This is a genomic window from Metasolibacillus meyeri, from assembly GCF_003049505.1.
Classification (GTDB): domain Bacteria; phylum Bacillota; class Bacilli; order Bacillales_A; family Planococcaceae; genus Metasolibacillus; species Metasolibacillus meyeri.
Window position 1 is genome coordinate 1 of record NZ_PYWN01000001.1, and the last position, 57,671, is coordinate 57,671.

Consider the following 57,671-nt stretch of genomic DNA (forward strand, 5'->3'; position numbering starts at 1 on the left):
CGCAAATAAATCGGGAAAGTCGCAAATAAACTGAGGAAACCCGCAAATAAATCGAGAAAGTCGCAAATAAACTGAGGAAACCTGCAAATAAATCGAGAAAATTGCTAATAATTGAGGGTAACCGACAAATAAATCCCCAAACTCACAAATCAAACAATAAGAGCGAACAATTCATCATGAATTGTTCGCTCTTATTAAATGTACACCTAATAACATAAGGAATGAAATCCCGACCATAGAGCCAACCCATGCCCAAGCAAAGGACATATTGTTAGAGCCAATTGCCATATAAATGGCGATTGATGCAGTTTGCGTTTTGCCAGGTAAGTTGCCAGCAAACATTAATGTTGCACCAAATTCACCTAAAGCTCTTGCAAAGCTGAGTATACCACCTGCTATAAGTGCTTTGAAGGCGAGGGGGATGGCTATATAGCAAAAAACCTGCCTTTCACTTGCGCCATCTACTCGTGCTGCATTTTCAATGTTTTGATCAATCGACTCAAAGCCTAATTTAGCGGATTGATACATAAGTGGAAAAGCAACAACGGTTGCAGCAAGTACTGCCGCCCACCATGTGAACATGATTGGCTGATTGAAAATCCAAATAATGGCGCTACCTAACATACTATTTTTTCCAAAAAGGATAATTAATAAAAAGCCGACAACCGTAGGCGGTAAGACGAGTGGCAATAATAGCATGGTTTCTACAAGTAATTTTCCAGGGAAATGGCGTCTAGCCATCCATCTCCCTAACAAAGTGCCGACCAGCAAAACGATACTAGTCGACACAAAGGCAATCTCGATAGAAAGCTTGAGTGGAGAACAAAAGTCAGCACTCATCGACTACTGTCCCTTTTTGAAGCCGTACTTTTCAAAGACGTTCATTGCTACATCACTTTGTAAAAATTGATAAAAATCTGTGGCAGCTGCAGTTTGCTTGCTATCCTTTAAAATGCCGACTGGATAAATAATCGGTGTATGTGTTTCGCTATCAGCAGTTGCGACAATCTCGACTTTATCTGAGATGAGTGCATCTGTTTTATAAACTAAGCCTGCATCAACATTTTCTGTTTCAACATATGTCAGTACTTGTCGCACATCTTTTGTATAAACAATTTTAGATTCTAGCTCATTCCATAATCCTAGGTTTTGTAATGCTTCCATTCCGTATTGGCCAGCAGGAACATTATCTGGTGTGCCAAGCGCAATCTTTTCTGCATTTTTTAATTGCTCAAAAGATTGAATGCTTTTGTCATTGTTTGTAGGAACAACTAATACTAGTTCATTTGCAAGTAAATTTGTGCCTTGCTTTTGGTCAATAAGCTCTTCATCTACCAGCTCATAAAATTTATTTTCTGCTGCTGAGAAAAACAAATCGGCAGGTGCACCTTGCAATATTTGCTGTTGCAATGTACCAGAGCCACCAAAATTATAGGTAATCGTCACATTTGGATGCTCGTCTGTGTAAGTCGTCTTTAATTCTTCTAAAGCCTCTTGTAAGCTAGCCGCAGCGGAAATTGTTAGTTCTACTGCTTCATCGTTAGCTGTTTGGCTATTACAGCCGACTAATAAAATTGAAAATAATAAAATTGCTATGCTATAAAATTTTTTCATAAATTATTTACCTCTTTCGTGTTAGATAGTATTCAATTGTTGTAGGGGTTTCTGTTTACGCAAGTCATGGCCAACTGCTAAATTTTTGAGTGCATCTTGTTGTATTTACTCATCTTTTTTTGTCGTGAGATACTGTTCAACAAGCGCAATACTAGATTCCATTTTTTGCAGTAGTTCTTTTGAGGAGCCACTGTTATTTTTATAGGCATTCATTTGCTTTTCTAAATGACCTTTTGCAGTAGACAGAGCATGCAGCATATTATTGTGCATTTTTGCTTGTAAGAAACTTTCAGCTGTGGCGCCATTTTTATTGTTTGTATCAAGAAATGGGTGAATGCCTTCTGGTATTTTTGTCCCTGATAAAAGCCCTTTACCAAGCGCAACAGAGCTTGCGTGTGAAAAGAGATTGAACATCGCTTGTGACTGTGATTTAGCATGTTTTTTATCACGTGCATCAAATGCTCCTACTAAAGAGTTGAAAAAATCTTTACCATCCTCATTCATAAAGGTAGTGTCTTTTGTAAAAAGTGTTTGTTTCATGTTGAATAGTGGATCAATCATAGTCAAACCTCCTTATTGAAATAATCAGTTCTAAATAACTGCAATTCTGCTGCCAACAAAAAATAACACCGTGATTGCCTAAAGTTTTACGGGTATGTAATAGCATTTTGATTAATTGTATCAAGGGTTGTTGTCTCTTCTATTATTACGCTATTAATTATAATATTGTTTAAGCCAAGTCAGTTCCTCCTCGCTTTCTCCGATAACAGAATGTTGAGATTCATTTTTTGCGCTAAAGCCTTCATAAATAAAGTAAATCTTTAATCAGTGGAGATTTTCCTTATCCATACAAATTAGTGATAAAGGAGCACAAGCTAAGAGTTTCATATCCAGTTTGTCTGGCATAAAGCTAAAAAATCCACCAAGAAATGACACACTATTTGCATGTTAGTCATTCAAGGTGGATAAAACTCTTAGCAGGGCATGCTAAAAATTCAACCTACTGTTCATTTAATTTTACAATAGCAATCAAACATTAAAAATGAAAATATTTCAATGCCATTCGTATATTTTTTATTATAGCCCCTTTATTTGGAAAGAACAATCCTTTATTTTTGTTTTTTAGGGTACTAAATAGGTTAAATTATAGTGTGACACCATAACATTTGAAAAGATATTATTATTCACTTGGCTGCATTAAATGCGGGGCTTTGCGTGCAGTCCACGTATAAGCAAGAAGTAAGCATGCCAGTAAAATAATTGTTCCGAAAATATAAGGTGCGTTCATATTCCAATCAAATAAAGTGCCTGCAAGCGCAGGACCAACCATATTGCCTAAGCTCATATAGGCATTATTCATTCCCGCTGCATAGCCTTGTCCATTACCAGCCAGCTTTGATACAAGTGTATTAACCGCTGGGCGAATAAATGTTGTCGCGATGGAGAACAGTGTAGCAACGGCTAAAATAACAAAGAAGCCGCTAATATAAACCATCAATAGCATCGTAATTGCTGCTGCGAGTAAATTGACAAGAATTACTTTCATCTCACCAAAACGCTTAAATAGTCGATCGATAACAAACATTTGCAAAATAACACCTGCAAAGCCGCCAACTGTTAGCACAATGGCGATGTCTGTTGGCGTATAGTGGAATTTATAGCCTAAATAAATAGCCATTGTTGCTTGGAAATTTGCAATGCCAAAACTAAATGTGAAAATAACAATTAGTATAACGAAGTAGGGCATTTTCACAGAGTTGGCTAATTGTTTAAAGACATTATCCTTTTTTGTCTGTTGCTTCAATTGTACAGCAACATTTGGTAAAACAAAGTAAGAAATAAGCGCCGTAGCTATCGCGAAGCCCCCTGCAATATAAAATGGGAAGTGTAAATCTACCTTTGCTAAAAAGCCACCAATGCCTGGGCCAATTGTGAAGCCAAGCGACATAGCAGCACCTAGCATACCCATCCCTTTACCACGTTCTTCTACTGTCGTAATATCCGCCACATAAGCCATTGTCGGTGCCATAATTAATGCTGCGCCAAGCCCAGCTAAAAAGCGTGCAGCAAACAGCATCCAAATATCTGTCGCAAGCCCAAAGAAAATTTGTGCCAAGCCATAAATGACAAGACCAGTAATAATAAATAATTTGCGTCCATGCCGGTCAGATAAATCGCCAGCAATTGGCGAAAATAAAAATTGTGCTAAAGCAAAGCCCGCAATAAGAAAGCCAAGTGCCTTTCCACCAACACCAAAAAGCAATAAATAATCGGGCATTACAGGAATAATAATTCCGATACCGCCCATTGTAATAAACAAACTAAACATTAATATGTAGAGTGCGGATTTATTCGTTTGTTGTGTCATTTGTTTTCCATCCCTTATTGATTTCAATTGAACTAAGTCTACCATAAGGAGTAGGGGACTGCTATTAATTAAGATTAAGAGCAAAGTTGATAGATGAGAGGTCGCCGCTATATGCGAAAGTCGCTGATATCATTTCAAGTTGCTAATAGAACTACAAAATTGACTGATAGACAAATTCACTTCAAAAAAAGCTGTCGGAAGAAAATTTCCAGACAGCTCTTAACTTAATTCATACTCATCTTAAACTCTAAAAACAATTCATTATACTTTCCTAGCCATTCAAGACCAAGGTTTTCGTATACTTCAAGATGCTCGCGTGCTTCTTCATCTGGGTAGTAACGCTCATCTTCAACTACTTCTGGGTCCATTAGCTCCATTGCTACCGCATTTGGTGTAGAGTAACCGACATAGTCTGTATTTTGGGCATTAACTTCTGCATCAAGCATAAAGTTGATGAAGGCATGTGCACCATCAATATTTTTCGCTGTTTTTGGAATAACGAAATTGTCGAACCATAAATTTGAGCCTTCTTCAGGCACAGCATACGTTAAATCTTCATTTTCAAACATCATATCTGCTGCTTGCCCTGACCAAGTTAAGGCAACAGATGCTTCATTGTTAATCATTAATGGCGTAATTTCGTCACCAATAATCGCTTTTACATTTGGTGCAAGGGTAATTAACTTATCTGTTGCCGCACGTAAAATTTGCTCATCCTTCGTATTTAAAGATTGACCAATTGAATTTAAGCCCATCCCCATTACCTCACGTGCACCATCAACTAAAAAGACTTTGTTCTTTAATGAAGGGTCCCATAGATCATCCCATGATTCAAACGTTAAGTGCTCGCCAATCATTGTAGGGTTATAGACGATACCCACCGTTCCCCAAAAGTACGGAAGTGAATATTGATTTCCTGGATCAAATGTTAAATCTAAAAAGTAAGGGTCAATATTTTGGATGTTTGGTATTTTAGTATGATCTAAAGGAATTAATAAATCCTTTTCCTTCATCATTTCCACTGTATATTCAGAAGGGGCAGCGACATCATATGCTGAACCACCTTGTTGAATTTTTGTTAGCATTGCTTCATTTGAATCAAATGTTTCATATATCACGTGGATGCCTGTTTCTTTTTCAAAATCCTTGATTAAATCAGGGTCGATATATTCACCCCAGTTGAAAACTGTGAGCGTATCTGTCCCACCTTTGCCCCCTTTTACTTGCAGCTGGCTGGCAGCTAAAAACAACAGGGCACATGTAATAACAATTGCAATTGTTGCTTGTAGTAACTGTTTCATTGATTAGCGTCCCACCTTTGCTTGCTTTGAGCGATTATTGACAAAATAGTAGCCGACAACAACCAGTACAGTAATCACAAAAATTAAACCAGAAATCGCGTTAATTGTTAAAGTGATACCAGTACGTGCCATCGAATAAATTTCGACTGACAATGTGCTAAAGCCATTTCCTGTGACGAAAAATGTCACAGCAAAATCATCTAATGAATACGTCAGTGCCATGAAAAAGCCAGCGAAAATCCCTGGTGCAATATAAGGTAAAATCACACGCATTAACACATCGCGTTTTGTTGCCCCTAAATCGCGTGCCGCATCAATTAACGATGTATTCATTTCGAGCAATTTTGGCAACACCATCAGCACAACAATCGGTACGCTGAAGGCGATATGTGATACAAGCACAGAGGCAAAGCCGAGCTTCACACCGATAAATGTAAATAAAATTAAGAAGCTGGCACCGATAATAACGTCTGGGCTTACGATTAACACGTTGTTTAAAGAAAGCAAAACGCTGCGCATTTTGGCATTCTTTACAGAAACGATGCCGATTGCTCCGAATGTCCCAATAATTGTTGCCAACAAGCCAGAAAGCAATGCCACTAAAATGGTATTAATTAAAATAACAATTAAGCGTGAATCACCAAAGACAGCCGCATAATGCTCCCATGTAAAGGATTCGAAGTCGTTCATATTGCCAGCACTATTGAACGAATAAAAAATAAGGTAAAAGATTGGCGCATATAAAATTACAAAAACGAGCACCAAATAAATTTTAGAAACGGGCGATAGCTTTTCCATTATACGCGACCTCCCTTAGATTTTTTTCCTGTAAATAACATAATTAATACCATAATGAAGATTAAAAATACCGCAATGGTTGAGCCCATTCCCCAGTTTTGTGATACGAGGAATTGCTGCTCAATCGCTGTACCAAGCGTAATGACACGGTTTCCTGCAATCAAGCGCGTAATCATAAAGAGCGATAGTGCAGGAATAAATGTTACTTGAATGCCCGATTTCACGCCATCAATCGTTAATGGGAAAATGACGCGGCGGAACGTTGTGAAGCTTGAAGCACCAAGGTCGCGTGCCGCATAGACAAGCGTTGGATTTAGCTTATCAAGCGAGTTGAAAATTGGAATAATCATAAACGGTATGAAAATATAAACCGATACGAATACAAAGCTAAAATCAGTAAATAACATTTGCTGTGGGTCGAAACCAAACACTTCAATCATGGCATTGATTGGTCCATATAAGCCGAAAATACCAATAAAGGCATATGTTTTTAATAACAAGTTAATCCATGAAGGAATAATAATGAGCATCAACCATAAATGTTTATGCTTTGTTTTTGTTAATAAATAAGCGACTGGATAAGATACAAGCAATGTGAAAAATGTAATTAAAAAGGCGTACCAAAAGCTAGACAACGTCATTTTTAAATACACAGTTGAGAAAAATGCTGCATAGTTAGCTAATGTGAAATTCCCTTCTAAGTCTTGCAAGGAATAATAAATAATTAAAGCAATCGGTGCGATTACAAAGAGCGCAATCCAAATCACATAAGGAAATAATGCGCTTTTTGAATTTTTAGTTTGCATCGTCATCATCTCCATATGATTCAAGTCGCTTGTCGAAATCTTCCTCTGTCTCGTTTAAGCGCATAACATGAATAGCTTCTGGATCGAAATCTAAGCCGATTTGTTGTCCTACTTCTGCTTTTTTCAATGAGTGAACAAGCCATTCATTGCCATCTTGGTCGTATGTTGAGATTTCATAGTGCACGCCACGGAAAAGCTGTGTATCAACAGTAACTACTAATTTCCCTTTTTCCACCGTTGTAATTTCTAAATCCTCTGGACGAATGACAATATCGATTTTCTCATTTTTTTGCATCCCTTGATCGACACATTCAAATTCTTTGCCTGCGAAGCGAACACGGAAGTCGTCAATCATAATGCCATCAACGATATTCGATTCCCCGATAAAGTCAGCAACGAAGCGGTTAATTGGCTCATCGTAAATATCAACTGGCGTACCCGATTGCTGAATTTCACCATTCGATAAAACGAAAATCTCATCGCTCATTGCTAATGCTTCCTCTTGATCATGTGTGACAAAAATGAAGGTTTTGCCAAGCCGCTGCTGTAATTCGCGTAGTTCATATTGCATTTCTGTACGCAATTTTAAGTCAAGTGCTGATAATGGCTCATCTAATAAAATAATTTCAGGGTCGTTAACGATGGCACGTGCGATGGCGACACGCTGACGCTGACCACCAGACATTTCAGAAATTTCACGATTACCATAGCCTGCTAAGTTAACGAATTTTAATGCCTCTTGCACACGCTGTTCAATTTCTACTTCTTTCACTTTTTTAATACGTAAACCAAATGCCACATTTTCAAAAACATTTAAATGGGGAAACAGTGCATAATCTTGGAACACTGTATTTACTTGACGTTCATTAGCTGGTACATTATTAATTTTTTTATCATGGAAGAAAACAGAGCCGTCAGTTGGTTCAGTAAAACCTGCAATAATACGCAAAATCGTTGTTTTTCCACAGCCAGATGGACCAAGTAATGTATAAAACTTCCCTTTTTCTAGCTCAAAATTAATATTTTTTAATACGACTGTTCCGTCGTCATAAGATTTCGTTACATTTTCAAAGCGAATAATTGTATTGTTGTCCATGACAAGCCTCCTAAACTATAAATAAGATTCCGTAGCGACGAGCAACAATTCCGTTGTCCCGTCATATACATTGAAAATTTGGTGATTGGACACTGCATCATAATAAACAGAATGTCCCTCTGTTGCGATATAGGCTTCATCCCCAATAACGACGCGAATGCGCCCCTTTAATACGTAAATAAACGTTTCAGCAAGGGACGGCTCAAACGCTTTAAAAGCCCCATCTTTATGTATTTTTAAAAAGACAGGCTCCATTTCTTTATCATTTGATGTTGGAATTAACCATTCAATCTCATATTGTTTGTCATTATCCGTAAAGCTACTGCGATCTTCCTTCGTAAAAACAACATGCTTATTTTGCCACTTTTCATCATCAAAAAATTGCTTTGGCGTTGTGCCAAGCACCTCTAAAATCGAAAATAATGTTTCGATAGAAGGAGAGTTTAAATCGCGTTCAAGCTGTGAAATATAGCCTTTTGTTAAATCCGTTCGTTCGCCAAGCTCTTCCTGAGTGAGGCCTTTTTTTAGGCGAAGCTCCTTTATTTTCATCCCAATTTGCATTTCTTTGCCTCCTTATAAGTTTAGTAATTTTAAACTAAGAGTTATGAAAGTTTACTTTTACAAAACTTTAAGTTTACAAAAGCAAAGATAATTATACAGTTTTCTACTTAAAAAACAAGGGATTTCAAAATTTTTTACAAGGAATTTAGAGCAAATTTTCTCGGCTGTTTACATATTGTAAAGAAGGAGGAGATAATGATGAAATTGAAAGAGACGATGCCAGAATTCAAAGGCGTAACAGGTTGGCTAAATCGTAAAGTAAGAAAAGATGATTTAACGAATATTACGATTGTCCATTTTTGGTCAGTGAGTTGTTCTCTATGCAAGGAGTTATTGCCAAAGCTTTATACGATTGCGAAAAATTATGAAATTGATTTAGTTGCGGTTCATATGCCGAGGCAGCCTGATGATGAAGTACTTGCAACGGTAAAGGAGGCTGTGCGCCAGTTTGATATTAGAGAAGCTGTCTTCTTAGATCATAATAAATATTTAACGGATATTTATAATCCTCGCTTTGTACCAGCCTATTATATTTTTGATAAGCAGCAGCAATTACGCCATATGCAAGTTGCAGGAAGTATGCGCTTAATTGAAAATAAAATACAGTATTTATTAAGAGAAAGTAAATAGTAAAGAGCGTGAGAAATCAGTATTTTGGTGCTGCACCTCAAAAGTTAGAGTAAAAAAACTAACTTTTGGGTTCACTACCTTTATCATGGATTTCTTGCGCTTTATTTATAAACCAAAAAAGAATGTATGTTTGCTTTTAAGGGTGGAAATATACTATAATTTTTAGATAAGATGGAAATAAAATTGTGGTTGAAGAGGGAGTGGGCCTGTGTTGAAAGACTTAGTAAATCAATTAGAGCGTTGGTATGAAGAGAAGCAGCATGAACAAATTGTAGAAGCGATTGAACAGCTTCCTATAGTAGAGAGAGATTATAAAATTATCGGTCATTATGGGCGTGCGCTGAATAATTTAGGGCGTTACGCTGAAGCATTGCAGCAGCTGGAAACAGTTAAACAGCAGGGACAACAAGATGCTGATTGGTATTGGCGTGTTGGCTATGCTTATTTCTTTCTGCAGAAATGGCAAAAGGCACTGGCTGCATTTGAAAAAGCGCAAGAGTTAGCATTTGATAATAGAGTTGAGGCGTATATCATTTATTGTCGCAAGATTATGAAAAACATAGTACAAATGACAGAGAATATGCAGCATATACCCTTTCGTAAACGTGATTTTAGCCAATTTTGGGAGCAAAGCGATTATGCAAATAAAAATTATGTAGAAGCGTCACCTACACCTGAAATAATTGCTTCGATAGAGCAGGAGCTTGGCTATAAATTGCCAGCAGATTATATTTGGTTGATGCAGCAACAGAATGGTGGTATCCCTGTAAACACTTGTTTTCCAACGGTGATGCCAACTTCATGGGCAGAGGATCATGTTGCGATTACGGGGATTATGGGGATTGGTCGTGAGAAAACATATAGCCTATGTGGTGAGTTAGGGAGTAATTTTATGTTGGAGGAATGGGGTTATCCAAATATCGGTGTTGTAATAGCTGATTGCCCATCGGCAGGTCATGATGTTATTATGCTTGATTATCGTGCATGTGGAAACGATGGTGAGCCTGCTGTTGTGCATGTAGACCAAGAGGATGATTACTACATCACCTTCCTAGCGCCTAACTTTGCGACTTTTATTGCTGGATTAATTAACGAGGAAATATTCGATATATACGAATAGGATAAGCTCGATGATTGAGATAAAGTAAATTGCTGTTGGATTTAAGCAAGCATGTGAAAACGATGGACTTATATATGGGCTAAACAATATTCGATTAACAAATAGTCTCAAACTTTGCTTAAATGTAGCAATATAAGTTAAACTGTTGGCAGCAGAGTTGGAGGCGAAATAATGAAAAAGGAATTCGTAGTAATTGGATTAGGCCGCTTCGGTGGAAGCATCGTAAGAGAATTAATCTCACTTGGAGCAAATGTGATGGCGATTGATTCCATGCGGGAGCGTGTTGATGAATATGCTTCTATTGCAACACAGGCGGTTGTGGCAGATACGACAGATGAATCCGTGATTAAATCGCTAGGTCTATGGAATTTTGAGCATATCATTGTAGCGATAGGTGAGAATATTCAAGCGAGTATTTTAACAACGCTTATTTTAAAGGAGCATGGTGTTCCACAAATTACAGTAAAGGCACAAAATGATTATCATGAAAAAGTATTAAGAAAAATCGGTGCTGACTTTGTCGTTCATCCAGAACGAGATATGGGCATACGTATTGCCAACAACATGATGTCAACGAATGTGCTTGATTATCTGGAGCTTTCTGATGAATATTCTATTATGGAAATTAAAGCAAGTGATAAAATTGCAGGGTATAATTTAATTGATTTAAACATTCGTGCACAGTATGGCATTAATATAGTAGGGATTAAAAGAGGGGCAACAATCATCGTTTCACCTGTACCACAAGACCCCATCTTATTAGGTGATGTACTACTAGTCATTGGTGCGGATGTTGATATTAACCGTTTTGTGAAGAAAGCTTTGTAGGGGAAATTTGCGAACGTGGAATAAAATTCCGAAAACGTAGAATAAAAGACAGGGGGAAGGTCAGCGCTAGCTGATTTTCCCCCTATTCATAGCGCTTTTCGCTAGATGAAGTATTTTTGGTGTGATGTTTATGGCGTTCATCTTTCACCTGCTCGTTTAGATCCTCAACAGGGATAGCATCGACCGTTTTCATATCTTCATGCATGTCGAAGATGCTTTCTTTCTCTGTATCCAACACATCGGGATTGTGCAAATGCTTTGTTTTGAATTGTTTATTTGGCTCCACTTTTATCACCTCCTAACTATTTTCCGCAGAAATAAAAATAAAATGCATAGGAAAAGCCTAATTTCGGCTTTTCCTATGCATTTCTGATTATACTTCCATAATAATTGGTAAAATCATTGGGCGACGCTTTGTTTTTTCATATAAATATGGACCTAAAGCGTCTGTTATTTCATTTTTTAGCTCAGCCCATTGAATGGATTTATCTTGAATTGCGCGATTTAAATGTTGGTTAAGCATTTTTTGCGCTTCATTAATCATTAGACCTGATTCACGCATATAAACGAAGCCACGTGAAATGATATCTGGGCCAGAAACCATTTTATGTTTTGCCATATCGACACTGACAACAACGATGACAAGACCTTCCTCAGATAAAATGCGGCGATCACGTAAAACGATATTGCCGATATCCCCGATACCATTGCCATCGATGTAAACATCGCCTGATGGAATGCGACCAGCAACATGTGCTTCATTAGCGCTTAATGCTAAAACATCACCATTTTCCATCACGAAAGAGTTGCCAATTGGCACATCGCAATCTTCAGCGAGCTGTGTGTGCATTTTTAACATGCGATATTCACCATGGATTGGCATAAAGAATTTTGGCTTCATTAAACGAAGCATCAGTTTTTGCTCCTCTTGTGAGCCATGTCCAGAAGTATGAATATTATTAAGTGAGCCGTGAATGACTTCAGCGCCAGCACGATAAAGCAAATTAATAATTTTATTGACACTAATTTGGTTACCAGGAATTGGTGATGATGAGAACACCACTGTATCACCAGGCTGGATTTGGATTTGGCGATGTGTACCGTTAGCGATACGTGATAAAGCAGCCATCGGTTCACCTTGTGAGCCAGTACATAAAATTAGCACTTCATTGGCTGGTAGGCGATTAATGCTACCCGCATCAACAAATGTTTCCTTTGGTGCTGAAATATAACCTAGCTCTCGGCCAATTGTAATGGCATTATCCATTGAACGGCCAAATACAGCAATTTTGCGTCCATGTGCTACTGCTGCATCTGTAACTTGTTGCAAACGATGGATATTTGATGCGAATGTTGCGAAAATAACGCGACCTTCTACTTTACGGAATACATCATCAATGCTTTCGCCAACTTTACGTTCAGACATCGTAAAGTTTGGAACTTCCGCATTTGTACTATCTGATAATAAGCAGAGTACCCCGTCACGTCCGATTTCCGCCATTTTTGTTAAGTTTGCTGGCTCCCCAACAGGCGTAAAGTCGAATTTGAAGTCTCCTGTATGCACGATATTGCCAGGTGGTGTTTTGACAACGACACCATATGCATCTGGAATACTATGCGTTGTACGGAAGAAGCTAACCGACGTTTTACGGAATTTAATAATATCTTCTTCCTTAATTTCAATCATCTTCGTTGTGCGCAATAAGCCATGCTCTTCTAATTTATTGCGAAGTAAGCCTAGCGCTAGTTTACCGCCATAAACAGGAACATTTAATTGACGCAATAAGTATGGAATGCCACCGATATGGTCTTCATGTCCATGCGTAATAAATAAGCCTTTAATTTTGTCTACATTACGTACTAAGTATGTGTAGTCTGGAATAACATAATCAATTCCTAATAAATCGTCTTCAGGAAATTTAATACCTGCATCAATTAAAATAATTTCGTCTTGGAATTGAACGCCATATGTGTTTTTGCCGATTTCACCCAGTCCGCCGAGTGCGAAAACAGCTGCTTGATCATTTTTAACAAATTTCATAAAACTTAGGCATTCTCCAGACGGAAGTTTGGACTTGCTTGTTCATACTCTAAGTAGTTGCCCTCTAAAAGCTGAACAAGTTCAATATTGTAGTTTCGTTCTTTTAAGTAGGCGCGTACTTCACGTTCTGAAGAAGCTTCTACATAAAGTGTTTTAGTGTTTTCGCGAACTGGCGTTTCATGCTTGTTTTCTTGATAATAAACTTTGTAAATCATATTGACTCTCCTTTGAATTACGTACATTATTATTGCATTTGTATATTCACCGCCTATGCATGATGACTCGTCTGAAAAGTTTGCATAGTAGGAAATAAATGAACGAAATAAATGCATTTCCTTTATATTATCATGCGTTTCCTTTAAAATAAAGAAAAGCCCTCCAAAAGAAGGGCTTAAGCAATTGATTTTTTTCCGAGGACGCCATTCAATCGTTTCAACAATTTCTTTTTGAGCCGTTTTAGCATGGCACATCACTCCTTGAGTAAATTATACAGAATTTTATGACTTTTGTAAAGGAGAATACACTAATGAAGAAAATTTTATTTTTTGATGTAGATGGAACGCTTTATAATAGTGAAAAACAGCTCCCACATTCTGCGAAGGAGGCAATAATCGCGGCACGTGCGAATGGCTATGAGATTGCTATTGCGACAGGGCGCGCTCCTTACATGATTGAGGAATTGCGAGAGGAGCTTAACATTGATACATATGTCACATTAAACGGTCAATATGTTGTTTATAAAGGCGAGGTTATTTTTACAGATGGACTTAGCAATAAACGTTTAGAGGAGCTCGTTACTTTTAGCTCAGCACAAGGACATCCAGTTGTTTTTATCGATGATAAGCAAATGATTGCTTCAATGCCTGAGCATGAAGGGGTGCGCTGTAGCTTAGAAACGTTGCAATGTCCATATCCGCAAGTTGAACCAGATTATTATAAAGAAAATCCAGTTTATCAAACATTGCTCTTTATACGAGAAGAAGAGGAAGCAGAGTATGTGAAAGCATTCCCTGACGTGCAGCTCGTGCGTTGGCATGCGGAAGTATGTGATGTATTACCACTCGGGGGATCAAAGGCGCGCGGTATTCAAAAACTAATTGGAAAACTGGGCATGACAATGGAAGATACAATTGCATTTGGCGATGGGCTAAACGATATTGAAATGTTGCAAGAAGCTGGTATTGGCGTTGTGATGGGCAACGGTCATATAGAAGCTAAAAATGTAGCGGATGTACAAGCGCCACATGTCGATGATGATGGTTTAGCTAAAGCGATGAAGGAGCTAGGTCTTGTATAGATTGAGGAATTTATAAGAGAAGGAGAAACGAAGGTGGCGAGCGAAAAAATATTAATAGTAGAAGATGATGAAGATATTATGGAAGTATTGGCTTTATCAATGAAAAGTGCTAATTATACAGTATCGCAAGCAACGACCTTTCAGGAAGGCTGGCATGGGGTATCGAAGTATCAACCAGACTTAATTTTATTAGATGTCAATTTACCAGATGGCAATGGCTTTCAATTAGCTGAAAAAATTCGAGAAATATCAGACGCTATCCTTATTTTTGTAACTGTAAACCATCAAATTGATGAGAAGTTGCAAGGTTTTGAGGTAGGGGCGGATGATTATGTAACGAAGCCCTTTATTCCAAGAGAGCTTGTTGCACGTGTACAGGCACATTTGAAAAGAAGAGCGTCGGCAACGAAAAATGAGCAAATTATCACGTTAGGTAATTTGGAAGTCCGTCTCCACGATAAGATGGTTTATAAAGAAGGACAGCTAATCAATTTATACACGAAAGAAAGGCAACTGTTATTTTATTTCTTAGAAAATGTCAATAGGGTACTTAGTGTAGAGCAGTTAATTAATCATGCGTGGGGATTTGATGGTACAGCAGATGCAAAAACGTTATCTGTGCATATGAGCACATTGCGTCGGAAAATCGAAGACAATCCTTCACAGCCCAAGTATATTCAAACAGTTCGTGGCTTTGGCTATATTTTTAGTAATAAAGATTAATAGAGTTTGGGATGACGAAGTAAACCCGAACTATCTGATGGGATTCTCTTGAGAAAACCACGGATAGCTCGGGTTTTATTTTGAAGGGTGTTCAAACATCAATCCTTTAATAAAGGTAATGTAAAGGTAAATGTTGAACCGTTATGCTCAGAGCTCGTTACACTAATTTCCCCTTGATGCTGTGTAATAATTTGCTGACAAATGGCAAGCCCAATGCCGTGAGAGTTTTTTATCGTTGAATTTGACGCTCTATAATAGCTATCAAATACGAATGGTATGTCGCTTGTAGGTATGCCAATTCCACTATCTTTAACGGAGCAAATGAATTGCTCATCATTTGTGTAAATAGCTAATTCGATGCTACCACTTTCTGTATATTTCATTGCATTTGACATAATATTTTCAAATACTTGCTGGATGCGTGCAGGATCGACGAGTAACTGTGCATACGGTGAGCCATAAAAGTTTGCGCTGTATTGTAAGCCAAGCTGGCCAACTTCATGTTCATAACGTAGCTCAAATTGTTGGAAAAGCTCCTTTACACTTATTTTGTTAAATCGGTATTCGGCTCTGCCAGATTCTAAATTAGCTAAATCAAATAAATCTTGAATGAGCATATTTAAAGAAAGTAATCGCTCTTTACCGCGAGTTAAATATTTTATTTTTTCCTCTTCCTCTGTAATGACACCATCTAAAATCAGTTCAATATAGCCTAAAGAAGAAGTGATTGGTGAGCGCAACTCATGAGAAATACTGTGTAATAGCTTTTTTCGCTCAAGCTCATTTTTGGCAAGCTGCTCGTTTACTTTTTTCAAATGCTGGTTTGTTTCATCTACTTGTCTCGTTCGTGCTTGCACACGTTGTTCAAGTTCCTCGTATATTTGGGCATTTTCAATGGAAATCGCAATCTGTGTAGAAAGCATTTTGAGCAAGTCGATCTGTGTTGCATGAAAAGCGTTTACCGTTAATGTATTTTCTAAATATAAAACCGCAATAATTTCACTTTTATGGTGAATTGGCAAGCATAAAATGGACTTTGCTGTTGAAGGTGTACGCAATAAGGCATTTGCTACTTTTGTATTTTGAATAATACAAGGCTCCTCGCTTTGAATAACATAGCGCACAATGGATTGCATATTTTCATGAAATTGTTCAAGATGCTGTTGTTCATATGTGGCAAAGATCGTATTATCCGCTTCAGCTTTTGCTAACACAATGAGCTCATCGGCTCGCTTATGAATAAAGTAGCCTACTGTTGCACTTGCATGCTTTAACAATGAAAATAAAATATTTTGTAGCAGACCTTCCATTTGAATATCTTTTGCAAAGGATTGCGTTGTTTCAAGCACTGTCAGCATTTCTAAGCTACTGTTTAAATTGCTGTGCTGTTCGATAAGTGGCATGCTGTGAACATCGTATAGCATTTCCCATTGCCTCGCAACAGTTTCTGCTTCCCATTGACGAGCTGCATGAATGGCTTGTGCGCTATAATAGTGAGCCGTAACATCATGCCCCTTTATTTTATAATAGTTTGCCGCACGTTCGTAAGCGATGGCACAATCTTGGATAAAATGACGCATTTTTGCAAGTTGTATTGCCCGATCATAATAAAGCTTTGCTTTCTCGTCCTTATTATTTAAACGGCAGTTTTCTGCCAATAGTAATAAATATAAATGTTCGTAATGCTGAGGGGCGAACTTCATCCATTTTTTAAATTTTTCTATGCTCTCTTTTATTTCTGTACGGTATCTCTTTTGCTCTCGCTGACTGCCTTTGTGTTGCGCTAGCCAGTTAAATTGCCATAGTGCACGATAAAAATAATATCGTATTGTAATCGGCAAATCGAATACTTCCTTATAAATAGGATTTAACAATGCTAGTACAGCTAAAGCTTGCTGTTCATTATTTAGTAAAAAGGACATTTGTAATCGAACAGAATAATGCATCATTTTAATAATTGGTTGATCTTGTATTTTGAATGGATAAGACCATTCGATCGGGTGATATGGGTCGCGTAGTATATTCATCCATAAAGCCATCTCTGCTAGAAAATCAATCGTTAAAGATGTAGCATTTAATGACACTTCATCCTGCTGTTGTTTAATTTCTTGCTGTAGCTCAGAAATTGTTGTCCCACGGATAAGCTGCGCTACAATGATAAAGCAGGAGGCAGTTGTAACAATAATGTACAATCCGATTTCACGACAATATTGCTGTGCCTTACTCATATAATAGATGCTTGTTTCATATGAATCCGTCCAATGGCTAATAAATAAGCCATATACATAATAAACATGTCCTTTAATGTAAATGCTATCTTGCTTGTCGGCTACTTCGATAGCAAGCTGGCTAAAGCGAATGGCTTCCTTAATATTACCGAATCCTGAGTTTAAGAGCATCGCATAATTAACAAAGATAATAGCTCCTTTTGCACCAAGTCCATATTTCAATTGCAGGCGGAAGGCACGCATTAGGGAAATGCCTGTCAAATTAGAATCGATTCTTACCGTACTTGCCGCCATATTAATTAATAATTGAACCGCAATCTCCATTTCTTTATTGTCAAAAGTTGGAGCATGCAGCAAGTCTTGATCTGATTTATTGCGTAAAGCAATTTGTAGTTTGATTAATTCATTTAATACTTGAAGCTTGTTAGGGTGCGCTGGAATTGGCATTTTTGCTTCAGTTAGTCCCGTTAAACCTGCCTCGATACTTGTGTGAGGGTCCTCCTCTTCTATATAAAGCAATGTTTTTAAATTATAGATAGATAGCTTTTCAAGCAATGTTTCGGAATGTAGTAGCGCTTCTGATAAATGTTTATCCGAAGATTCAAAATGGCCTAATAAACATTCACATTCCCCTAAATGAATATAAATATCCATCGCCTCTTTACGCATGACTTGCCAACAATTTGATGGGAGTAAGTCTTGGCTAATTGTTAAAAATGATAGTGCGTTTTCCAAGAGCCCTACTTTTTTAGTGTTAACACCAAGTTGATAGTTCCAAATTGCTAGTTGATACCTTTCTTGGTCGCTTAATAATGAGCGACAGTAATTGAAATGTTTGACGACTTCATGCAGTTCATAGCTATCTTGTGAATGCGTAAGAAGTGTTGTAAAAAGCTGACCAATTTGATAATGAAGCTCAAGCTTTTGTTGTTCCGAGAGTTTTTTATAGGCAGCTTGGTGAAAGCGATTATGCACAAATTGGAAATTTAAGGTGTGTGTTAAAAGCACTTCTTCTAAATCAAGTTGGCTAGCCCATTTGAAGTCGGTGTTTAAAGGAATAATAAAGCCATTTGTTATGAGCAAATCAAGTTGTTTTAAAAGTTCTTGACCAGTAAAATTGACTAACTGACGTAATAGATGAAAATCGAATTTGGTCCCTAAGCATGCAGCGATTTGCAACACATGCAGTGTATCTGCTTGCAAATTCGCAAGCTTATTTTCAAGAAATAGCAACAGCTCTGAATTGAGCGCAGCTTGATTAAATTTTTGTATATTGAATCGCCACTGTTTCGATTCAAAATCTAAATAAATCGTATTATCTTGTTGTAAGGAGCTGAATACCGCCCTAATGAACAACGGATTTCCGTTCGTTAAATTTGTTAAATGCTTAACGATTTCGACCGTTGTTTCCGCATGCATATGGAGTGATTCTTGAAGCCAAAGCGTAATATCCGCCTCTTTTAGCACCTTTAGCTCCATATGCTTATGAGAAGGAAGCATGTCTTTTAACAGCTTCTCCTCCTCTACGCTTTTTTCAGCAAGACGCAGTGTGCTAATAACCATTAAAAAGCCTTCTCGATGCTGTTCATAAATATCAAACAATGCTTGCAATGTATTTTTATCTGCCCAATGTAAATCATCAATTAATAAAACAATCGGCTTTTTTTGGTGTGCAAAGCTTTGTAATATTTTTTTAATGCTACTAAATAAATAAGCTTGTAATTGCTTGCTATCCTCATAAGATATATCTTGAATGCTGTTGCTATCATAAAACCAGCGCAGCTCGGGCAATAAAATAATTAAATCTGCTGTAACGTGTAATTGTACCTTTTCAAAATGGCTGCGCCAATTTCTTACCGAGTGTTCACCTTCCATATAAAGCTGTTTTAATAAATCACGCAGTGGATAAATGACAGAGGTAAAATCATTGTCTAATTGTAATTGATTATATTTTGTTTCAATAAAATAGCCTTTTGCTTTTGCTACTTCTCCTTTTAAACCGTAAACAAGTTGTGATTTTCCCACACCGGCTTCTCCAGATATAAGCGCCACTTTTTTGTCACCATTGGTTACTTGCTCAAATAAATGGATAAGCGTTGCTGTTTGCTGCTCACGGCCGTATAGCTTGCTCGTCAATGTTGGGAACAATGTAATATCTTCGGTACCTAAATCGAAATCTTCAAGCTGTTCATCTGCAAGAAGTGCTTTTTGAATAATAAGTAAATCCTCTCTTAAGCCAACCGCACTTTGATAACGAGCGCTGGGATGTTTTTCGAGTAGCTTTTCAATAATTCGAGAAATAGCAAACAGGTTTTTATGCTGTGTTGTTAATAAGGGTGCAGGCTTTTTCGATAAAATATTGTAGATGATATCGATTGTATTTTGTCCAGTAAATGGGGGTGCCCCACTTAATAATTGATAAAAAATTGCACCGAGTGCATATAAGTCTGCCCGATAGTCAATGCCCATATTTAATCTTCCCGTTTGCTCAGGTGCGTAGTATGGAAGTTGTTGTAAATGTGGTTGTATACTATCTGGTACAATCGAAGCCCCAATTGCATATTTCATACTTGTGTCACTACTTAATAGTTTTAGCTTTAAGGAATCGGGGTGGATTAAAATATGGTACGGATTGAATGCTAAAAATAATATTTGATTTTGATGCAGGCTAATACAAATATTGCTGAGCTCAATAGCTACTTGTAAAAATTGCGATATCGTCATGTTTTTAAAGTTAATCAGCGCAATACCATCAAAATCTTCATAAATAAGACCATAGCGTTGGTCGATATAGTCAACAGCAATTGGCTTTAATAACCAAGGGGTTATATTATTAGAAAATAAAGAAAATTCATAATTTAATCGGGCTCGATATTCAGCGGAGTTTTGGTGAATACTTTTCACAAGCATTCGATTATGAAATTTATCGATATACATTCGTTGTAAGTGCCAACCTTGATTCGTTTGTAAAATAATGTGATTTTTCAATGTTCAACACCTCCTATTACCATGCTGTATTCATTATAAAAGACGTAGGTTAAAATTAGGTTAAATAAAAAAATACATGGAGTCAAAGTGTAAAAGTACTTTAGCTCCATGTAGGATTAATTGAAGTGGAATTTTACCCTATAAGCATGTATCGAAAGCAACGCGACAGCAGCAGGTTATAGAACTTGAAGTGAAGGGTGGAGAATGAAGAAAATCCCCACTGTTAACTTCACTTTATTCTCTAATAAAAGGTGTGGCGTCTGGTATTTCCGCAAAAGGGTTTTGCTCATTGATGTGATCGTAGAACAGAATGCCATTTAAATGGTCAAGTTCATGTTGGAATGCAATAGCAGGTAGCCCTTTAAAGCGCATTTTTCTCTCTTCACCATCCACTGTTTTGAATTTAGCAGTAATGCGTGCATAGCGAGGGACATAGCCAGGTACAGCACGATCAACTGAAAGACAGCCTTCACCAGATTCGATGTAAGTTTGCTCAACAGAATGGCTAACAATTTTCGGATTGATTGCCACAAAGCTAAGTTGCTCCCCGTTATCATCAGTTAAATGTAGGGCGAACATACGCTTCGAGCTATTGACTTGATTTGCAGCTAAGCCAATACCTGGACGTAAATCATATTTTTCAGCAGCTTCCTCATCTTGACTATTGATCAAGTATTGTAGCATATCTGCAGCTAGCTTGCGGTCTTCCTCAGTTAATGGAAATGTCATTTCCTCAGCACGAGTGCGTAATATGGGATGACCTTCACGTACAATATGTTCCATTAAAATCATAAAAAGCTTCCTTTCTCTATTTAAACTCTTTCTTTAGTATACAACATGTCATCCGCTGTTCAATGTCAAAAGCTCGAAATTTATCGTTTTCCGACAGAAGCCGCCCACTTCAAGGAATGAATCGGGCATCGCTCAATGAGTAAGTGGGAGATGAATGGCGGTTGGCGCTAGCCAAAAAGTAGGTCAATTGATTATAATGAGAACGTACATTCCTTTTTGGTGGAGGTGAAAATCCATGTTGGTGAACAAAGCCTACAAATTCCGTATCTACCCAAACAAAGAACAAGAAAGCTTCATCGCAAAGACGATTGGCTGTTCGCGTTTCGTATTTAATTGCTTTTTAGCACGTTGGAACGAGACCTACAAGGAAACAGGCAAAGGATTAACTTATCATGCATGTTCTGCCGAATTAACGCAGTTAAAAAAGGAATGCGTATGGTTGCAAGAAGTAGATAGCATTGCGCTCCAATCCTCACTTAAAAATCTTGCGGATTCGTATGCACGATTTTTCAAGAAACAGAATAAAGCCCCACGTTTCAAGTCGAAAAAGAATCAAGTACAATCCTACACAACAAAGCACACGAATGGTAATATCGCGATTGTAGGAAACAAAATCAAGTTATCCAAACCAGGCTTCTAACCGTAGGAGCTACGGGGCTAGCCTAATCAAAACTTTCGGTGACGTAGGTGTTCTTAGGAATCTCCCACTTCTAAACGTAGTGAAAGTGGGGGTAGTTCAAAAGGCAGTTTAGTTAATCATTAAGTAGGGTAAAGGTTTTGGGGGAATTTCCATTCATCAGCTTGAAAAAATCTGGACGACAGTTAGTTGAAGTGTAATTGATTTAATAAAAAAAGTGCATGATAAGCAATGGGTGATAAATTTTACAGGCTATTGAAAAGCTTATTACAAGTGTTGATGTAACTTGTTATAATACAGAATTCATACTAATGTATAACAGAGATAGCGTTTTCACTTACCAGTGTCGAATTTTGAAGGAATGTGTCTAATAAAGAGAAACAAAAGATTGACCGATACAATTTTATTATTTATACTCAAGGAGAAGAATTTGTTGTACTAATAATTATTGATTATTTTTTAATACAGTTGAAAGGGAGTTGTACTACAGATGGGTGAAAATATTTTAAACAAATTTGATCCAACAGCAACATTACATGAAATTGAAGATAAGTTTCAGATGTTCCAAATTTTAAATGAAGAAGGACAAATTGTTAATGAGGAAGCAAATCCAAATTTATCGGATGAAGAGCTTGTTGAATTAATGACACGTATGGTTTATACGCGTATTTTAGATCAACGCTCAATCTCATTAAACCGTCAAGGGCGTTTAGGTTTCTATGCACCAACAGCTGGTCAAGAAGCATCACAGCTTGCTTCTCATTTTGCACTTGAAAAAGAAGACTGGATTTTACCAGGCTATCGTGATGTGCCACAACTCGTATGGCACGGTTTACCTTTATCGAAAGCCTTTTTATTTAGCCGCGGTCACTTTATTGGTAACCAAGTACCAGAAGGTGTCAACATTTTAGCGCCACAAATTATTATTGGTGCACAATATATTCAAGCGGCTGGTGTTGCACTTGGCTTACAAAAACGAGGCAAAAAGGCAGTAGCCATTACGTATACAGGTGATGGTGGTTCATCACAAGGTGATTTCTACGAAGGAATTAACTTTGCAGGTGCATTCAAATCACCAGCAATCTTCATCGTACAAAATAACCAATACGCAATTTCAACACCACGTGAATTACAAACAGCTGCGAAAACAATCGCTCAAAAAGGGATTGCAGCAGGTATTCCAAGCGTGCTAGTAGACGGTATGGACCCATTAGCAGTATATGTAGCAACACGTGATGCACGTGAGCGCGCTGTTAATGGTGAAGGACCAACATTAATCGAAACAATGTGTTACCGTTATGGTCCACATACAATGGCAGGGGACGACCCAACACGTTACCGTACAGCAGATACGGATAATGAATGGGCAGCAAAAGACCCAATCGTGCGCTTCCGCAAATATTTAGAAGCAAAAGGCTTATGGTCTGAGCAAAAAGAAGAGGAAGTAATCGAGCGCGCGAAGGAAGAAATTAAAGAAGCAGTTAAAATAGCTGACCAAGCGCCAAAACAAAAAGTAACTGAACTAATTGAAAATATGCATGCAGGTGAAATGCCATATAACTTACAAGAACAGTATGCAATTTATAAAGAGAAGGAGTCGAAATAAGCTATGGCACAAATGACGATGATTCAAGCGATTACGGATGCACTACGTTGCGAATTACAGAGCGATGAAAACGTTCTAGTTTTCGGGGAAGACGTTGGTGTAAACGGTGGGGTATTCCGTGCAACGGAAGGCTTACAAAAAGAATTTGGTGTGGATCGAGTATTCGATACGCCACTTGCAGAATCAGGAATCGGGGGCTTAGCAATCGGTTTAGCTCTTGAAGGCTTCCGCCCAGTACCAGAAATTCAATTTTTCGGCTTCGTTTATGAAGTAATGGACTCAATTAGCGGACAATTAGCACGCTTACGCTACCGTTCAGGCGGCACGTACAGTGCGCCAGTAACAATCCGTTCGCCATTTGGTGGTGGTGTACACACACCAGAAATGCACTCTGATAGTTTAGAAGGCTTAATGGCACAGCAACCAGGCTTAAAAGTTGTTATTCCATCAACACCTTATGATGCAAAAGGTTTATTAATTTCATCAATTCGTGATAATGACCCAGTTATTTTCTTAGAGCACTTAAAGCTTTACCGTTCATTCCGTGAAGAGGTGCCAGAAGAATCTTACACAATTCCATTAGGCAAAGCAGATGTGAAACGTGAAGGGAAAGATTTATCTATTTTTGCATACGGTTTAATGGTACATGAAAGTTTAAAAGCAGCAGAAGAATTAGAAAAAGAAGGTTACTCAGTAGAAGTTGTTGACTTACGTACAGTTCAGCCTTTAGACATCGAAACAATTATCGCTTCTGTTGAAAAAACAGGCCGTGCAGTTGTTGTGCAAGAAGCGCAAAAACAAGCAGGTATTGCAGCAAACGTTGTAGCAGAAATTACAGAACGTGCTATTTTAAGCTTAGAAGCGCCAGTTTTACGCGTAGCAGCTCCAGATACAATTTATCCATTCCCACAAGCGGAAGGTGTATGGTTACCGACATATAAAGATGTAATGGAAACGGCGAAAAAAGTTTTAACATTCTAATGAAGTGAGGGTGACAAATATGGCATTTAATTTCCGTTTACCAGACATTGGGGAAGGAATTCATGAAGGCGAGATCGTAAAGTGGTTCGTAAAAGCTGGCGATCAAGTAAAAGAAGACGATATTTTATGTGAAGTACAAAATGATAAAGCAGTCGTTGAAATTCCATCTCCAGTAGAAGGTACAGTAGAAGAAGTATTAGTAGCAGAAGGTGTAGTAGCAGTCGTAGGAGACATATTAATTCGTTTCGATGCACCAGGTTATGAAGACTTAAAATTAAAAGGTGACGAGCATGCAGCAGAAGCTACAACAGAGGCGCAAGTGCAAGCAACAGCAGAAGCTGGTCAACCAGTAGAAAAAGCACCTGTTGAAGAAACGGCAAAAGTAGAGGATAATAAACGCATTATTGCCATGCCATCAGTGCGTAAATATGCACGTGAAAAAGGCGTAGACATTCGCACTGTCGTTGGTTCTGGTAAAAATGGTCGCGTATTAAAAGAGGATATCGAGAAATTCTTAGCAGGTGGACAAGAAGTTGTTGCTGAGCCAGCTCAAGCTGTAGAAGAAACAACAGTAGAGGCTACAGTAGAAGCACCACAAGTGGCACCTGTTGTATTAGAAGGTGATTTCCCGGAAACACGCGAGAAAATGTCAGGTATTCGCAAGGCGATTGCGAAAGCAATGGTACATTCAAAACAAACAGCACCACATGTTACATTAATGGATGAAGTGGATGTAACAGCACTTGTAGCGCATCGCAAAAAATTCAAAGATATGGCAGCGGAAAAAGGTGTGAAATTAACATACTTACCATATGTAGTGAAAGCGTTAATTGCCACATTACGTGAATTCCCAGAATTCAATCGTTCACTAGACGATGCAACGCAAGAAGTAATTCAAAAGCATTACTACAACATTGGTATTGCTGCAGATACAGAAAAAGGCTTGCTTGTTCCAGTTATTAAACACGCTGACCGTAAGTCACTATTCGCTATTTCTAACTCGATTAATGACTTAGCTGTAAAAGCACGTGAAGGTAAATTAGCACCACAAGAAATGAAGGGTGCTTCGATGTCAATTACGAATATCGGTTCGGCTGGTGGACAATGGTTTACGCCAGTAATCAACCATCCAGAGGTTGCAATTCTAGGAATCGGGCGTATCGCAGAAAAACCTGTAATAAAAAATGGTGAAATTGTAGCTGCACCTGTGTTAGCATTATCATTGAGCTTTGACCATCGCATGATTGATGGGGCAACTGGGCAAAATGCATTAAATTACTTAAAGCGTTTGCTAAGTGAGCCAGACTTATTATTAATGGAGGCGTAAAATATGGTAGTAGGAGATTTCCCAATCGAATTAGATACTCTAGTAGTAGGAGCAGGCCCTGGTGGATATGTAGCAGCAATTCGTGCAGCACAAACAGGTCAAAAAGTGACAATCGTAGAAAAAGGTAACTTAGGTGGCGTATGTTTAAACGTTGGATGTATCCCATCAAAAGCATTAATTTCTGTAGGTCACCGTTATGAGCAAGCAAAACACTCTGATGATATGGGTATCCTAGCAACAGATGTGAAGCTTGACTGGGCAAAAGCACAAGCTTTCAAAGATGGCGTTGTAAAGAAATTAGTTGGCGGCGTTGAAGGTTTATTAAAAGGAAATAAAGTAGATATCGTAAAAGGTGAAGCATACTTTGTTGATGCGAACACTGTTCGTGTAATTAATGAAGATTCTGCTCAAACTTACACATTTAAAAACGCTATTTTAGCAACGGGTTCTCGTCCAATTGAGATTCCAACATTCAAATTTACAAAGCGCGTTATTAACTCTACAGGTGCACTTTCTTTACCAGAAGTACCTGAAAAATTAGTTGTCATCGGTGGTGGTTACATCGGTACAGAGCTAGGTTCATCTTATGCAAACCTTGGCTCACAAGTAACAATTATTGAGGGCGGTAAAGACATTTTAGCTGGTTTCGAAAAGCAAATGACACAAATCGTGAAAAAAGGCTTAAAGAAAAAAGGCGTTGAAGTAGTAGTTGGCGCATCGGCTAAAGGTGTTGAAGAGAGCGACACTGGCGTTGTGGTAACATATGAAGTAGGCGGAGAAGAAAAAACGGTTGAAGCTGATTACGTATTAGTAACAGTAGGTCGTCGTCCAAATACTGATGAAATGGGTCTTGAAGAAATGGGCATCAAATTTGCTGATCGTGGCTTGATTGACGTTGACAAACAATGCCGTACTTCAATTCCAAACATTTATGCAATCGGTGATATCGTTCCAGGTTACCAACTTGCACATAAAGCATCTTACGAAGGAAAAGTAGCTGCTGAAGCAATCGCTGGCGAGCATTCTGTAGTAGACTACTTAGCAATTCCTGCTGTGTGCTTCACAGATCCAGAACTTGCAACAGTTGGTTATTCAGAAGAACAAGCAAAAGCGGAAGGTTTAGAAGTAACTGCTGCTAAATTCCCATTCGCTGCAAATGGTCGTGCATTAGCATTAAACGCAACAGAAGGTTTCGTAAAACTTGTTGCTCGCAAAGAAGATGGCTTATTAGTAGGCGCTCAAATCGTTGGTGCAGGTGCATCTGATATGATTGCTGAAATGGGTCTTGCAATCGAAGCTGGTATGACAGCGGAAGATATCGCATTAACAATTCACGCACATCCAACATTAGGTGAAATTACAATGGAAGCTGCTGAAGTATTACTAGGCAACCCAATCCATATCGTAACAAAATAAGCATTAAAAAATCCTTTGCCCTTTTCGGCAAAGGGTTTTTTTAATTGTATGGGTGCCAGGCACACACACAATTTCTACACAATTCAACCTAAATAGATGAAATATTTACGGAATTTTCATATAATTATAGATGGAGATGATAAGACAGGGGGCAATCGGGAATGGAACTAGGTTTACAAGGGAAAGTAGCAATCATAACAGGGGCAAGTAAAGGTATCGGTTATTATACAGCATTGCAGCTTGCGCAGGAGGGAGCGTCTGTTGTACTTTGTGCGCGTGGTGAAAAGCATTTAGAGGTGGCAGCTGCAGCTATTAAGGAAAAAACAGGAGCACAAGTTTTGATTGTGCCTGCGGATATGACAAAGGAAAAGGAATGTCAAGAAGTTGTAACAAAAGCGGTAGAGCATTTCGGACGACTTGATATTTTAGTAAATAATGCAGGAACAGCATCTGCTAATTCGTTTGAGCAAGTAGGTAGCGAACTATGGCAGAGCGATTTAGATTTAAAGCTATTCGGTGCAGTTCATTGTTCAAAGGCAGCATTATCACATATGAAAGCAGCTGGTGGTGGCTCTATTATTAATGTCACAGCAGTCTTGGCAAAAACACCGCCAGCATCTTCATTACCGACAACTGTAAGCCGTGCAGCAGGGCTTGCTTTAACGAAGGCGATGAGCAAGGATTTAGGGAAATATAATATTCGTGTTAATGCTGTTTGTATTGGGTTAATTCGCAGTGATCAAATTGAAAAACGCTGGAAAAATGATGCACCTAACTTAACATGGGAAGAATATTCGCAAAAAGTAGGCGAAGCGATTCCATTAGGACGTATTGGTGACACTGAAGAGGCAGCAAATGTGATTACATTTTTAGCCTCGAATGCTTCGTCTTATGTGACAGGTACTTCAATAAATATTGATGGTGGTTCTGGTGGGGCATTGTAGCGCCACCTTTTCTTTTCATCCCTTATAGACAGATTATTTCGGAAGTCGTACAATATGAGGGAAGAAAAGAGGTCTTTGTTATGCAAATTATACGAACAATTGCCCAAATCGGCATATTGACAATTTATTATTATTTAGGCGTTATCATTGTAAATATAACGGGCATTTTTATTCCAGCTAGCATTATTGGACTTATTTTATTATGGTTATCATTATATTTTAAGCTAATAAAGATACAATATATTCAAGATGGCGCAACGTTCTTTTTAGCCTTTTTAACACTATTTTTTATTCCATCAACAGTTGGCGTAGTAGATCATCCAGAGCTTCTCTCAAAGGCAGGGCTTTACTTAATTTTAGCTGTTATTATAAGCACACTTTTGACAATTGCATTGACAGGTAAATGGAGTCAGTGGATTGAGAAGAAAGAGACTGCAGTAAAGGATGGTGAGCAATAAAATGCAAGCATTATTCGCCATCGTTGGTACAGTTGCTTTATTTTTAATTTATCAAAGACTTTATGCAAAATGGAGCAAGCCTTATTTGCTGCCAATTTTAACGACAGCACTTACACTTATTGCTGTACTTTTACTATTTAAAATCCCATATGCTACGTATATGGAAGGTGGTCAATGGATTCATAAAATGTTAGGACCAGCCGTTGTTGCCTTAGCGTATCCATTGTATAACCAGCGCAAACTTGTTTTTCAATATAAATATTCGATACTTTCAAGCCTATTTGTTGCGATGTTATCAGGGTTAATTAGTGTCTTTTTATTGCTAAAAGGCTTTAAGGCATCACATGCATTTATGTTAACGGCATTACCAAAATCTTTAACAACACCAATTGCCATGCAGGTGAGTGAAACAGTTGGCGGTATTGTGCCACTGTCTGCACTGCTCGTTATGATTGCAGGCTTTACAGGTGCCTTGTTAGGACCAGCTGTTTATAAATTAGCGCAAATTGACACAGCGATTAGTCGAGGTGTCTCAATGGGAAGTGCCTCACATGGTGTAGGTGTATCGAAATTGACAGAGTATGGGGAAAAGGATGTATCGATTGGTTCGCTGGCAATGGGATTGAGCGCTGTGTTAGGGGCATTTATTTGTCCATTGTTTGCAATGTTGTTTTTATAGTATTTCCGGGGAAATAAAGGGGGATTTTTTGTGAAATGGGAGACGCGTGTCACGGAGCTTTTAAATATTAAGTATCCAATTATTCAAGGGGGACTAGCTTATTTAGCTTATGCTGATTTGGCTGCGGCTGTATCCAATGCTGGAGGGCTTGGACAAATTACTGCAATGAGCTTGGCGACGCCCGATGATTTGCGCAGAGAAATTGAAAAGGTTCGTACATTAACAGATAAACCTTTCGGAGTTAATTATGCAATCGGTCAGCATGGGAAAGACTATGAGGATATGGTGAAGGTTGCAGCCGAAATGGAAGTATCTGTTGTCACGATTACAGGTGGCAATCCAGCACCGATTTTTGAAATACTACAAGATGCACCATGTAAAAAACTTGTACTTGTAGCAGCACGTCGCCAAGCACAAAAGGCGGAGGAACTTGGCGCAGATGCTGTCATGGTTGTTGGACAAGAGGGTGGTGGTCATTTGGGGCGTGATGATGTTGGCACAATGGTGCTCGTACCGCAAGTAGTAGACCATGTTTCTATTCCTGTAATCGCTTCAGGTGGCATTGGTGATGGTCGTGGTTGGATGGCAGCACACGCACTTGGTGCAGAGGGAATCGAAATGGGAACACGCTTCATTGCGACAAAGGAATGTATACATGCTTCAAACGCATATAAAGAGGCACTTTTACACAGTGCGGAATATGATACGACTGTGATAAAGCGTTCAATTGGTGCACCAGCACGCGCATTGCGTAATGAGTTTACGGAGCGCATTTTACAAGTTGAAAGCGAAACGCCAACATATGAAGCATTGAAAGATTTTATTAGTGGCAAAGCAAATCAACGCTTTATTTATGATGGTGAGAGCGCGGAAGGCTTTGGCTGGGCGGGGCAAGTAGCAGGCTTAATTCAAGATGTGCCAACAGTTGCTGAGCTAATTGAGCGCATGGTTGCACAAGCTGCCTCAATTCGTGTAAAATGGAGCGAATAATGAAAAGGTAGGTTATCCAAATGGAATATTCTTATCCACTATCAACAGACTGGACAACAGAGGAAATGGTTGACGTTGTACATTTTTTTGAAGTTGTCGAGGCAGCCTATGAAAAAGGCATTAAGCGTGAGGAAATCATGGCAAAATATCGTCGCTTCAAGGAAGTTATCCCTTCACAGGCGGAGGAAAAAACAATTTTCCGCGACTTCGAAAAAGCAAGCGGCTATGTCAGCTATAAAGTAGTGAAAGAAGCGAAGGAATCTTCTGATGGTGTGATTATTCGCATCAAATAAGCGCATACTAGTAGAGATTTCACTTTTGTACAGAAGGAGGCGGAACGAATGAGCAAGAAGGACGAATTAGACCTGAAATCTCAGAAGATCCACCAGAACTGGACGAGAAACAAGCAGCAAAAATCTCAAGTAAATGGGGAAACAGAGCTAACACTCCACAACCAAATGCTGAGAACTGCTGCCAAATCAAAACAGCTCTAGCTTTTGGCTAAAGTGAATGAAGCTCCCGTAAACGATTGTTATTGTTTATAGGAGCTTTTTTAGGCAGGAAATTCTTCTTACTATAGCGAATATTTCCAAAGGGAGGGAGATAAGATGATTCAATTTAAAGAAATAGATAGAAAAAACTTTTGGGATGTTATTGATTTAAATGTGGCAGAAGAACAAAAAGATTTCGTTGCTTCTAATTTATTTTCATTAGCACAGGCAAAAGCCTATCCAGAATGTATTTGTCTAGCGATTTATGCAGAAGAAGTGCTTGTAGGCTTTGTGATGTACTGTATGGATGAGGATGACCATGAATATTGGATTTATCGTTTAATGATTGATGAAAAATTTCAAGGAAAAGGCTATGGCAAAGCAGCAATGGAGAAGCTAATTGTACATATTAAGAAAGACGTGAATCACCATGTCATTTACTTAAGCTTTGAACCAGAGAATCACTTAGCGAGAAGGTTATATGAAAAGCTCGGCTTTGAACCAGATGGACGTGTGATTGATGATGAGATTGTTTACCGGTTAATTTATTAGGAAAAAAGTTCGGATTCGCCCAACGAAGTGCGCTTTTCGCCCAACCAAGTGTGAAATTCGCCCGCAATAACAAAACCAGCGCGAAAATAACAATAAACATTTATCATCATTATATGGTGTGTGCTTATTATCAATTGCGACAACGGTATTTTGGAAAAATGAGGAATTTTGTTTTAGTGTTATACAGAATGCTTCTCGATTTTAAGGAGATATTACGGTGAAACATGTTTTAAAAAGAAAATTCCTAACAGCTTGTATAGTCATATTTAATATTGGATTTTTAGTAATTGTAATGGATACGAATGTCACTCATGGCACTCATGGCAATATACTGTTTTCTTTGGTTAGTAGCCTCATACTAATTTTGGTATTTTCTTTAGTATATGTTGCCCCATTTATTATTGTAATAGGTATTCCTACCTCTATAATAATTGATAGAGTTATTGTGACCATAAAAAATAAAAACTTTGTATCGCTTATTTTACATATAGCGACAGGTTGTATAGTAGCTGTTATTATTCTAAGTTTATTGAATTCTGACATGCTAACTTATGAGTATTTAACCAATGAATTCTATCTAATTAAATTAATGTTTATATGCTTATATCCAGGTGTGAATTTCTGGTTTGCAGATTTAGTAATCACTAAAGTAATAAAAAATAAATGAAATATTATACGCAGCCCTCTTATTTGTAAGGAGTGGTTGCCCATAGCTTAATGGTAGTATTTGCAATATTTATTTTATCATAATAGATGTGGAGGAAATTAATATGTCAATCATTATTAGCTCCACAACCTTAATACTATTTGTTCTAGGTTGTTATTACTTATTTAATGTTATTTTCATTTTTACAAAAAAGAAGACTTCTGATTTTTTTATCCAAATTCTCCCCGGATGGGTTTTGGTATTATTGATAAGCACATTGATATTACAGATGTATCCTAAATATCTGCATGGTAAGCAATTAATAATCGTAGTTTTTTATACTTCATTAATTCTATGTGTGCTCCTTTCTATATCCATTATTTTTATAAAACCATTCAATAAATCGAGATATTATGCATTGATTAAAAAAGTGAAAAAAGACAGAGGAATTCACTGAATTTATGAAAAAGGCTGTAGGAAGGGTACTGCACTCCGAAAGTTAGAGTAAAAATCTAACTTTCAGGGTGTTTTTTGTATGGAAAAATATAGTGGAGCATTTAAAATGAAAATTGGTAAATGAATAAATTCGAATTTATCCCGTATTAACAGGCTATAAGACTCCCACTGATCGAAGGTTCACTTTATATCATGATATTTATTTTGAAAGGCAGGTGAACTTATGAAAAAAATTACTGTTGGTATTAATTGTTTTTATAGGAATCATAAGAGTTATCAAATATATAAATTATTAAAATCAAAATGCGAATACTTTAGTATGTGGAGTTTTATATGCCTTTGATGATGTAATTGCTATTAAAATTGAAGGGAAATTTAATGTAGCGAAAAGGGGGCGTCTCAATGACAGCTCCCTAAATTGTTGGAAACATAAATAAAATAACCGCAACAAGCAGTGTGGAGCTTGTCCAAGTGAATAGCAATTTTCGTTCCAATTTGCTGGAGCGATCTACTGCTAGATGGATAATTGATAATACAAAAAGGTTGATAAAAAATAAGAAATAATACACAATAATTAGCATCATCCACGGGTGTGTCATAAATATTTGCTGTAACGATGTAGTGAAAAATAATAAAATAAATACTACAAATGAAATAGCTAACCAAATGAAAATAACAATAAACATTTTATCCCAAAGTTTATGCTGCATAAACTTTGTTTCTTTTTGACCATAGTTATACAAAAGTTGATTGCATATAAAAAGAAGTAGCGCAGCCGCCAAAACTAGAATAATGCCTTTAAGGGTATTATTTTCAATTTGGATTGTTTTATTTTGAATATAAGAATGTGTTACATAAGTAAAAATAATTAATGTAATAATGCAAAAGGCTTGTTTGAATATATAAGGTTTCATGGATGGTACCTCCTATTGCTCCGTTAAATAGTATCATGTGTGTTAATTAGCTTGGGGTGGACGCTTTCCACAGACTAATAATAAAAGACTTGAACTATTTCTGTCAGAGCCACCGCTATCAACGAGTATGTGTTTTATAAAAAGCATTTTCCTCTACAAAGCACGTTAATTAATAGCCAATATTTACATAACCAACATGTTTGAAATATTACAGCGTAAAGCGAATTATTTTCAATTTTATCATATAAATAATTGCCGAAAAAGTATATTTTTTACTCAATATAATCAAACCTAAAGAGAGCCTTCAATCAGTGGGAGGTTCTCGCCATTTGTCAAGATAAGTGATTGTGAATCAATAGGAGTATTGTTCAGTATATATACCTATCGTAAATTTACTTTAAATGCTATAACATTGATACATAATGAAAAGTTGTTTAGAAAGTAGAGCACTTGCTTACTTTTTAGACAGCTTTTTCGTTTACTCAATGAAAATTACTTCACCATTTGGAGGGAAAGCATTTGGTCTTTAATATTCAGAAAATACTGACTAAAATAAGTTTATGTAAGCGATTTCTAGTATTTTTATTCATAGGGGTGGTGATGAGATGATGTTGAGTGAAAGAGAGCTGAAAATTGCGATTAAGCTTCTTGAAACGAAATTACCTATGAAAATAAAGGATTTATCGCAGGACTTTACTGTTAGCACAAGGACGATTAAATATGATCTTGAGCATGTGAAGCAATGGTTTCAGCTTCAGCAAATTACTGTACATGCTCAGCCAAATAAAGGACTGTGGGTGACGTGTGATGATCGAATGCGCAACAAAGCATTACAGCAGTTGCTTGGTGATGAGAGATGGAGGCAAAGTCCTGATCAAAACGTTAGATTGCAGCGAATTTTAGTAACATTGTTTTTAAGTCAAGATTATATAACAGCAAATACTTTAGCTGAAAATTTGCAAGTGAGCCGCAATACAATTTTAAATGATATGAATTTTGTGAGTGAGTATGTTGAACCATGGATGATACAGCTTGAACGGATGAAGCGTAAAGGTTATCGATTCATAGGCGCAGAGCTGAATATGCGACTATTTATGGAGCATCTTATTTATACGAATTTAACAAACTATGAAATTTATCAAATTATGACACGGATTACGACAAATGAAGGGGAATCGGAGCAGAAATTTTTAATGGATACAACGCTGCTTTCGATGTTCAAAATAGCAGAGCGACATCTAAAAAAATTATATACACCAGTTATTGCACAGCTATTCCACCAATCTGATTTAATTTTGCTATTAATTCGTCTGACAATTTCTATTGTGCGCTTGGAGAAGGGTCAAACCATTGATGGCTACCGAGTTCTCAATAAAAACTTATATACGGATGATGTCTCTTTATTCATGTTAGCTTTGATGGAAAATGTTTTGACAGAGCTAGAGTTACCGTTGCTACATAATGAATTTTTATACTTATCAGGTGATATTGCGAAAGATGCGAGAGGCATTGATTTAACGATTGTAACGAATCAGGTTATTCAATATGTGAGTAAAAAGGAAGGAATGGATTATAGCAAGGACCCGAAATTATTTAACCGCTTATTTGCACATTTATCTTTACGGTTAAACAAAGGTGTATTCAATGTATCAGAAGTAAATCCTTTTGCAGATGAAATAAAAGCAGATTACCCTAGATTGTTCAAAAACATTACAGAAGCTTGTCAAATACATCTCGGTTTATCTGCTGTTATTAATCATGATGCCTTTATTTCGTTAATTGCACTGCATTTTTTAAGTTCCTATGAAAATACATTTGCTACAAAACGCAAAGTGCAAGGGTTATATGTTTGTGCTACAGGTGGAGGAGTTGCACGCCTTATTAAAACGAGGGTAGAAAAGGAAATTCAAGATATTGAAATTGTTGGTTACTGTTCGATTATGGAAGTGGAAGAGTTATGCAAACGAGAGCAAGTCGATTTGATCATTAGCGTTTTTCCAATTCAATCGAATATTCCTGTAATTGTTGTAGAGGCTATTCCGACAAAGCGAGATATTGAAGCAATCCGAGAGCACGTGAAGGCATTTATGAAAGATAGCCCTTCCTATCAGCCTAATATGCCATATCATCATCAGCGTTCAGGCAATGAAGAGCATGAGCAAGTGAGCTTGGAAATGATTATAAAAGGCTTTGAAATATTTCATGAAATTTCAATCGCATTTCAAGAGGATATTCAAGAAGAGCGCAAACAAGCATTACAATTCCATATTTTTTTAATGGTGCATCGCAGTTATTTTGATAAACAATATGATGACTTTCTTTATACAAATCAATCGCTAACAGATAAGCAACATAGCGATATACAAAAATTGAGTGAAATGCTTGAACGATTACAAGTGACCGTGCAAAGGTCTGAACTTATGGCACTTTTACAATATTTAAAATAGGAGGTGAGCATGTGAGTAATTATACGATTATTCAAAATGGATTTGTCATTGATCCAGAGAAGAAGGGCATTGAACAAAGAGAGATAGGCATTATCGAAGGTAAATTAGCCGATAGTAAAGACGTGTTGGAGCAAGGTACAGCTATTAACTATATTGATGCAGAGGGAGCATACATTGCGCCAGGTTTTATTGATTTACATGTCCACGTTTTCAAGGGTGCAACAACATTAGGAATTGAAGCGGACCTTGTAGGCATCCAGCAAGGGGTGACGACAATCGTTGACGCAGGTAGTTCGGGTTGTGCGAACTATCAGCTATTAAAGGAAACAGTTATACAGCAAAGTGACACAGAGGTTTTAGCATTTTTGAATATTGCGAAGGATGGCTTAGGGGCTGGGCTGTCTGAATTGGCAGATCCGACAAATTTAATGAGCGTGGAGGAAGCAACGGAAATTTTTGTACGTGAGCCACAAATTGTTGGGCTGAAGGCAAGGATGAGTGGCTCAGTTGTGAAGGAGCAGGGCATTGCGCCATTGAAGCATGCGCGATTCGTTGCGGGTGCATTGCATAAACCGATTATGGTGCATATTGGGAATCCGCCCCCTTATTTAAATGAAGTGTTTCCGTTATTAGGAAAAGGTGATATTGTCACACATGCGTTTCACGGCAAAAAGCATGGCATTTTAAATGAACAAGGGTATTTGCTTGCTGAGGCGACCGAGGCGTTACAGCGCGGCGTATTATTTGATGTAGGGCATGGCACATCGAGCTTTAGCTATCAAACTTTGCAGAAATTTAAAGAAAACTATACAGAGCCATTTTCAATTAGTACGGATATTTATTTGAATAATTATGATCATCCAGTAGGAAGCTTAATGCTGACAATGTCCAAGCTTTTGGAGTTAGGTTTCACATTAGAAGAAGTAGTACGGGCTGTGACGATTCGAGCAGCAAAAGCAATCGGCTTAACGGAGCAAGGCACATTACAAAATGGTACGCGGGCCGATTTAACAATTTTTACATTGCAGGATGAACGAACAAATCTAGTAGATTCAGAGGGCGTAGTTTTAACTGCAAATCATGTATTACAGCCAAAAATAACCGTAAGAAATGGAAGAGTGGTGTTTCGTCAATGACAGCGTTAGATATGGAGAAAATTATTGAAAGAAGTGGCGATGCAAAAAAATGCCGTGAGTTACTAGCAGAGACAAAGGACATTATGGCAAAGTCAGCAATTGTTATGGATGAAACGCAGTGGCTGTCATTAGCATCTCATTTATCTGCGATGCTCTATCGTTCAATCCATCAAGAGCCTATTCAGCCGTTGGATAGTACGATGTTTAGCGAAGTATCACAGGGGTCAATCGAACTAGCAGTAGCTGTTTGTGGATTATTACCAAATTTACATGCGGATGAAAAATACTTATTATCTATTCATTTTGAAGCAGCAAAAATAAATAATTAGGAGGAATATAAAATGAGTCAAGTTGTTGTTGTAATTGGAGATCGCTTAGGGAAAGGGCAAAATGTAGCAAAGGGAGTTGAAGCTGCTGGTGGCAAGGCCATTGTTATTGCAGGAATGGGGGCAGATATGCGCTTAGGAGATGTGATGCAAGCCGAAAATGCAGATATCGGTATTTCCTTCTGCGGTAGCGGTGGAGCAGGCGCGATTACAGCGCAAACGAAGTATGGTTACCCATGTCATTATGGCATGCGTTCCATTGATGAAGGGGTCACGGCTTTACGTGACGGTAAGCGTGTATTAGGCTTTGGTTTTATGGACGTGGAGGAATTAGGTAAGCGAATTACCGAGGAATATATCAAAATCAAAGGGTGATGTGAGATGAAAAAAACGTTTCAAGCAAAAGTACAGGTCGAAGGAACTGGACAATCAAAGGAGTTAGCGATTAACAAAGCGTTAGGAAGTATCCAAAAGAAGATTATGTCGAGCTATAAAGGCTTAATTCTCAGAATTGAGCCAATTGATGTATCTGTTATTGAAGCAAAAGAGACAGCTTATACCGAGCGCTTCTTACTATTCTTTTTCCCAAGACAGCGCAGTAAATATCAGGTTGTGTTGGAGGTAGAAGTCAATGTTTTTCTGCTGGATGCGGAGGAAATCGCTTTTGATAAAACAGAAGTAGCGAATACTATGCGCAACATGTTGTTAGGTAATCAACTAAATAAATAAGGGGTGGTTGTATGGAGTTTGTTGAAATTGTGATCAAGTCCATTATTATCGGAGCACTCGTTGGCTTCGGTGTAGGGGCAGGGGCAGCAAGGATGTTTCATGCACCGAAAGTACAGGGGATGGGTGCTTTTCGGACATTAGGTGAGTTAAATGCTTGTGCAGGGGATGCAGCTTCACATTTTTCATTTGGTTTAGGCTTCTTCTTTAATGCTTGGGCATCTTCTGTAGCAGCAGGGGCATTTACACAGGATGTAGACCATCGGATTATTCCTAACTGGGCTGCAGCGATTTTAATGAGGAAGGGCAAGCGCCCCGAAGATACGTTGCATAATCCGAAGAAAATGGCGATTGCCGGTGCGGTTGTTGGAGTAGTAGTTGTGACATTTCTGAATTCTACAGCATCTACAATCCCAGAATCTTTACAGGCAATTGCGATTAAGGTACTTGTACCAGCAGCCAATTTATTAATTAATCCTGTGATGCCTGTTATTTTCTGGCTGGCAGCATTAGATGCAGGGAAACGCTCTGGTGTATGGGGGACAATTTTTGGTGGTGCAGCCCATTTAGTGATGGGCAATGCTGTGCCCGGTATTGTATTAGGGATTTTAATTGGTAAAGGTGTAGATGATAGCGGTTGGTCAAAGGTGACGAAAACGTTGCTAATATCGGTTATTTTATTATTCGTATTAAGTGCATTTTTCCGAGGCTTCGATATTCAAATGATTAGAAGCTTTAATTTGGAAGCACCGGGCTGGTTAATTGATTTACACAAACTAATTGGATTTGAGGTGAAGTAGCTTATGACAAATCAACAAGAAACAGCGACAGAGACTTTGTATAATAAAAACTTTTGGTATGCGGATTGGTCGTTTCCTATTTTTGTAGCACTTCTATCAGCAGGCATTTTTGCTGGAACACATATGTATTATGAATACCGTATCGGTGCATTTAATGATGTGGCGATTGTCGCGATGCTGGAGGCAGGGCTACAAGGAGCAGGCTACGGTGCTGCGGCTGCGTTTGGTGCAAGCTTTTTATTTGCTCGTATTTTAGAAGGTTCGTTAGTTGGTATTTTAGATATTGGTGGTTCTTTGCAAACGGGTATTGGAATTGGTGTGCCAGCGTTATTATTAGGTGCAGGTATTACAGCACCACTGGAATCCTTTACGCTATCATTAATAACTGGTGGTGCTTTAGGGATTGCAATTGGCTACATTATTATCGGTGTTCGGAAATTTACAGTAGGGCAATCAAATTCAACTTTTGGTGCAGATATTATGATGGGGGCAGGAAATACTTCTGGGCGTTTTTTGGGACCATTAATTGTTATTTCAGCAGCAAGCGCCTCAATTCCAATCGGTATTGGTTCAATTATTGGCGCAGCGCTTTTCTATGCATGGAAGAAGCCGGTAGCAGGTGGCGCGATTCTTGGTGCAATGCTGTTCGGTGCGTTCTTCCCAATTTCACTTAGTTGAGGTGTGTACTATGGGTATTTTTAAACAATTAGGCTTGCGTGAAATTATTAATGCAAGCGGTAAAATGACAGCACTTGGTGCATCAGCAGTGACAGATGAGATTGCACAAGCTTTAAAGGATGCTGCACAAGATTATGTCGATATTGATGAGTTAATGGAGTTTACAGGAAAGGTTATTGCTGAAAGCACAGGTGCTGAGGATGGTTGTCCAACATGCGGTGCAGCAGCAGGGATTGCTATTTCAACAGCGGCTGTCATTGCAGGTGAAAATTTATCGCTGATTGAGCGTATCCCAAATACAGCAGGGTTACGCAATGAAATTATTGTGCAAAAAGGGCAGCTTGTTCATTTTGGAGCAAGCATTGAGCAAATGATTCAAATTGGTGGAGGTCATGTTGTTGAAGTAGGGCAAGCGAATAAAGTGGAACAAGCGCATATGGAGCAAGCGATTACGGAGAACACAGCCGCATTATTATATGTTAAATCCCATCATGCTGTGCAAAAGGGAATGCAATCCATCGAAGTGATGATGGAAGTCGCACAGCGCAATGGGCTACCATTTATTATTGATGCGGCAGCAGAGGAGGATTTTCAAAAATATATCACGATGGGCGCAGATATCGTTATTTACAGCGGTGGTAAAGCATTAGAAGGACCAACATCAGGCTTGATTTGTGGCAAAAAAGAATGGATGGAAGCATGTCGGATGCAGTATAAAGGTGTTGGTCGTCCAATGAAGGTTGGCAAAGAAGCAATGGCAGGATTAATTACAGCATTGCGTCAATATCCACTGCGAACATCTAATGGGGAGCAACAAATCGCACGTATGACTCATTTATGTAACCGACTTGAAGCGATAGCAGGCCTTGCTTGTTCCATCAAGCAAGATGAAGCAGGAAGAGAGATTTATCGTGCACAAATTCAAGTTGATGAGCAGAGGGCGGGTATTTCAGCAGAAAAGCTGTTGCATTTATTAGAAGTAGGTAATCCAGCTATTTATTTACGTCATCATTACGTCAATGTCGGTATTTTATCTGTAGATCCCCGTCCGTTATTAGAGGGGCAGGAGGATATTATTGCTGACGAAATTATTCGAATTGTCAAAGGAGAGTGAGTAAATTGAATTTGCAGCATAAAGTGATTTTTAATGTACTCGCAAAGGATGCAGAAAATGCAAAGGAATTAACAGATGTAGCAGGACAGCGCGTGTTAGTCGGTGTAATGGTGAAGGATTTTCCGACAGAAGAAGCCGCAATTCAGCAAGTGCAATCCTTCCAAGAGAACGGGGTATTAGTTTCTGTAGGTTTAGGTGCGGCTGACCCAGCAATGTGGAAAAAGGTAGCCAATGTAAGTGCTGTGACAAAGCCTGATCACATCAATCAAATTTTCCCAGCAGCAGGCTATACGCTAGGGCGTATGGAGCAATTGGCAGAAAAGCCTGTTGTCAATGCCGTGATTGAACCAACAGGTACTGTAGGAAAAGTGTATATCTCCACAGGACCAATTAGCTCAGCTAACCGTGAAGCTGTTTCCTGTGAAATGGCGGCCAATATGCTAGCAGAAATTGGCGTACATTCCGTGAAGTTCTACCCGATTGAAGGTGAAAAAAGATTAGATGAAGTTGCTGCGATGGCACAGGCTGCTACAAAGGCAGGCTTGAAAATTTTCGAGCCAACAGGTGGTATTACGGTGGAAAACGTCCATTCGATTGTGAAAACTTGTTTAGATAATGGTGCTGAAACGGTCATTCCTCACCTTTATACATCTTTAATTGATAAGGAAACAGGTAAAACAGAAGTAAGCAAAATTCAGCAGTTACTTGTCATGCAGTGGGATTAATAAGAGCTGTCTAAAAAGTTATTTTGAGACTGCAAGGTTTATTACACCGAAAGTGAAGTAGCAAATAGCATATATTTTGATTAATATTTCATATGTCCAAGGCTGTCCGAAAAGATATAATCTTTTCAGACAGCCACTTTTGTTTTCAGTGAGGAAATTTATAGTTAAGCAGAAAAAATCAAAGGTTATGTATGGTGATAATCCATTAATCGGGACTATTAAATGGTAAAATAGTCCTTTGTTATATATATTTGTCTGAAAGAATTGAAAAATTCATAATATTTTTGTAGTTACCAATACTAAAGTAGTATACCAATTCGCTTATACTTGTTAAAATATAAAGAAATGAGTTAAATAATTTGAACGATTTTTTATTATACTATATGTAACAAAAGAAGGGGATGATGGATGTGGCATTTAACGCTTATTACTATGATAGTCATATAGATTGCAAGTTTTGTAAAAAGCATTTTACCACATATAAAGTGCGCCCTAACCGCTATAAAGTGATGGAAGAACATAGTGATTTTATGCCTGTTTACGAAGGGTTAAATCCAATGTTATATGAAGTAGCGGTTTGCCCTCACTGCGGATATGCTTATCATAAATCTATGACACGCACGTACGGACCTTTTATGCAATTAATCGAAGAGTTATATATTAAAGAGTTGCAGAAGCCAATGAATTACTGTGGTGAACGTACAATTGACGAGGCGATTATTAGTTTTAAATTAGCTTATCTCGTATGCCGAGCATCAATGGAAGAAGCATTAATTATGGCTAATTTTGCTTTAAAAATTGCATGGCTCTATCGACTGAAAAATGATGTGGAATCAGAGACACGTTATCTTTTAGCGGCAAGAGATTTTTTTAGTAAGTCATTTGCGGTCAATCAAGAAGCGAGTGAACGCATCCAATATTTATATGCAGAATTGAGTTTACGGCTAGGTGATATCCCAGAAGCGAAGAAAAGTTTTTCTCGTTTAATCACAGACCAACGTGTTTCAGCCAAATATCGTAAATTCTCCAAAAACCGTTGGGAAAACTATCGCTATGATGAACAGCCCCCCAGTATAGAAATGAATATTGAGGAATCGCCAAGGCTGTGAGAAAGCGTTTATTTGCTTTCTCACAGTTTTACAACCTAAATGGAGTGATTCAGTAGTTATGTATTAAGCATGAGTATAGGCTTTGTACAAAAGCGTAGATCTAATTAGGGAGTAATGCATTTACTCTTGTAATTTGCACATCTGCTTTAATTGCGCTAGATGTCGTGGAGTAATTGATTTTAAGCGAAAATAGCTGATAGGAAAAGTTTTGCTTTTCTTATCAGCTATTTGTATTTTAAATGCTAGTGAAGACCATTTAATTTAAACAAATCCACAAAATTTTGTGCAGTTTTAGATAAATAATGATTTTTCAGCCAAATAAGGCCGATGGATGAAGTGAGAGCACTACTGTCAATTTTATAGGCGTAGATGTTACTTAAATAATGCTGTCTTAATACAGTTTCAGGTACAATCGCTGTACCGAAATGTGCCTCAACTAGCTTGAGCAGTAGCGTAATATCAGAGCATTCGCTAATAATCGTCGGTTGAATTTGCTGGCGAGAGAAGGCCTCCCAAATTAAATAATGCAGGCCTAAGCCTTCTGTGCTCGGTAAAATAAGTGATTCATTGTTAATATCGCTTAAGGAAATTTCTTTAGTTTGGAAAACTCGCTTTTGTGCAGTAATAAAATAAAATGGCTCTGTATAAAGATGGACGACGGAAAAGTCCTCAAGCTCTAATGGAAGTCGAATAAAGGCCAGCTCAACATGGCGCTCTCGTACAAGCTGACATAAATGAGCAGATTCATTTTGTTGAATTTTGTATGTCACATTTGGATAGAGCTGTGTAAATTGCTGTAGTACATCACTAAGCTTTAAAACGGATAATGTATTTACGCCCACTTTCAAAGTACCACTACTACCATTTCCAATTTCCCGCACTTCTGACTGTGCTTCCTCCATTAGCTGATTCATTTGCAAAGCATATTTATATAATGTTTTTCCTGCTTCTGTTACTTCAAAAAAGCGCCCGTTGCGTTCAATTAATTTTGTATCAAGCTCCTGCTCCATCGCCTTTAAATGCTGGCTTAGTGGCGGCTGGGATATGTGAAGTCTTTCAGCAGCGGCTGAAATTTGTTGCTCCTCTACAATGGCAATAAAATAGCGTAATTGTCGAATATCCATCATACGTCTCCCCTCAGATATAGCTAAATCTTAAGTAAAATTAATTTTTTTAATATTTTTCATATAGTTCATTCCATGCTAGCATATTTGTTAAGAAAAATAAAAGGAGGTTATCGCAATCATTCGAACACAGGCGATTGTACTAGCATCATTTATTATGCTGACTGCATGTCAACAAAAAGAAGTAGTCACATACGAGCTTAAGGGACAAATTGAAGAAAAGCAGGTGGAGACGTTGGAGCAGCAAATGATTAAATATGCGGAGCAAGGGAATATCGAAGAGACGTTAGCTTTGATAGATGCAGGCGTCAATATTAATGCGATAGATACGAATGGAAGAACTGCTGTTATGGCAGCGACATATAACAACGAAGTAGAAATAGTAAAACGATTAATTGAGCGTGGTGCGGATATTAATATTCGTGATAAACAGCTAAATAATGTCCTATTGTATGCAGGGGCATCGGGCTATTTGTCCATTGTCAAGCTGGCGATTGAAGCAGGGGCAGATACAACGATTAAGAATCGCTTCGGTGGGATTGCTATTATTCCAGCAGCTGAGCGTGGACACGTAGAGGTTGTCAAGGAGTTACTTGAAAATAGTGATACGAATGTTAACCATATTAATAATTTGCATTGGACAGCGTTAATGGAAGCGGTCATTTTAGGAGATGGTGGTAAGCGTCATCAGCAAATCGTTCAATTGCTTATTGAGCATGGAGCAGATATTCATATTGCAGATGCGCAAGGTATCACACCGCTAGAGCATGCCCGTAAGCTAGGTTTTACAGAAATTGAGAAAATATTAACAGCAGCAGGAGAGTGACAAAATGAATTATTGGCTAACGAATGCCCGCTTAGAGCAAGGCTATTATTATGAAAATAATACAGTAGTGGCAACGAAAACAGGACTTTATCATTTGCGTATAGAGGATGGGAAAATACAGGAGATAATGGCAGCAAGTGAGCCTTTGGTAACGAATTTGCCGCAGCATGATGCTAAAAATTGTTTAATGCTTCCATCATTTCGGGATATGCATATTCATCTTGATAAAACTTATTATGGAGGCGCTTGGAAAGCACCTTCTATTCCTACAAAAGGGATTATCACACGTATCGAAGAAGAGCAGGAGCTATTACCACGCCTACTACCTGTGGCACAGCAACGAGCCGAAAAGTTGCTTGATTTACTATTAAGCGCAGGCACCACGCATATTCGTTCACATGTCAATATCGACCCTACGATTGGCTTAAAAAATTTAGAGGCAACATTGCGTGCCGTTGACAATTATAAAAATAAGACGTTTGTTGAAATTGTGGCATTTCCACAGCATGGCTTATTGCGTAGCGATTCCGTAGCTCTTGTAAGAGAAGCAATGAAAAATGGTGCTGCACTCGTTGGTGGTGTAGACCCTGCAACAATGGACGGTGATGTGGAACGTTCTTTGCAAACAGTGATGGATATTGCGGTAGAGGCAAATGCAGATATTGATTTACATATCCATGATGGGGGCCATTTAGGTATTTATACATTTAAACGCTTAGCAGCATTGACAGAAGAAGCGGGATGGCAAGGACGTGTAACGATTAGCCATGCGTTAGCCCTTGCGGATATTCCTTTAGCAGAGGCGAGTGAAGTAGCAGAAATATTAGCGCAACAGCGTATTTCAATCGCTTCATCGGTACCTTTAGGGCAGACGATTCCAATACCTATGTTAAAGGAAAAAGGGGTCGAGGTATTTCTTGGGGACGATAGTATTGTCGATCATTGGTCACCCTTTGGTAAAGGGGATAGCTTAGAAAAGGCAAGTACTTTAGCAGAGCGTTTCCGATTAAGTGATGAGCGTTCATTGGGACAAACTTTAGGTTATATCACAGGTGGTATTACACCATTAAATGCAGATGGACAGCGCATTTGGCCAAGTGTTGGGGACGTAGCAAATTTTGTCTTGGTAAAGGCGAGTTGTTCGGCAGAAGCGGTAGCTCGTAGAAGCAAGCGCGCGGCTGTTGTTTATCAAGGTGATTTTGTTGTTAGGGAGGAGTGGTAATATGTATTGGTTAACGAATGCACGATTAGAAACAGGCTATGAAATGGACGATGAAACGATCATTGGCACGAAAACGGCAAACTTTCATTTATTGATAAAGGATGAGGTTATTGCAAAAATTGTGCCTGCAACGGAACGTTTAACAGATAATTTACCACAAAAGGATGCCAAAAATTTATTAGTATTACCTTCCTTTGTAGAAAAGCACTGTCATTTAGATAAAACATTACTCGGTGATGATTGGCGTGCTATCACACCGGCGAAAGATATTTTCCAACGTTTTGAAGTGGAAAAAACAGCATTACCTACATTACGCACAACGACACAGGAGCGCGCAGAAACGTTGCTTACTCGCTATTCACAGTACGGTGTGACACATGTTCGTACACATGTTGATATTTACCCAGAAGTCGGCTTAAAAAATTTAGAGCAGGTACAAAAGGCGCTCCAAACATTTGACAAAAGGCTATCGAATGAAATTGTGGCATTTCCACAGCATGGTTTGCTGCGTACAGAGGCAAAACAGCTAGTGCGAGAAGCGCTGCGACAAGGTGCAGGATTAGTCGGCGGTGTAGATCCAGCAATGGTGGATGGTGATATTGAACGTTCATTGCAGCAGATGGTGGAGCTTGCGGTAGAAGGCAATGCAGGTATTGATTTACATTTACACGATGCAGACCAGCTAGGTATTTTTACGATAAAACGTTTGGCCGAATTAACGGTAGAGGCGGATTTACAAGGTAAAGTAGCAGTAAGCCATGCATTTGCGCTTGGTGATATATCTTCAGCTCAGGCTGAGGGAATGGCGGATATTTTAGCAAAGGCGGGTATGACAATTATTACAAGTGCTCCAATCGGACGCAATTTCCCACCTGTCGGCTTATTGCATAAAAAAGGTGTCAATGTTGCGGTAGGCTGTGATAATATTTTTGACTCATGGTCACCGTTTGGCAATGGCGATATTTTAGAGCGTGCAGGTCGTCTGGCACAGCTTTCAAGATGGTCGCATGAGCGTGCATTAGCAGAAACACTGCAATTTATTACAGGAGGCATCAAGCCACTTGATAATAAAGGACAACAAGCTTGGCCAAAAATAGGAGATTTAGCCAATATGGTACTTGTCGAAGCGTCATGCTCTGCGGAAGCAATTGCAAGAACATCGCAGCGAATGACAACAATATATAAAGGGAATATAGTGACAGATTGAAAAAAACGCTGTAAAAGCTGATATCAGGCTTTTACAGCGTTTTTTTGTTGTTGTGAAGATTTTTTTATGATTTCTTGGATTTTTTATTATTATTTAACCTAATTTTAACCTTTGCTTTATATAATCATTTGTGGATAAACATTTTTTGGGAAATAAAGAAAGGGGTGGTGATTATAAAGCAATTAAAATTAAAAACTATTTCACAAGAAGATATACCCTTTTTATTCACAATTTATGCTTCGACTAGAAAGCAAGAGGTGGATAAGTGGGGGTGGACAGAGGAGCAACAAAATACATTTTTAACAATGCAATGGCAGGCACAGCAAGCATCATACAGCCAACAATTCCCACAAGCTAGTCAGTGGCTCATTTTATTTGAAAATAATGCGGTAGGAAGATGCATAATTGAGGATTTACAACAATATTTACATCTTATCGACCTGTCAATACTGCCTAACTATCAAGGAAAGGGAATAGGCACGACAGTATTAAAGCGATTGCAGCAAATGGTGACACAAGATGAGAAGCCACTGTGTTTGAAGGTGCTGAGGACAAATCCCGCAAAGCAATTATATGAGCGATTGGGCTTTAAACAGATAGGTGTAGACGAATTATATGTGGAGATGCAATGGAATGAAAAAAGGGAGGAGAATAAATAATGGCAGAAGCGTATGTAGGAGAAATTCGAATGTTCAGTGGTCAGTATGCGCCAGTTGGATGGGAATTTTGTAATGGGCAGCTATTATCAATAACGGAGCATGAAGCTTTATACGTGCTGCTTGGCACGACCTATGGTGGAGATGGACAGACAAATTTTGCTTTACCTGATTTAAGAGGGCGATTACCACTTCATATAAGTAGCAATTATCCCCTTGGAAGTATGGGAGGAACTGAGTCTATTACATTAATACAAAATCAGTTACCAAGCCACACGCATAGCGTAATTGCAAATAATACACTAACAGCGGCAACAGAAAGCTCACCTGCAAATAATGTATGGGGAGTATCAAGTGTAACAAATTATCAAGCAAATGCTACAAGCAATCTGGTAGCAATGAATACGAGTGTAATAGCGCCAGTGGGTGGCAATCAAGCACATAATAATATAATGCCATCACTTGCTGTCAATTTTATTATTGCAAAATGGGGGATATTCCCTACAGAAAATTGAAAGGAGGATGAGTAAAATGGCAGAACCATTTTTAGGAGAAATACGTTTATTTGCTTTTAATCGAATACCAAAGGGGTGGTTGCCTTGTAACGGTCAACTATTACCGATAAATGTAAATCAAGCTCTTTATTCATTATTAGGTGCTACTTATGGAGGGGATGGACGAACAACTTTTGCACTTCCTAATTTGCAAGGGAGAGTACCTGTACATCAAGGGGCAGGCATTAACTATGGCACAGCAGGCGGTGAGGCGACACATACATTGACTGTAAATGAAATGCCTCAACATACACATACAGCCTATGCAGACACAGCAAATGCTACGCAAGCATCACCTCAAAATAATACATGGGGAACAGTGAGTGATGAAAGCATTTATGCACAGAGTGGCAACGTGACAATGAATGGGACGGCTTTATCAAGTGCTGGGCAGAGCGCTGCGCATAATAATATGCAACCATATTTAGCTCTGTCTTTCTGTATTGCAACAAGCGGAATTTATCCATCAAGAAACTAAGGAGGGAAAAATAAATGGCGGATGCATATATTGGAGAAATTCGTATTTTTGCAGGAAACTTTGCGCCAAGAGGATGGGCTTTATGTGATGGGACTTTACTTCCTATTTCACAAAATCCAGCATTGTACAGCATTCTTGGCATGATATATGGTGGAGATGGCCAAACAACCTTTCGGCTACCTGATTTAAGGGGACGCGCACCAATGCATTTTGGGCAAGGCTCAGGGTTAACGGAAAGAACTATAGGAGAGCAGGTTGGTGAAGGCGAAGTGACACTGGAAGTATATCAGATGCCTAATCATACGCATATTGCACAGGGTTCATCGACTTTTGCCGGAGGAATAGATAATCCAACAAACGCGATTTGGGGGAGTGAGCCAGCCAATACAGGAAGTAAACCCTATGTGAATTTCAGTAATCCAAGTGCGATGAACCCGTTAGCACTTCAACCACAAGGTAGTAACCAAGCGCATAATAATAGACAGCCATTTTTAGCAATGAATTTTATTATTTGTATAGATGATGGGGAATATCCTGCTCGACCATAAATACTAATATATCGAAGGAGGAAGAGAAATGGTGAATACCTCTTTAAGGAGAATATTCATTCATCGAGTATGGATGCTAGTGATAATTGCAACATTAATATTTGCTAATTTAGGTATTCAACCTGTTAAGGCTAACTCTCCAAGTACTTTAATACCGAATGAACAACTAGGTAAACGAAGTAGTGGGCTTCAATCTTCTCAAAATTCCATTATTATAAGAGAAAATGTACAAGGACAAGGTGCTCTGCAATTTGATGGTATCGATACAACAAAAACAATTCTTTCTGCTGAGCTTAAATTGTATATTTTAAGTTATAGTGGACTTCCAACCACTTTGACAGTAGGTATTGGTGAGAATAATTGGACATCTAGCACTTCTAATGTAAACGATTTTCCAGAAATTAAAAACGGCCTGTCTCAAGGCTATCCAATTGGAGCATCTACAAGTGGTGATTATCTTCCAGTGCCAATTGATGTGACAGCACTATTAAATAGCCCTACAGCACTTGAGGGGCAAAAGGTGACATTTATAATCTCTAGCAATGTAAATGATATTGAAATGCTGAGATATGGACACGATGGAAGTGTTGCGCTTGCTAGCATGTATCCTACCCTAGAAATCACCTATGCAGCAACTAATAGTGCGCCAACAGATATCACACTAGACAATAACATAATAGATGATAATCAACCAGCAGGTACGACCATCGGCACATTTAGTGCAATTGACCCTGATGCAGGGGATGTCTTGACATATAGTCTTGTATCTGGTGAGGGTGACACAGATAATCAGCACTTTGCAATTGTTAATGATGCTTTACAAACAACAAGTACGCTGATACATGGAACATATAGTATACGAATAAGAGCAACAGACAGTGGCGGACTAACGTTTGAAAAGTCATTTACCATCATAGTAACAAATACGAATCAAGCGCCAACAGATATCACATTAAGCAATGCTAATATTGCTGAAAATGAGCCTATAAATACAGTAATAGGAACATTGGCAGCGGTAGACCCTGATGCAGGAGATACGTTCACCTATGCACTTGTTTCTGGTGCAGGTTCTACAGATAATGGCAGATTCACAATTAGTGGCAATGAACTTCGAACGGTAAGTATGTTCGACTATGAAATGAAAAATAGCTACTCTATACGAATAAGAGTGACCGATAATAGAGGAGCAACTTTTGAAAAGGTATTTACAATTACGATAACAGATGTGAATGAAGCACCAACAGACATTACATTAACCCCTGCTATAATCGATGAAAATCAGCCTATTGGAACAACAGTAGGTACGCTGACAACGGTAGACCCTGATGCAGGAGATACATTCACCTATACACTTGTGGCTGGTGCAGGTTCTACAGATAATGGCAACTTCACAATTAGTGGCACTGCACTTCGAACGGCAAGTATGTTCGACTATGAAGCGAAAAATAGCTACAGTATACGAGTAAGAGTGTCAGATAGCGGTGAATTCATATTTGAAAAAATATTTACGATTACGGTAATAGATGTGAATGAAGCGCCAACAGACATTACACTAACTTCTACAGCAATTGATGAAAATCAGCCTATTGGAACAACAGTAGGTACGCTGACAACGATAGACCCTGATGCAGGAGATACATCCACCTATACACTTGTTTCTGGTACAGGTTCTACAGATAACGGAAGCTTTATGATTAACGGAAATGAACTGCGAACAGCTAACGAATTTGATTTTGAGACGAAAAGTAATTATAACATAAGGGTAAGAGCGACAGATAGCGGTGGTTTGTACTTTGAAAAAACATTTACAATTACTGTGAATGATGTTCCTGAAGACCCTGAACCAACAATTGTTTCAACAACTCCCGCAAATAATTCGACAAATGTTGCGGTTAATCCAACGCTTACATTAACATTTAGTGAAGATGTTAGCGCTGTTATAGGAAAGAATATCCGCATTTATAATCAAGCTAACCATGAAATTGAAGCAATAGAAGTAACCACGCAAAATATTACGATAAATGGTGCTGTTGTAAGTATCTCATTACCTACGCATTTATTAAAAGGAACGACTTACTACGTACTTGTAGATGATGGTGCATTTGTAGATTCAGCCAATCAACCAGCAGGTGGTATAACAAGTCCTACTGCATGGCGTTTTACAACAGTGCCTCCAAGTGCAAATGCACAATTAAGCAATATTGTATTGTCATCTGGTAGTTTAAGTCCTGGCTTTGACTCCGATACAATGAGCTATAATGTTCAAGTAGCGCATGATGTGTCTAGTATCGATATTACAGCTAGTTTAGCAGATAGTGCTAGTACAATGACGATAAATGGAAGTTTGCTAGCTAATGCGCAAGCTGTCAATGTGTCACTGCTAACAGGTACAAATATAATTGGTATTGTTGTAACGGCTGAGGACGGGACCACAACGAGAACATATAATTTGACGATTACAAAAGCAACACCACCACTTGAGCAAGTAGGAGATGTGAATTTCAGCTCGCTAGGTATTGCGACATGGGCAGATGTGGCAAATGAGGTTTCCTATGCTGTACAGCTTTATAAAGACAATATACCGGTGGGGAGTCGTGTGAGTGTAGGAGCGAATAATCTATCCTATGATTTCCTAGCAACGATGCGTACAGAAGAGGCAGGACATTATACTGTCACGGTTGTTGCAAAAGGAGATGGTATAGCTTATTTAGATGCGCCAGATTCAGAGCCTTCTAATACACAGACGATTATTAAATTAGCAACGCCTACAGGCAGTGTATGGGACGGCAAAGTAGCAAAATGGCAGGCTGTTCCACATGCAGTCAGCTATGATGTTCAATTATATAAAGAGACAGTAGCTCTAGGTGCAGCTGTCAATGTGGTGGCAAATGATGAGCAAATCGATTTGACAACAGCTATGCAATCTATCGGTGACTATACGTTTACAGTTCAGGCAAAGGGAGATGCTGCACTAGTTTTGGATGGAGAGGTAGGCAACTCATCATCCGTCTATAGTGTAACACCACCCACATATACAGTTGAGTACGATGGTAACGGACATACATCTGGCACAGTACCTATAGATAGTACAGCTTATTTGCAAAATGCTACGGTAATCATCGCAGATAATAGTGGAGATTTGAGAAAAGTAGGGCACACTTTCACAGGGTGGAATACAGCGGCAGATGGAACAGGTACAACGTATTTACCAAATGCAGATTTCATCATGGAGGAGGAAAATGTTACACTTTACGCAAATTGGGCAATTAATCACTACACGGTGACATTCGAAACAAATGGTGGCAATATAATTGCAGCTCAAAACATTGTGTACAATAAAGGGCTGATACCACCACAACCAATAAGACAAGGTTATACATTTGCTGGTTGGTATAAGGATGCAAATTTCGAGTATCCATGGAATAGTATGATAGATGTTGTGACACAAAATATAACGCTTTATGCAAAATGGCTTGTGAATGGCGCTGGAATAAGTCCGCTTATACCCGAGCCACCAAGTATTAATCCTGTACCACCTCCATCTACACAGATTGAACAAATTGTTATAGATATTAAATCGACTACTGAAGAAGTGGTGACGCAAATCATTGTTAAGCGTACGACAAATGCAGATGGCACAAGGGATGAAGTTATTTTAACAGAGGAAAGTATGTCTGAGACAGTAGCTAAATTAAGAGAAATGGGTGCAAATACGTTACGTCTTGCTATACCAGATGCTCAAAATCTAGTAACCCAAATTGATTTATCTATATTAGCCAATGCGCTAAAAATACTAAAGCAGGATGCCATTCATCTAGATATTTTGACGAATAATGTTGAAATTAACGTAGTATCAAACACGCTTGCTACTTTTGAGGGAGATCTATATTTCCGCCTAATACCAATAAAGACTACGATGGGGCAAGCAGAAATTGAGCAACGGTTAAAGCAGCAAGAGATGCTACGTCAATTACTTGGCAATCAGGATGTCAAACTATTAGGTCAGCCAATGAAAATGGAAACAAATATGCAAAACCGTCCTGTGACATTGACGTTACCTTTATTTGCAGGTTTGCCAAATGAACAGCTTGCACAGTTAGCTGTGTTTATCGAGCACAGTGATGGGACAAATGAAATTGTGCGTGGCCAAATTGTAGACTTCCAAAATGAGCGTTTAGGTTTCCAGTTTGAAGTAAATAAATTTTCGACTTTTTCACTTATTTCTTTACCAATAACAGATAAACCTGAAGTAGAAGAGATATACCTACCATATATTCAAGGCTATGTAGATGGAACATTCCGTTTAAATGCACCTGTTACGAGAGCGCAAATTGCAACGATGTTTGCGCGTCATTTAACAAACGATGAAATTCCGCAAGCAATAGCTACATTTACAGATACGGTAGGCCATGGGGCGAAAGACGCAATTGAATATGTACGAGAAAACGGGCTATTTGATGGGGCAACAGCAACGACCTTCCAGCCAAATCAATCCATTACTCGTGCTCAAATGGCAGCAGTAGCTGTACGTTGGATTGAGCGACAATGTGCATCAAACAGTGCCGCTTCCTTCTGTAAACAGCAAGGAGAAGCAATGGTCTTTAAAGATGTCCAATCAAATCATTGGGCAGCAGAAGCGATTGGCAAAATAAGTGCCTTGGGTATTATGACAGGTGTTAGCGACAAACAGTTTAATCCGCATAGCACATTAACACGAGCGCAAGCAGTGAAAGTATTAAATCGCTTATTTGAACGTTCGCTACCAATAGAGGTTGAAACACCACTCTTTACAGATGTACCAACAGAACATTGGGCATTTTTCGAAATTTATGGAGCGGCACTACCTCAAACAAAAAAATAAATAAATAAAACTAACAATCCTAAGTCAAGGACAAACTAAAAAAAGAGATTAAGCTACTAAGAGATGGTTTCTGTATTGCACAGGAGCCATCTTTTTTAGATGCCATTGATAGCGATAATTATTGGAATAGACCATGTAATGATTGATTTTCGCTTCCAGTTCATCGAGTGTTTTCGCAGAACTAAAGTCTACATCATCTTTAAAATGTCAAAAAAAAAAACGATTCCTGTGGCGCATTGTCCCAACAGTTTCCACGGCGTGACATTGATTGATCTAAGCCATGTTCCTTCGTCACCTTTGCCATTTGTTTATAAGGATTCGGCTTATGGTGAGGGCACTCAATCTCGTATTTTCTTAAAATACGCTGGATTTTCTTGCGACTCATCACACATTGGAAATCGTGTTCAAGCGTCATTTTAATAGAACGTGAGCCTCTCTTTATAACCACGGTGATTAAAGGCTTTTAAAATTAAATCCCGTGCTTCTAAATCCTTTTGCTCTCCCACTGCTCGCGCGTCACTTGCCTTTAAATAGCTGTAATAATCTGATTGAGAAACGTTTAAGCGTTTACAAAAATAAGTGACCATCCGTTCAAATGGAAACTCCGTGAGTGTATCTGAAATGAGTTGGTACACCTTACTTGTGCTGAGCTTTTGACTTTCGTTGAGCAGCTTCATGCTGCTCCAAGATAGAATCGCTTCTACAACATTAATAGTTTTTCTTCGCTCTAATACAATGTTTACTTGCATTTTTGTATTTTTAATGAAATAATGGTAATTCAAGTGAAAAATAAAATAGGAAAAGAGGTCTTGTATTGAAAAAAGTATTTTTTAAAGCATCTTTTTTACTCTGTTTCTCTCTAGCCTTATTTGTTTTTAATTCACACGCTTCTGCTAATGAATTGGATACAGATATTAACGCTGGACTATCAAATGGTGAAATAGTTGTTGATACATTTACGGAATTGATTCCTACTAATGAAGTAATAAGGGAAGAGATTTTCTTCGAAAATGATGATTTAATTTCTACACAAGAAAGACGTTTGAGATGGTTTGCGGTTTCTTCAACTTACCAAGGTCTTACATACGGCGCATGGCAACCTGCTGGGGCTTCTACGATAAGTGGAGGAAGATTAAGTGCTTCTCACACTTCAACTGTTTCTCATAGATATTCTGGTACACTTAAGGTTCCAATAAAAACATTAGACTCTGTAGTTGGCTTTGATGTTACTAAATCATGGTCGGAAACAGTATCTTATACATCTACAGAATACCCTACTAATGGAAGATATCGTTTAGAATATAGACATGTATACCAAAAATATCAAGTTAAACAAGAACAAAAATATGATAGTCGAGTAGAAAAAGTCTATGATACACAATATGTTTACCCAGAAAAATGGATAGAACGTCAGTACAGAGTCGTACAATTTTAAAAAGAAAAGAGCAACAGACTTATGAATAAAAGCATTTTTGGTTCCATTTTTTTATTAATATCAGCTTTGTTTTATTCGACCCGATATATTTGTGCTTCAATCGGTGCTTCAAACAATGGTGTTTGGTCAATAGAAGAATTCAATATTTTTCTTAAGAACGTTCCCACTAACCTATTAATACTTAGTATTATTTCTTTACTAATAGGGTTAATATTTATCTTATGGAGTGTCTTAGAAGTAAAGAAAAACTAAACAAAAACAATAAGAAGCCCCTCAAAACGAAGGGGCTTCTTATTGTTTCACTTCACTTCTTATAAAATTATCGTTTTTCACTGCGCCTTCCCTAGTAGCGAAAAGATGATTGTTCGATACGCTTGACCCCAATAACCTCTTCATCAAAGCCATATTCCTTAAAGATTTGTCTCGGTGTTTTCCCTGCGAAGTATTCATCAATGAATTGACTCTTAAATGCATCTGTATAGGTAATCGTACGTTCGCTAACCTGTTGTACATTTGGTTTTATTGAAGTTGTAGTACTTGTTTTGGTAAAAATAAAATTTTACTCAGAGTAGTCTCTAGTCCGTCCTTTACTCTTGAAAGTCTAGTATATAAAAAATACCTGCAGTTAGCATACTCTTTTTCAAGTGTCCTAACCACAGGTACCATATTAAACGCCAAATTTGGAATATTTGTTAGTCTTTTTTGCATAGTATATAATAGCGCTATTTTCCAATAATCGTATTATAAATTGGTACAAGCATATCGAATGTTTCTTCAGCAAACGCTAAAAATTCATCAGCGGACATGGCTGTTGCTTGCTCGACTGTTAAATGGCGACCTACTAAAAATTCGCCCTTTTTTACATCGCGTAAACGTGTTAGAAGTTTTTGTAGTTGCTCTTTCTCTAATGGTGTAACGTCTGGTGACATATGGTCGCCTGAAATAACGTAATCATCTGTTAGCTTGTCAAACTGTGTTATATTTGCGAGCAAACGCTCAGCCATTTCGGCTTTTTGTGGCGCCTCGTAAATAACAGCGACAACAATAAATAAATGTGTTCCCCATAGTCCAATTTGGAAATGGGGCAAGGCTTTATAGCCGCGTTTATATGGCGCAAAGGCAACCCAAGAATCCTTTGGTGGATTAATTGTACGACGTGCATGCTTTGCTACATGTGGAAAAAATTCATCACCTGTTGTCGTGCTAAAGTATGTGGCAAAGTGCTCGCCTAATAGATGGAATTTAGGTCGGATTATAGTTGTTAATGCCTGCATTCTTTCGTCTAAGCCATTGATTGAAAATACTTGAAAATCATCGTTTGTCCATTGTACGTTTTCCATTTTATTTGAACTCCTTTTAAAATTGAGGTTTATTTTATTTATTTTTTGGGAAAATAGTAATAACACTAAAAAATCAAACTTGGAGGAGCGTGACAAGTATGAAACAGATGGTTAAGATTATACGCAAGGTTGATGTTGAAAAGCAATATGAACGCATTTTGAGATTAGAGCTTGATTACGAGCTAGCTTCTCTATTTGAGGCGATGCAAGTAAAAAATGAAGCAGAGATGGAAAAATCAAAAAAACGACTAACAGAAATTCAAGAAGAACTAGAAAGTTTGTTTGCTTATGAATGAGGACAAATTAAAGCCGAATTAAAAAATCACTTGCTAAAGCATTAGATAGCAAGTGATTTTTGTTATACTTAATATTAGTGAAATGTTACAATGTAAAATATTTTTTATTTTCTAAATATACTAATTAATATAGGGGTGTACATAGTGATGGATTTACAACAATTAGATTTGTTTGCAAAAGATATAATTAGACAGGCTGGGCAGCGTATTCGCGATGCGTTTTCTTATGATTTACAAGTAGAAACAAAATCAGATGCCAACGATTTAGTGACGAATATCGATAGAGAGACCGAATTATTTTTCATTGAAAAAATTAAAGAATATGATAGCTCACATAAAATTTTAGGTGAAGAAGGAATGGGGGAAAAGGTTGAGTCATTGGACGGGGTCGTTTGGATTATTGACCCGATTGATGGCACGATGAACTTTGTTAAGCAACATCGTCATTTTATGATTACAATTGGTATATTTGTTGAAGGTGTTGGAAAGCTAGGATACATATACGATGTAATGCGTGAAGATTTATTTTGCGCGATGACGGGACACGGTGCTTGGTATAATGACACACCACTGCGCAAGCTGAAGCCTGTTAAATTAGAGGAGGCTGTTATCGGTATTAATGCGACATGGGTTACGCCAAATAAAAAGGTCAATCATGAGAAGTTAATAGAGCTTGTGCGAACGGTGCGTGGCACAAGGTCATATGGTGCGGCTGCAATGGAAATTGCCTTTGTTGTAAGCGGCAAGCTTGATGCCTATTTATCAATGCGTTTAT

At 38.2% G+C, this 57,671-nt stretch carries 58 protein-coding genes and 1 pseudogene (1 of these 59 running past the window's edge); 39 read left to right on the top strand and 20 right to left on the bottom strand.

All coding sequences use genetic code 11. From position 1 onward, the window contains the following. Positions 1–174: 174 nt before the first annotated feature. The 9 genes from modB to C9J34_RS00045 form a co-directional block, all read right to left on the bottom strand. Positions 175–840: a molybdate ABC transporter permease subunit gene (gene modB / locus C9J34_RS00005; RefSeq protein WP_107837795.1), complete on the bottom strand. Its 666-nt coding sequence runs from the start codon at positions 838–840 to the stop codon at positions 175–177. A 3-nt stretch (positions 841–843) separates the two neighbouring features. Next, positions 844–1,614 carry a molybdate ABC transporter substrate-binding protein gene (gene modA / locus C9J34_RS00010; RefSeq protein ID WP_107837796.1) on the bottom strand — a complete coding sequence of 257 codons (771 nt, stop codon included), beginning with the start codon at positions 1,612–1,614 and terminating at the stop codon, positions 844–846. A 105-nt stretch (positions 1,615–1,719) separates the two neighbouring features. Then, positions 1,720–2,175, bottom strand: a complete 456-nt coding sequence (locus C9J34_RS00015; protein WP_107837797.1) for a hypothetical protein — start codon at positions 2,173–2,175, stop codon at positions 1,720–1,722. A gap of 619 nt (positions 2,176–2,794) precedes the next feature. Next, positions 2,795–3,982: an MFS transporter gene (locus C9J34_RS00020; RefSeq protein ID WP_338016170.1), complete on the bottom strand. Its 1,188-nt coding sequence runs from the start codon at positions 3,980–3,982 to the stop codon at positions 2,795–2,797. Positions 3,983–4,206: 224 nt separating this feature from the next. Next, entirely contained in the window at positions 4,207–5,283 is a 1,077-nt protein-coding gene (locus C9J34_RS00025; RefSeq protein WP_107837799.1) for an ABC transporter substrate-binding protein, read from the bottom strand. A 3-nt stretch (positions 5,284–5,286) separates the two neighbouring features. Further along, positions 5,287–6,081, bottom strand: a complete 795-nt coding sequence (locus tag C9J34_RS00030; RefSeq protein ID WP_107837800.1) for an ABC transporter permease — start codon at positions 6,079–6,081, stop codon at positions 5,287–5,289. Further along, positions 6,081–6,887 (bottom strand): ABC transporter permease, encoded by an 807-nt coding sequence (locus C9J34_RS00035; protein WP_107837801.1) that lies wholly within the window; start codon positions 6,885–6,887, stop codon positions 6,081–6,083. The genes C9J34_RS00030 and C9J34_RS00035 overlap by 1 nt, the downstream gene beginning before the upstream one ends. Beyond that, positions 6,877–7,983 (bottom strand): ABC transporter ATP-binding protein, encoded by a 1,107-nt coding sequence (locus C9J34_RS00040; protein ID WP_107837802.1) that lies wholly within the window; start codon positions 7,981–7,983, stop codon positions 6,877–6,879. Before C9J34_RS00040 ends, C9J34_RS00035 begins: the two co-directional genes overlap by 11 nt. 15 nt (positions 7,984–7,998) lie before the next feature. Beyond that, positions 7,999–8,544: a helix-turn-helix domain-containing protein gene (locus tag C9J34_RS00045; protein WP_107837803.1), complete on the bottom strand. Its 546-nt coding sequence runs from the start codon at positions 8,542–8,544 to the stop codon at positions 7,999–8,001. Between the two features lie 198 nt (positions 8,545–8,742). On the opposite strand from C9J34_RS00045, the gene C9J34_RS00050 reads away from it, so the two are divergent. The 3 genes from C9J34_RS00050 to C9J34_RS00060 all read left to right on the top strand — a co-directional run bounded on the left by C9J34_RS00050 (position 8,743) and on the right by C9J34_RS00060 (position 11,122). Further along, on the top strand, positions 8,743–9,174 hold the full coding sequence (locus C9J34_RS00050) for a thioredoxin domain-containing protein (RefSeq protein ID WP_193768831.1): 432 nt from the start codon (positions 8,743–8,745) through the stop codon (positions 9,172–9,174). 208 nt (positions 9,175–9,382) lie between these two features. Then, on the top strand, positions 9,383–10,294 hold the full coding sequence (locus tag C9J34_RS00055; protein ID WP_107837805.1) for an SMI1/KNR4 family protein: 912 nt from the start codon (positions 9,383–9,385) through the stop codon (positions 10,292–10,294). 171 nt (positions 10,295–10,465) lie between these two features. Then, complete coding sequence (locus C9J34_RS00060; RefSeq protein WP_107837806.1) at positions 10,466–11,122, top strand: potassium channel family protein; 657 nt, start codon at positions 10,466–10,468, stop codon at positions 11,120–11,122. 82 nt (positions 11,123–11,204) lie between these two features. Here C9J34_RS00060 and C9J34_RS00065 read toward each other — a convergent pair whose 3' ends face one another. The 3 genes from C9J34_RS00065 to C9J34_RS00075 all read right to left on the bottom strand — a co-directional run bounded on the left by C9J34_RS00065 (position 11,205) and on the right by C9J34_RS00075 (position 13,378). Then, on the bottom strand, positions 11,205–11,408 hold the full coding sequence (locus C9J34_RS00065; protein WP_107837807.1) for a hypothetical protein: 204 nt from the start codon (positions 11,406–11,408) through the stop codon (positions 11,205–11,207). An 87-nt stretch (positions 11,409–11,495) separates the two neighbouring features. Beyond that, entirely contained in the window at positions 11,496–13,163 is a 1,668-nt protein-coding gene (gene rnjA, locus C9J34_RS00070) for a ribonuclease J1 (protein ID WP_107837808.1), read from the bottom strand. Between the two features lie 5 nt (positions 13,164–13,168). After that, complete coding sequence (locus C9J34_RS00075; protein ID WP_107837851.1) at positions 13,169–13,378, bottom strand: DNA-dependent RNA polymerase subunit epsilon; 210 nt, start codon at positions 13,376–13,378, stop codon at positions 13,169–13,171. A gap of 311 nt (positions 13,379–13,689) precedes the next feature. On the opposite strand from C9J34_RS00075, the gene C9J34_RS00080 reads away from it, so the two are divergent. Then, entirely contained in the window at positions 13,690–14,460 is a 771-nt protein-coding gene (locus C9J34_RS00080; protein ID WP_107837809.1) for a Cof-type HAD-IIB family hydrolase, read from the top strand. A 33-nt stretch (positions 14,461–14,493) separates the two neighbouring features. Beyond that, entirely contained in the window at positions 14,494–15,183 is a 690-nt protein-coding gene (locus tag C9J34_RS00085; protein ID WP_107837810.1) for a response regulator transcription factor, read from the top strand. Positions 15,184–15,281: 98 nt separating this feature from the next. Here C9J34_RS00085 and C9J34_RS00090 read toward each other — a convergent pair whose 3' ends face one another. Next, positions 15,282–20,399: a sensor histidine kinase gene (locus tag C9J34_RS00090; protein WP_107837811.1), complete on the bottom strand. Its 5,118-nt coding sequence runs from the start codon at positions 20,397–20,399 to the stop codon at positions 15,282–15,284. 234 nt (positions 20,400–20,633) lie between these two features. Then, positions 20,634–21,191, bottom strand: coding sequence for a peptide deformylase (gene def / locus C9J34_RS00095; protein ID WP_107837812.1), 558 nt, complete (start codon positions 21,189–21,191; stop codon positions 20,634–20,636). Between the two features lie 235 nt (positions 21,192–21,426). Here def and C9J34_RS00100 point away from each other — a divergent pair. The 13 genes and pseudogenes from C9J34_RS00100 to C9J34_RS00160 all read left to right on the top strand — a co-directional run. Then, positions 21,427–21,825, top strand: a pseudogene (locus tag C9J34_RS00100) (helix-turn-helix domain-containing protein); the annotation flags it as partial. 493 nt (positions 21,826–22,318) lie between these two features. Continuing rightward, positions 22,319–23,434 (top strand): pyruvate dehydrogenase (acetyl-transferring) E1 component subunit alpha, encoded by a 1,116-nt coding sequence (pdhA, locus tag C9J34_RS00105; RefSeq protein ID WP_107837814.1) that lies wholly within the window; start codon positions 22,319–22,321, stop codon positions 23,432–23,434. A gap of 3 nt (positions 23,435–23,437) precedes the next feature. Next, positions 23,438–24,415 (top strand): alpha-ketoacid dehydrogenase subunit beta, encoded by a 978-nt coding sequence (locus tag C9J34_RS00110; RefSeq protein ID WP_107837815.1) that lies wholly within the window; start codon positions 23,438–23,440, stop codon positions 24,413–24,415. Positions 24,416–24,434: 19 nt separating this feature from the next. Continuing rightward, positions 24,435–25,742, top strand: coding sequence for a dihydrolipoamide acetyltransferase family protein (locus C9J34_RS00115; RefSeq protein ID WP_107837816.1), 1,308 nt, complete (start codon positions 24,435–24,437; stop codon positions 25,740–25,742). Positions 25,743–25,745: 3 nt separating this feature from the next. Beyond that, positions 25,746–27,158 (top strand): dihydrolipoyl dehydrogenase, encoded by a 1,413-nt coding sequence (lpdA, locus tag C9J34_RS00120; protein WP_107837817.1) that lies wholly within the window; start codon positions 25,746–25,748, stop codon positions 27,156–27,158. 161 nt (positions 27,159–27,319) lie between these two features. Next, on the top strand, positions 27,320–28,102 hold the full coding sequence (locus tag C9J34_RS00125) for an SDR family NAD(P)-dependent oxidoreductase (RefSeq protein WP_107837818.1): 783 nt from the start codon (positions 27,320–27,322) through the stop codon (positions 28,100–28,102). 80 nt (positions 28,103–28,182) lie between these two features. After that, the gene (locus C9J34_RS00130; protein WP_107837819.1) at positions 28,183–28,560 is read left to right on the top strand and encodes a CidA/LrgA family protein; all 378 of its coding nucleotides are present in this window, start codon (positions 28,183–28,185) and stop codon (positions 28,558–28,560) included. Between the two features lies 1 nt (position 28,561). After that, positions 28,562–29,239, top strand: a complete 678-nt coding sequence (locus tag C9J34_RS00135) for an LrgB family protein (protein ID WP_107837852.1) — start codon at positions 28,562–28,564, stop codon at positions 29,237–29,239. Positions 29,240–29,269: 30 nt separating this feature from the next. Further along, positions 29,270–30,229, top strand: a complete 960-nt coding sequence (locus tag C9J34_RS00140) for an NAD(P)H-dependent flavin oxidoreductase (protein WP_107837820.1) — start codon at positions 29,270–29,272, stop codon at positions 30,227–30,229. A 20-nt stretch (positions 30,230–30,249) separates the two neighbouring features. Further along, entirely contained in the window at positions 30,250–30,522 is a 273-nt protein-coding gene (locus C9J34_RS00145; protein WP_107837821.1) for a UPF0223 family protein, read from the top strand. 48 nt (positions 30,523–30,570) lie between these two features. Next, positions 30,571–30,723, top strand: coding sequence for a YpzG family protein (locus tag C9J34_RS00150; RefSeq protein ID WP_107837822.1), 153 nt, complete (start codon positions 30,571–30,573; stop codon positions 30,721–30,723). A gap of 114 nt (positions 30,724–30,837) precedes the next feature. Further along, positions 30,838–31,272 carry a GNAT family N-acetyltransferase gene (locus tag C9J34_RS00155; protein ID WP_107837823.1) on the top strand — a complete coding sequence of 145 codons (435 nt, stop codon included), beginning with the start codon at positions 30,838–30,840 and terminating at the stop codon, positions 31,270–31,272. A gap of 217 nt (positions 31,273–31,489) precedes the next feature. Next, positions 31,490–31,939 (top strand): hypothetical protein, encoded by a 450-nt coding sequence (locus C9J34_RS00160; RefSeq protein WP_107837824.1) that lies wholly within the window; start codon positions 31,490–31,492, stop codon positions 31,937–31,939. 848 nt (positions 31,940–32,787) lie between these two features. Here C9J34_RS00160 and C9J34_RS00170 read toward each other — a convergent pair. Further along, positions 32,788–33,288: a hypothetical protein gene (locus C9J34_RS00170; RefSeq protein WP_107837826.1), complete on the bottom strand. Its 501-nt coding sequence runs from the start codon at positions 33,286–33,288 to the stop codon at positions 32,788–32,790. A gap of 605 nt (positions 33,289–33,893) precedes the next feature. Between C9J34_RS00170 and C9J34_RS00175 the strand changes: the two genes are divergently transcribed. The 10 genes from C9J34_RS00175 to C9J34_RS00220 all read left to right on the top strand — a co-directional run bounded on the left by C9J34_RS00175 (position 33,894) and on the right by C9J34_RS00220 (position 42,349). Next, positions 33,894–35,735 (top strand): BglG family transcription antiterminator, encoded by a 1,842-nt coding sequence (locus C9J34_RS00175; RefSeq protein WP_107837827.1) that lies wholly within the window; start codon positions 33,894–33,896, stop codon positions 35,733–35,735. A gap of 11 nt (positions 35,736–35,746) precedes the next feature. Then, on the top strand, positions 35,747–36,871 hold the full coding sequence (locus C9J34_RS00180; RefSeq protein ID WP_193768832.1) for an amidohydrolase/deacetylase family metallohydrolase: 1,125 nt from the start codon (positions 35,747–35,749) through the stop codon (positions 36,869–36,871). After that, entirely contained in the window at positions 36,868–37,200 is a 333-nt protein-coding gene (locus C9J34_RS00185; RefSeq protein ID WP_107837829.1) for a hypothetical protein, read from the top strand. Before C9J34_RS00180 ends, C9J34_RS00185 begins: the two co-directional genes overlap by 4 nt. 12 nt (positions 37,201–37,212) lie before the next feature. Further along, positions 37,213–37,572 (top strand): glycine-rich SFCGS family protein, encoded by a 360-nt coding sequence (locus C9J34_RS00190; RefSeq protein ID WP_107837830.1) that lies wholly within the window; start codon positions 37,213–37,215, stop codon positions 37,570–37,572. A gap of 6 nt (positions 37,573–37,578) precedes the next feature. Beyond that, positions 37,579–37,926, top strand: a complete 348-nt coding sequence (locus C9J34_RS00195) for a DUF4312 family protein (protein ID WP_107837831.1) — start codon at positions 37,579–37,581, stop codon at positions 37,924–37,926. 11 nt (positions 37,927–37,937) lie between these two features. Continuing rightward, positions 37,938–38,723 (top strand): DUF4311 domain-containing protein, encoded by a 786-nt coding sequence (locus C9J34_RS00200; RefSeq protein WP_107837832.1) that lies wholly within the window; start codon positions 37,938–37,940, stop codon positions 38,721–38,723. A 3-nt stretch (positions 38,724–38,726) separates the two neighbouring features. Beyond that, entirely contained in the window at positions 38,727–39,401 is a 675-nt protein-coding gene (locus C9J34_RS00205; RefSeq protein WP_107837833.1) for a DUF4310 family protein, read from the top strand. Between the two features lie 10 nt (positions 39,402–39,411). Continuing rightward, complete coding sequence (locus C9J34_RS00210) at positions 39,412–40,515, top strand: DgaE family pyridoxal phosphate-dependent ammonia lyase (protein ID WP_107837834.1); 1,104 nt, start codon at positions 39,412–39,414, stop codon at positions 40,513–40,515. Positions 40,516–40,520: 5 nt separating this feature from the next. After that, positions 40,521–41,240, top strand: a complete 720-nt coding sequence (locus C9J34_RS00215) for a KDGP aldolase (protein WP_107837835.1) — start codon at positions 40,521–40,523, stop codon at positions 41,238–41,240. 410 nt (positions 41,241–41,650) lie between these two features. After that, entirely contained in the window at positions 41,651–42,349 is a 699-nt protein-coding gene (locus tag C9J34_RS00220) for a DUF2225 domain-containing protein (RefSeq protein WP_107837853.1), read from the top strand. A 242-nt stretch (positions 42,350–42,591) separates the two neighbouring features. On the opposite strand, the gene C9J34_RS00225 is transcribed toward C9J34_RS00220, so the two are convergent. After that, a complete protein-coding gene (locus C9J34_RS00225) occupies positions 42,592–43,473 on the bottom strand; it encodes a LysR family transcriptional regulator (RefSeq protein WP_107837836.1) in 882 nt (293 codons plus the stop codon). Between the two features lie 157 nt (positions 43,474–43,630). Between C9J34_RS00225 and C9J34_RS00230 the strand changes: the two genes are divergently transcribed. The 8 genes from C9J34_RS00230 to C9J34_RS00265 all read left to right on the top strand — a co-directional run bounded on the left by C9J34_RS00230 (position 43,631) and on the right by C9J34_RS00265 (position 53,825). Continuing rightward, a complete protein-coding gene (locus tag C9J34_RS00230; RefSeq protein WP_193768833.1) occupies positions 43,631–44,299 on the top strand; it encodes an ankyrin repeat domain-containing protein in 669 nt (222 codons plus the stop codon). A 4-nt stretch (positions 44,300–44,303) separates the two neighbouring features. Beyond that, a complete protein-coding gene (locus C9J34_RS00235; RefSeq protein ID WP_107837837.1) occupies positions 44,304–45,521 on the top strand; it encodes an amidohydrolase family protein in 1,218 nt (405 codons plus the stop codon). Between the two features lies 1 nt (position 45,522). After that, complete coding sequence (locus C9J34_RS00240; RefSeq protein WP_107837838.1) at positions 45,523–46,728, top strand: amidohydrolase; 1,206 nt, start codon at positions 45,523–45,525, stop codon at positions 46,726–46,728. Between the two features lie 167 nt (positions 46,729–46,895). Next, positions 46,896–47,387, top strand: coding sequence for a GNAT family N-acetyltransferase (locus C9J34_RS00245; protein WP_193768834.1), 492 nt, complete (start codon positions 46,896–46,898; stop codon positions 47,385–47,387). Then, positions 47,387–47,899 carry a phage tail protein gene (locus C9J34_RS00250; protein ID WP_107837840.1) on the top strand — a complete coding sequence of 171 codons (513 nt, stop codon included), beginning with the start codon at positions 47,387–47,389 and terminating at the stop codon, positions 47,897–47,899. The genes C9J34_RS00245 and C9J34_RS00250 overlap by 1 nt, the downstream gene beginning before the upstream one ends. 16 nt (positions 47,900–47,915) lie before the next feature. Beyond that, the gene (locus C9J34_RS00255) at positions 47,916–48,416 is read left to right on the top strand and encodes a phage tail protein (RefSeq protein WP_107837841.1); all 501 of its coding nucleotides are present in this window, start codon (positions 47,916–47,918) and stop codon (positions 48,414–48,416) included. 14 nt (positions 48,417–48,430) lie between these two features. Next, the gene (locus C9J34_RS00260; RefSeq protein ID WP_107837842.1) at positions 48,431–48,964 is read left to right on the top strand and encodes a phage tail protein; all 534 of its coding nucleotides are present in this window, start codon (positions 48,431–48,433) and stop codon (positions 48,962–48,964) included. Positions 48,965–48,992: 28 nt separating this feature from the next. Continuing rightward, positions 48,993–53,825, top strand: a complete 4,833-nt coding sequence (locus C9J34_RS00265) for a cadherin domain-containing protein (RefSeq protein WP_107837843.1) — start codon at positions 48,993–48,995, stop codon at positions 53,823–53,825. A gap of 48 nt (positions 53,826–53,873) precedes the next feature. Here C9J34_RS00265 and C9J34_RS22780 read toward each other — a convergent pair whose 3' ends face one another. Together C9J34_RS22780 and C9J34_RS00280 are read right to left on the bottom strand one after the other, a co-directional pair. Further along, positions 53,874–53,960, bottom strand: a complete 87-nt coding sequence (locus C9J34_RS22780; RefSeq protein WP_238600526.1) for an IS3 family transposase — start codon at positions 53,958–53,960, stop codon at positions 53,874–53,876. A 281-nt stretch (positions 53,961–54,241) separates the two neighbouring features. Further along, on the bottom strand, positions 54,242–54,574 hold the full coding sequence (locus tag C9J34_RS00280; protein WP_107837846.1) for a hypothetical protein: 333 nt from the start codon (positions 54,572–54,574) through the stop codon (positions 54,242–54,244). 65 nt (positions 54,575–54,639) lie between these two features. On the opposite strand from C9J34_RS00280, the gene C9J34_RS00285 reads away from it, so the two are divergent. Beyond that, positions 54,640–55,260 carry a hypothetical protein gene (locus C9J34_RS00285; protein ID WP_107837847.1) on the top strand — a complete coding sequence of 207 codons (621 nt, stop codon included), beginning with the start codon at positions 54,640–54,642 and terminating at the stop codon, positions 55,258–55,260. Between the two features lie 343 nt (positions 55,261–55,603). Here the strand turns inward: C9J34_RS00285 and C9J34_RS22785 are convergent, their stop codons facing one another. Together C9J34_RS22785 and C9J34_RS00290 are read right to left on the bottom strand one after the other, a co-directional pair. Next, positions 55,604–55,813, bottom strand: coding sequence for an HTH domain-containing protein (locus tag C9J34_RS22785; RefSeq protein WP_420799109.1), 210 nt, complete (start codon positions 55,811–55,813; stop codon positions 55,604–55,606). 169 nt (positions 55,814–55,982) lie between these two features. Next, a complete protein-coding gene (locus tag C9J34_RS00290; protein ID WP_107837848.1) occupies positions 55,983–56,600 on the bottom strand; it encodes a YktB family protein in 618 nt (205 codons plus the stop codon). A gap of 98 nt (positions 56,601–56,698) precedes the next feature. On the opposite strand from C9J34_RS00290, the gene C9J34_RS00295 reads away from it, so the two are divergent. Beyond that, entirely contained in the window at positions 56,699–56,896 is a 198-nt protein-coding gene (locus C9J34_RS00295; RefSeq protein WP_107837849.1) for a hypothetical protein, read from the top strand. A 147-nt stretch (positions 56,897–57,043) separates the two neighbouring features. Beyond that, positions 57,044–57,671, top strand: partial view of an inositol monophosphatase family protein gene (locus C9J34_RS00300; protein ID WP_107837850.1) — the 5' portion only. Its footprint extends 164 nt past the window's final position; the window shows 628 of its 792 coding nt (coding positions 1–628); its start codon is at positions 57,044–57,046; its stop codon lies beyond the right edge, outside the window.

Bases quoted from the DNA above. Each gene is read 5' to 3' on its own strand.
- C9J34_RS00080 (WP_107837809.1), top strand. From the start codon at position 13,690: ATGAAGAAAATTTTATTTTTTGATGTAGATGGAACGCTTTATAATAGT.
- C9J34_RS00075 (WP_107837851.1), bottom strand. From the start codon at position 13,378: ATGATTTACAAAGTTTATTATCAAGAAAACAAGCATGAAACGCCAGTT.
- C9J34_RS00110 (WP_107837815.1), top strand. From the start codon at position 23,438: ATGGCACAAATGACGATGATTCAAGCGATTACGGATGCACTACGTTGC.
- C9J34_RS00135 (WP_107837852.1), top strand. From the start codon at position 28,562: ATGCAAGCATTATTCGCCATCGTTGGTACAGTTGCTTTATTTTTAATT.
- C9J34_RS00030 (WP_107837800.1), bottom strand. From the start codon at position 6,081: ATGGAAAAGCTATCGCCCGTTTCTAAAATTTATTTGGTGCTCGTTTTT.
- C9J34_RS00250 (WP_107837840.1), top strand. From the start codon at position 47,387: ATGGCAGAAGCGTATGTAGGAGAAATTCGAATGTTCAGTGGTCAGTAT.
- C9J34_RS22780 (WP_238600526.1), bottom strand. From the start codon at position 53,960: ATGGTCTATTCCAATAATTATCGCTATCAATGGCATCTAAAAAAGATG.
- C9J34_RS00125 (WP_107837818.1), top strand. From the start codon at position 27,320: ATGGAACTAGGTTTACAAGGGAAAGTAGCAATCATAACAGGGGCAAGT.
- C9J34_RS00255 (WP_107837841.1), top strand. From the start codon at position 47,916: ATGGCAGAACCATTTTTAGGAGAAATACGTTTATTTGCTTTTAATCGA.
- modB (WP_107837795.1), bottom strand. From the start codon at position 840: ATGAGTGCTGACTTTTGTTCTCCACTCAAGCTTTCTATCGAGATTGCC.
- C9J34_RS00150 (WP_107837822.1), top strand. From the start codon at position 30,571: ATGAGCAAGAAGGACGAATTAGACCTGAAATCTCAGAAGATCCACCAG.
- C9J34_RS00115 (WP_107837816.1), top strand. From the start codon at position 24,435: ATGGCATTTAATTTCCGTTTACCAGACATTGGGGAAGGAATTCATGAA.
- C9J34_RS00170 (WP_107837826.1), bottom strand. From the start codon at position 33,288: ATGAAACCTTATATATTCAAACAAGCCTTTTGCATTATTACATTAATT.
- C9J34_RS00260 (WP_107837842.1), top strand. From the start codon at position 48,431: ATGGCGGATGCATATATTGGAGAAATTCGTATTTTTGCAGGAAACTTT.
- C9J34_RS00200 (WP_107837832.1), top strand. From the start codon at position 37,938: ATGGAGTTTGTTGAAATTGTGATCAAGTCCATTATTATCGGAGCACTC.
- C9J34_RS00060 (WP_107837806.1), top strand. From the start codon at position 10,466: ATGAAAAAGGAATTCGTAGTAATTGGATTAGGCCGCTTCGGTGGAAGC.
- C9J34_RS00195 (WP_107837831.1), top strand. From the start codon at position 37,579: ATGAAAAAAACGTTTCAAGCAAAAGTACAGGTCGAAGGAACTGGACAA.
- C9J34_RS00210 (WP_107837834.1), top strand. From the start codon at position 39,412: ATGGGTATTTTTAAACAATTAGGCTTGCGTGAAATTATTAATGCAAGC.
- C9J34_RS00050 (WP_193768831.1), top strand. From the start codon at position 8,743: ATGAAATTGAAAGAGACGATGCCAGAATTCAAAGGCGTAACAGGTTGG.
- C9J34_RS00155 (WP_107837823.1), top strand. From the start codon at position 30,838: ATGATTCAATTTAAAGAAATAGATAGAAAAAACTTTTGGGATGTTATT.
- def (WP_107837812.1), bottom strand. From the start codon at position 21,191: ATGATTTTAATGGAACATATTGTACGTGAAGGTCATCCCATATTACGC.
- C9J34_RS00185 (WP_107837829.1), top strand. From the start codon at position 36,868: ATGACAGCGTTAGATATGGAGAAAATTATTGAAAGAAGTGGCGATGCA.
- C9J34_RS00025 (WP_107837799.1), bottom strand. From the start codon at position 5,283: ATGAAACAGTTACTACAAGCAACAATTGCAATTGTTATTACATGTGCC.
- lpdA (WP_107837817.1), top strand. From the start codon at position 25,746: ATGGTAGTAGGAGATTTCCCAATCGAATTAGATACTCTAGTAGTAGGA.
- C9J34_RS00235 (WP_107837837.1), top strand. From the start codon at position 44,304: ATGAATTATTGGCTAACGAATGCCCGCTTAGAGCAAGGCTATTATTAT.
- C9J34_RS00175 (WP_107837827.1), top strand. From the start codon at position 33,894: ATGATGTTGAGTGAAAGAGAGCTGAAAATTGCGATTAAGCTTCTTGAA.
- C9J34_RS00130 (WP_107837819.1), top strand. From the start codon at position 28,183: ATGCAAATTATACGAACAATTGCCCAAATCGGCATATTGACAATTTAT.
- C9J34_RS00145 (WP_107837821.1), top strand. From the start codon at position 30,250: ATGGAATATTCTTATCCACTATCAACAGACTGGACAACAGAGGAAATG.
- C9J34_RS00190 (WP_107837830.1), top strand. From the start codon at position 37,213: ATGAGTCAAGTTGTTGTTGTAATTGGAGATCGCTTAGGGAAAGGGCAA.
- C9J34_RS00020 (WP_338016170.1), bottom strand. From the start codon at position 3,982: ATGACACAACAAACGAATAAATCCGCACTCTACATATTAATGTTTAGT.
- C9J34_RS00040 (WP_107837802.1), bottom strand. From the start codon at position 7,983: ATGGACAACAATACAATTATTCGCTTTGAAAATGTAACGAAATCTTAT.
- pdhA (WP_107837814.1), top strand. From the start codon at position 22,319: ATGGGTGAAAATATTTTAAACAAATTTGATCCAACAGCAACATTACAT.
- C9J34_RS00205 (WP_107837833.1), top strand. From the start codon at position 38,727: ATGACAAATCAACAAGAAACAGCGACAGAGACTTTGTATAATAAAAAC.
- C9J34_RS00240 (WP_107837838.1), top strand. From the start codon at position 45,523: ATGTATTGGTTAACGAATGCACGATTAGAAACAGGCTATGAAATGGAC.
- C9J34_RS00265 (WP_107837843.1), top strand. From the start codon at position 48,993: ATGGTGAATACCTCTTTAAGGAGAATATTCATTCATCGAGTATGGATG.
- C9J34_RS00015 (WP_107837797.1), bottom strand. From the start codon at position 2,175: ATGATTGATCCACTATTCAACATGAAACAAACACTTTTTACAAAAGAC.
- C9J34_RS00225 (WP_107837836.1), bottom strand. From the start codon at position 43,473: ATGGATATTCGACAATTACGCTATTTTATTGCCATTGTAGAGGAGCAA.
- C9J34_RS00295 (WP_107837849.1), top strand. From the start codon at position 56,699: ATGAAACAGATGGTTAAGATTATACGCAAGGTTGATGTTGAAAAGCAA.
- C9J34_RS00230 (WP_193768833.1), top strand. From the start codon at position 43,631: ATGCTGACTGCATGTCAACAAAAAGAAGTAGTCACATACGAGCTTAAG.
- C9J34_RS00045 (WP_107837803.1), bottom strand. From the start codon at position 8,544: ATGCAAATTGGGATGAAAATAAAGGAGCTTCGCCTAAAAAAAGGCCTC.
- C9J34_RS00290 (WP_107837848.1), bottom strand. From the start codon at position 56,600: ATGGAAAACGTACAATGGACAAACGATGATTTTCAAGTATTTTCAATC.
- C9J34_RS00280 (WP_107837846.1), bottom strand. From the start codon at position 54,574: ATGCAAGTAAACATTGTATTAGAGCGAAGAAAAACTATTAATGTTGTA.
- C9J34_RS00035 (WP_107837801.1), bottom strand. From the start codon at position 6,887: ATGCAAACTAAAAATTCAAAAAGCGCATTATTTCCTTATGTGATTTGG.
- rnjA (WP_107837808.1), bottom strand. From the start codon at position 13,163: ATGAAATTTGTTAAAAATGATCAAGCAGCTGTTTTCGCACTCGGCGGA.
- modA (WP_107837796.1), bottom strand. From the start codon at position 1,614: ATGAAAAAATTTTATAGCATAGCAATTTTATTATTTTCAATTTTATTA.